Raw genomic sequence first — 56,092 nt, forward strand, 5'->3', positions numbered from 1 at the left:
TGGTGTGGGTGCGTGCTGCTGCGGCTCCGCAACAGCATGCGCCCCCTCCGGCACCGCCTGCCGCGCGCCCGACGCCGCCAGCACCGCCGCCCGCCGCGGCTCCGCAGCAGCACGCACCCACACCACCGCCGCCTGCAGCTCGCCCGACGCCACCGCCGCCCCCGCCGCCGGCAGCAACTCCTCAGGGCCGTCCCGCGCCGGCGCCCACGGCGACACCGTCACCTGCGCCTGCGGCGCCGACGGCGAGACCGGGCGCGCCCGCTCCGGCCACGACACCTGCACCGGCAACCACACCTTCGCCGACAGCGACTCCTGCGCCGACCGCGACGCCGGCTCCGGGCAGCGCGCCTGGCGCACGCCCCGGTATGACACCGCCCGGACGTCCCGGCGCGCCTCCGGCCGCGGGATCACCGGCACCAGCTCCAAGTGCCACGCCCGCTCCGACGACCACACCGGCGCCAGGGGCCACCCCGACGCCGCCGTCCGGGCGTCCGGGTCCCGCACCGGGCACAACGCCCGCGCCCGGCGCAACCCCCGCTCCGACAGCGACACCGGCTCCCGGCGGCGCTGTTACGCCGCCGCCCGGGCGTCAGGGTGGAGCTCCTCCTGCGGGCGCGCCTGCCGCCGGAACACCGCCCGCCTCACCGCAGGCGGGGGTCCCGGCTCGGCCCACGCCCCCGCCCGGCGCCGCAGCGCCAAGTGTCGTGCCAGCCACGCCCGCCGCAGCGCCACCTCCCGACAGGGCGCAATACGCTCACCCGACCGTCGCTCCGGCCTTCCGGTCTGCGCCTACGGTCGCAGCGCCCCTGCCGCCGCCGCCACGCCCGCCGCAGCGTGACCTGACACCGCTTGCGATCGGTGCAGGCGTGGTGGCCGGTGCCGTGATCGGCGCCACCATCGCCGACTACCGCAACCAGCGACGCGAGAGCATCGAAGGCGGCCGCACCGTCTATACCGAGCCGGACCGCATTATCATCCGCGATCCGGGCGGGCAGACCTACGTCCGCGGCAACGATCTCTATCGCTTCCGCTATGGAGCCCGCGACATCCGCACCGACACTGTCGGCGGCGATACCCGCACCGTCGTGATCCGTCCCGACGGCAGCGAGATCGTCACCGTTGTCGGTCCAGACGGTCGGTTGCTGCGTCGAATCCGCAGGGACCCCGGCGGGCGCGAGATCATCATCATCGACAACAGCTATCGCGATCCGCAATCGGTCGGCGGTTTCTATGTCGACGCGCCGCCGCCGGTCGTGAACATTCCCTACGATCGTTATATCGTCGACGCCGAGGAGGCGTCGCCGGACGTGATCTACCAGACGATGGTGGCACCGCCGGTGCAACGGATCAATCGCCGCTACACGCTCGACGAAATCCGCTACAGCCCCAATGTTCGCATGCAGATGCCGAGCATCGACCTCAACACGATCAATTTCGAGACGGGATCGTGGACCATCCCACCGGACCAGGCGGCGAAGCTGCAGTCGATCGCCGACGGTCTCAACCGTGCGATCCAGGCCAACCCGCGCGTGGTGTTCCTGATTGAAGGTCACACCGACGCGGTCGGCAACGACGTCGACAATTTGTCATTGTCGGACCGTCGTGCGCAGTCCGCGGCCGAATTGCTGACCCAGCAATTCGGTGTGCCGGCCGAGAACCTGACCTCGCAGGGCTATGGCGAGCAGTATCTGAAGGAGCAGACGCAAGGGCCAAGCGCGATCAACCGGCGCGTCACCGTCCGCAACATCACGCCGTTGCTCAATGGCGGTCAGGCCTCGCTGCCGCCGCCCCCGCCCGGCACCGCGCCGCCGCGCTGAGGCGAAACACAAAATGCAAAATGGCAGGGAGCAATCCCGGCCATTTTTTTCGTCGTTGCGAGAAGCGAAGCGACGAAGCAATCCAGACTGCCGCCGCGGAAAGTTTCTGGGTTGCTTCGCTCGCAATGACGAATCCCCGTTCCGGCTAGTCCTTGTCGCTCTCCAGCCGGAAGATCTGCGAGCCTTCGCTGCCCGACAACAGTCCCGTGTCGCTGTAGAGCTTCAGCTTGGCGCGGGTATCGTTGATGTCGAGATTGCGCATGGTGAGCTGACCGATGCGATCGGCCGGTGTAAACGCCGCGTCCTCCACCTTCTCCATGCTGAGCCGCTCCGGCGCATAGGTGAGGTTCGGGCTCTCGGTGTTGAGGATCGAGTAGTCGTTGCCCCGGCGCAGCTCGAGCGACACCTCGCCGGTGACGGCGCGCGCGACCCAGCGCTGCGCCGTCTCGCGCAGCATCAGCGCCTGCGAATCGAACCAGCGGCCCTGGTAGAGCAGGCGACCAAGGCGCATGCCGCTGATGCGGTACTGCTCGATGGTGTCCTCGTTGTGGATGCCAGTGACGAGGCGCTCATAGGCGATATGCAGCAGCGCCATGCCGGGCGCTTCGTAAATGCCGCGGCTCTTGGCTTCGATGATACGGTTCTCGATCTGGTCGCTCATACCGAGACCGTGGCGTCCGCCGATCGTGTTGGCTTCGAGGAACAGCGCGACGGGATCGCTGAAGGTCTGGCCGTTCAGCGCAACCGGCTGACCCTCCTCGAAACGCACCACGACCTTCTCGGCCTTGACGTTGCAGTCGTCGCGCCAGAACGGCACGCCCATGATCGGGTTGACGATCTTGATGCCGCTGTCGAGGCTCTCGAGATCCTTGGCCTCATGGGTGGCGCCGAGCAGATTGCTGTCGGTCGAATACGCCTTCTCGGCGCTCATCTTGTAGGCAAAGCCCTGCGCGGTCATGAACGCCGACATCTCGGCGCGGCCGCCGAGCTCGTCGATGAACTGCTGATCGAGCCAGGGCTTGTAGATGCGCAGGCCGGGATTGGTCAGAAGGCCGTAGCGATAGAAGCGCTCGATGTCGTTGCCCTTGAAGGTCGAGCCGTCGCCCCAGATGTTGACGCCGTCCTCCTTCATCGCGGCGACCAGCATCGTGCCGGTGACCGCGCGCCCCAATGGCGTGGTGTTGAAATAGGTGATGCCGCCGGTGGAGATGTGGAAGGCGCCGGACTGGATCGCGGCGATGCCTTCGTGGACGAGCTGCGTGCGGCAATCGACCAGCACCGCCTTCTCGGCGCCGAACGCTTCGGCCTTGCGCGGAATCTCGTTGTAGTCGGCTTCGTCGGGCTGGCCGAGATTGGCGGTATAGGCGTAGCAGCGCGCGCCCTTCTGCTTCATCCAGAGCAGCGCCGCGCTGGTGTCGAGGCCGCCCGAAAAAGCGATGCCGACTTTCTCACCCTTGGGCAGGCTTTTCAGGATCGTGGTCATGGGGCTTCCAATCGGTCTCAAGGGGCTGATGTCGTTTCACGGGTTGACCGCGCGAATATCAAATTTCGCGGGGCTCGGCACCCCTTTAATGGCTCAAACTGAGGGCTCGGCACCCGTCTTGCGGCCGAACAGGCGCTGGCGGAGCCGGTAGGCCGGCATGTTCAGCCGGGTCAGGGCGGCATCGACCGCCTCGTCCGAAAACCGGGTCCGCGGCCAGCGGTAAATCAACGCGTAGGCAAACCAGATCACGACGAAACTGACGAGGCCGGCGATCGAGACATCGGTGAAGAAGTGGCCGCCAAAGGCCATTCGCAGCCCGCTGGTGACGAGGCCGAACACCACGGCTCCGGCATAAGCGAGCGGCCGCCACGCCGGCGGGGCCAGTGCGGCCGGCGCCAGCGTCCAGAACGCGGTCGCGCCTTCGCCCGAGAAGAACGAGCAGTTGCGCGCGCAGCCGCCGCGCGGATCCCACCACGGCACGAATTGCTGGTCGCCGGCAAACTGCGTCACCACGACCGGGCGCGGCCGGCCCCAATAGGTCTTGAACGTGAGATTGGTGAGGATGCCGGCCGACATGATGATCGTGACCAGCAGGAAGACGATCGCGCGCCCCGATACCATCAGCGGGCGATCGGGCCGGACCATCTTGACCACAAGCGCGATCAGCGAAGGCAGCACGAACGCCCAGGCAACCCACATCGCTGCATCGCGCGCGAAGCCGGCCCAATCGTTCAGCTTGAGCGGAAACGCCTTCGTATCCGGGTCGAAGAACAGCGCGGCGAGCTTGAGATCAAGCTCGGGATAGAAGCCGAAAACAACGCCGATCACGAGCCACAGCGCCAGGGCGATGAAGAGTCCAGTCCGGTTCATGGCGCGCGGTTTAGCCGAGTGGGACCGGGATGAAAACCCTCTGCAAGGGTCCTGCAAGGGGCCTGTCCTCCTCCGCGAGGGCCAAGAAACTACCGCGCATCCGGCCGCGAATTCGACGGCAGTGGCGGGAGCGGTTTTCGCAGGGGCGGCGGATTGCGCCAGGCGCCGGCATTGCGGCCCGCGATCAGCCAGTAGACGACGCCAGAAACGATGCCCGCGCCGGTCATGATCTCCAGGTGACGCCGCACGATGCCCTCGAATTGCAACGTGTCGGGATGAAACGGAACGAGGCCGAGATAGCAGGCGAGCCCCACGACGCCTCCGCCCACGGCATAGGCGAGCGCGCTGCGGATGTAGAGCGCCTCGGTGATCGCGACGATCACCGCCGCCGGCACCAGCGCAAAGCCGGAGACGAAGATGAAGCCGAAGCCGAGCAGGATATCAATCGTGCCCTGATCGACGGGGCCGGCGCCGAGATCGGCGAACTCCGGAAACAACAGCGCGAGGACGACGATCATGCCGCCGACGAAACAGGCGGCGAGAAAGCCGACGAAGATGACGATGAGGCGGCCGATCAGGGACATGCCGAAGCCAACGTTTTCGTCATTGCGAGCGCAGCGAAGCAATCCAGAGATGCGTCCGCGGAGACAGTCTGGATTGCTTCGTCGCTGCGCTCCTCGCAATGACGAGGTTGCGACAGCATGCACATAACAAGCTAATCCGTCATCGCCATGGCGCGCAGCGCCTGGCGCTCCCTGGCGGAGAGCTTCTCGGTTTCCGACTTGAGCTGACCGCAGGCGGCGAGAATGTCGCGGCCGCGCGGGGTGCGCACCGGCGAGGAATAGCCGGCGTTGAAGATGTATTCGGAGAATTTTTCGATCTGGTCCCAGTCCGAGCATTCATAGGCGGTGCCGGGCCAGGGATTGAACGGAATCAGGTTGATCTTGGCGTGAACACCCTTGAGCATCTTCACCAGCAGCTTTGCATCGTCGAGCGAATCGTTGACGCCCTTGAGCATCACATATTCGAAGGTGATGCGGCGCGCATTCGAGGCGCCGGGATAGTCGCGGCAGGCCTGCAGCAATTCCTTGATCGGATATTTGCGGTTGAGCGGCACCAGCTCATTACGCAGCTCGTCCCGCACCGCATGCAGCGAGATCGCGAGCATGACACCGATCTCCTCGCCCGCGCGCACGATGTTCGGCACCACGCCCGAGGTCGACAGCGTGATGCGGCGGCGGGAAATGCCGATGCCTTCGTTGTCGCCGACGATGAGCAGCGCGTCGCGCACGGCCTCGAAATTGTAGAGCGGCTCGCCCATGCCCATCATCACGATGTTGGTGACACGACGCGTGCCGTCTTCGCGATCGGCCCAATCGTTCAGACGATCCCGCGCGACCATCACCTGTCCGACGATCTCGCCGGCAGTGAGATTGCGCACCAGGCGCTGCGTGCCGGTGTGGCAGAACGAGCAGTTCAGCGTGCAGCCGACCTGGGAGGACACACACAGCGTGCCGCGATCGGTCTCGGGGATGTAGACGCACTCGACTTCATGGGCACGCTCGACATTGTCGCCGCTCGGCAGCCGCAAAAGCCATTTGCGGGTACCGTCGTTGGAGATTTGCTCGGCCACGACTTCGGGCCGGTCCACCGTGAAGCGCTCGGCGAGTGAGGTGCGGATCGTCTTCGAGACCGACGTCATCTCGTCGAAATTCCGGGCACCGCGAAAATAGAGCCAGTGCCACAGCTGCTGCACGCGCATCTTGCGCTGCGCGGGCGCGACGCCGATCTCACCGAGGCAATCGGCAAGCTCCGTCCGCGACAGCCCGATCAGCGACGGCTTCGCCGGCGGCACATAGGTTTCGAGCGGAGTCTTCTCCACCAGTGTTGCGTTGTGCGGCTCGGTCGTCGGTTGCATTGAATGGCCTGACAGCTTGGTCGTTCCGGGATGGTCCGAAGGGATCGCGAAGCGATCCTGAGGACCAGACCCGGAACATCGAGGTTCCGGGTTCGATGCTGCGCATCGCCCCAGAATGACGGCAAAAATCTGGAACCGCCCCTATATAGCAACCGGAATTGCCGATTGCGACCTTACAGACTGCAGCCTTAACGCCTGCAATCCTGGGAGATCCGGTCAAGCGCCTGGGCGAGCCCCTTCAACGAGAAGGTGTCGGTGGTCTCGGTGCCCTTGGCCGAGACGCCCTTGACCACGAGATCGGCGGATTTGCGCATGGCCTCGACCATCCGCTCTTCCTCGGCCGCGTTCTTGATCCAGAGGCCGTCGCCCTGCGAGTACATGGCGAAAGCGGCGCCGCCGACCTCGACCGAGGATTCAGAGCCCGGCTTCAGGGCGTAGCCGATCATGACCGAGACTTCGTTGTTGACCCTCTCCGCCGGGCGGGTGGAGACGAAGGCATAAGCAGGATCGCGCGGCCGATTCGGCGGGTTGGTCTTCGACGACGACGGCTTGGCCAGCGCGAAGCAGACCTTTTTACCATTGGGCGCGGCGGAATAGGCGCCCCAGGTGCCGAACTGGCCGATCAGGGTTGGCTCGGCGCCGCCAGCAACCGCCGCGGGAGGGGCCGTCGGCTTGCTCTCGGGCTTTGCAGCCGTCTTTCCAGTCGTGTTGGCCGCCGGCGCGGCCGCTTTCGGCGGCTCTTTCGGTGCAGTTTTGGGCGCAGGTTGCGCCGTCTGCGCGCGCGCGGAATCGGTGATTCCACAGGCCGCCACGCCCGTCATCAAAGCTAAAATCAGCACCCGCCACATGCTGGAGTGGTTCCCTCAATATTGTGACTGGAAGATGGCCCGGCCGCGCGTTGTCCCCGTGGCAGGGATAGCCGGGAAAGTCCAATTTGGGAAGGCAGTTAGCGAAGGTCGCGGTGACTAGGCCCTGGATCGGGCCGCGCGCTGCTCCGACCATTGCGCATCGGTCCAGCGCAACAAATCCTCGGCGCCGGAACTGCGCAAATGGGCGCCACCGTCGATCACCACCATCTCGCCGTTGATGTAGCCGGCACGGTCGGAGACCAGGAAGCTCGCAAGGTCGGCAAGCTCGCCGTGCTCGCCGGCGCGCCCCAACGGGTTGCGCACGGCCCAGTCCTCGTCGCGACCCTCGGGGCGGAGCTGTCCCGAGGCGCCGGCGGTCGGGAACGGTCCCGGCGCAATCGCGACGGTGCGGATACCCTTCGGGCCCCATTCCACAGCGAGACTTTTGGTCATCGCCAGCACAGCAGACTTCGCCATCGCCGAAGGCACCGTGAAGGCGCGGCCGGTGATGGTTGAAGTCGAGAGGATCGAGAGCACGACGCCGCCGTGCTTGCCGTCGATCCAGCGCTTGCCGGCGGCAAGCGTGCAATACATCGCACCATGCAGCGTCGGCGCGAGGATCGCATCCGCGGCGCGGAACGACAGATGCTCGCTCTGCGCGATGAAGGTCGCAGCCGCATTGTTGACGAGAATATCGAGCGGCGCCTCGCGCCAGATGGCCTCCATCATGCTCTCGACGGCGGCGCCGTCGCGGATATCGCAAGCCACGGTGGTGATCTTGCTGCCAGTCGCTTCGCGCATCTCGCTCGCCGTCGCTTCCAGCCGATCGAGCTTGCGCCCGCAAATGACGAGGTCGGCACCAAGCGCGAGGAAACGGCGCCCCATCACCGCGCCGAGGCCCGAGCCGCCACCGGTGACGAGGATGCGCTTGTCCGTGAGCAGACCTGTTTCAAACATGGTTTGAATCCTTCTTCGCGGATTTGATCGTTGCGAGGATAGGCCGGTGCATGGTCTCTGACAAAGAAACCGGATTGTCGCCCGTGCCTAAATCCGGCAGAAACGGGCAAACTATAATTCCAATCGAAACGCCCGTACTTCACTTCTCAAGAAGGTGCCGCCATGAAAGCCATCCTCTGCTCGCAATATTGCCAGCCCGACGATCTCGTTCTGGCCGACGTGCCGGATCCGGTGGCCGGTCCGGGCGAAGCCGTGATCGCGATCAAGGCGGCGGCGCTGAACTTCTTCGATATCCTGATGATCCAGGGCAAGTACCAGATCAAGCCGCCGTTCCCGTTCTCGCCGGCCGCCGAAGTCGCGGGCATGATCGAGAGCATCGGTCCCGGCGTGACCGATCTGAAGGTCGGCGATCGCGTCGTCGCCTCCTGCGGCCACAACGGCGCGCGCGAAAAGATCGCGCTGCCGGCGGCATCGATCGTGAAGATTCCCGACAATCTGGACTACGACCGCGCGGCCGGCATCATCATCATCTACGGCACCGCGTTGCATGCGCTGGAAGATCGCGCGAGCCCGAAGCCGGGCGAGACGCTCGGGGTGCTCGGCGCCGCCGGCGGCACCGGACTTGCCGCTTGCGAGCTGGGCAAGCTGATGGGCCTGAAGGTGATCGCCTGCGCCTCGTCGGACGAGAAGCTCGAATTTGCGAAGGCGCACGGCGCAGAACTCACGCTCAATTACGGCAAGGAAGATCTGAAGGAAGGCTTGCGGAAGCTCACCGGCGGCAAGGGCGTCGACATCATCTTCGATCCCGTGGGCGGCACCTATGCCGAGCAGGCCCTGCGCTCGATCGCCTGGGAAGGCCGTTTCCTCGTGATCGGCTTTGCCGCCGGCGACATTCCGAAGATGCCGCTGAACCTCGCGCTGCTGAAGGGCTGCGACATCCGTGGCGTGTTCTGGGGCGCGTGGACGCGCCTCAACCCGGCCAAGAACCGCGCCAATCTCGAGAAGCTCGTGAAGTGGACGGCGGAAGGAAGGATTTCATCGCATGTCGACCGCACCTTCCCTCTGGCACAAACCGCCGACGCACTGAAGGTGCTCGCGGGCCGCCAGGCCATGGGCAAGGTGATCTTGCATCCGTGATCTGACGCGGTCGGCGGATGGTATCGCGACGTCGTCACCACACACTCAACTGTCATCGTCCGACCTTGATCGGGCGATCCAGTATTCCGAGACGGTCGTGGCTCAATCGATGGGCCGCGGCGTACTGGATTCCCCGCCTTCGCGGGGAATGACAGCGAGCGCGGGAAAGGCAGCACGGCCAACTGCCCTTGCGCGGAGTTGCGCCGCCACATGGTAAAACGCGGTCAACCATCTCCGTCGAAATTGCGGTGCATTGCCCCGCCTCGCCGCAATCAAACCCAAATCTCTCCCGATTCGCGCAAACCACCGTCGTCTTTTGGGCTGATTCAAACGGCGATTTACCGGCTCCAGTTTGCGGGGAACTTCTGGACAATAGCAAAAAGACTGAAGCCGGGATTGCCCCTGCGTTGCGTTAGTTATGGGGAGCATCACCATGGAGACGACGGCGCACCGTCCGTCCAGGGAACCGAAGGCGTTCGATTCCGATCAAGCTGCATCACGTCCGTCCGTCGCGTCCTATATCCGTGCGCGCGCCGCACGGGTCGATCTGTCACCGGACGATCCAATTCCACTGTTCCTGTCCGATCCGCTTGGTGCGCCGGACCCAGGCGAATATACGCCGCAGGAATTGCATCCCCGAGTCAGAATTGTCCCGCGTGTTCTCGCCGGCGTTCTCGCAGCCGTTTTGGTGGCATCCACCCTGGCAATTCTGGCCGCGCTGTTTCAGTCCGACCTTCGCGGCATCTTCGCCGCCGACGCCGGTCGCTCGGCGAGCTTCGCGCTCGACCAGGCGGTGGCGTCGGCCAACGTGCCGGTTGCGCGGCAGGTCCCGATCAAGGATCCGGCCCGCGTGACCAACACAATGCTGGCGAGCGCTGACGTGCAGGATCTCCCGGCACCGTCGACGCCGAGCCGCGAAGCGATCGCGAGTGCCTATCAGACCGCGCTGCAAGCCCAAGGACCAGTGCAAGCGCCCGCGCCTGTCGCGGCGCAGCCTCCGCCCGCCAGAATGCTCGACGCCGATACGCTGGCCGGGCTGATGACGCGCGCGAACGGCCTATTGAGGATCGGCGATATCGCTGCGGCGCGCCTGCTGCTCGAACGCGCAGCCAATGCACAGGATGCGACCGCCGCCCATCTACTGGCGCAGACCTATGACCCGGCCGTGCTGGGCACCAGCGACGCGCGCCGCATCGCCGCCGACGCGACCGCCGCACGCGACTGGTATCAAAAAGCCGCGGCACTCGGATCAGCGGAGGCGCGGCAGCGCCTCGCCCAACTTCAGAATTAGAACTCGTCAGGAGACATCATGCATAACGCTTTGAGGATGGCGCTTGCCGCCATCATGACGATCTGTGCCTTTGCGGCCCGCGCCGAGCAGACCGAATACGATCCGGCCAAGGTCTCGGACGGCCTGAAGGCCATCTTCCAGTTCGGCTCGACCTCGACCAAGCAGTCGCTGAACGCCAACACCGTTACGCTGATCACCGGCACGATCGGCGGCACCTATGTGCAGTTCGGCGCGGACCTCGCCTCCGTGCTCGACGACGGCAACAGGATCCGCGTGCTGCCGATCGTCGGCCGCGGCTCGGTGCAGAGCGTCGCCGACATCCTGTTCCTGCAAGGCGTCGATCTCGGCATCGTGCGGGCCGATACGCTCGACTATCTCGAACGCAAGGGCTTTGCCAAGGACATCAAGAAGCAATTCACCTATGTGACCAAGCTCTACAACGAAGAGATGCAGGTGATCGCGCCGAAATCGGTCGCGACATTGAAAGATCTCGAAGGCAAGACGGTGAGCGTGGACCTGCCGAACGGCGGCACCTTCGTCACCGCACTCACCGTGTTCGAACGGCTCGGGATCAAGGCGAAATTCGTCTATGTCGAGCAGCGCATCGCGATGGAGAAGCTGAAGGCCGGCGAGATCGACGCCGTCGTCGTGGTGGGCGGCAAGCCGTACAAATCGGTCTCGACTTTCGGCAATGACGGACGCTTCCATCTTGCGAGGGTCGACTATGCAAAGCCGCTCCAGAGCGACTATCTGCCGGCGACGCTGACTGCCAAGGACTATCCGAACCTGATCAAGGAGGGCGAGAGCGTGGACACGATCGCGGTGCCCGCCGTGCTTGCCGCCTATAGCTGGGCACCGAACACCGAGCGCTATCGCAAGCTCGCGCTGTTCGTGGACGCGTTCTTCACGAAGTTTCCCACGCTTCAGAACCCGCCCTTCCATCCCAAATGGAAGGAGGTCTCGCTCGCGGCCCCCCTGTCCGGCTGGAGCAGATTGCCGGTGGCGCAGCAATGGCTCGACCGCCACGGCGTGGAGCCGGTGACGCAGAAGCGCTTCGAGGCCTTTTTGAAGCAGAGCCCAACCGCTGCAAAGGTGTCCGACCGAGACAAGGAAACGCTGTTCAGACAATTCCAGGCGTGGGACGCGGAGAAGGCGCGGGCGCAAGCGGGGTCGGAGAAGAAGTAGCGAGCGCGCTTGCTCTCCACACATTCAGTCGCCATCGCCGGCTTGACCGGGCGATCCAGTACTCCGTGACGAGTGTTGTTGAATCGATAAGCGGCGGCGTACTGGATTCCCCGCCTTCGCGGGGAATGACAGCGGAGGATGCGGCGACAGCTATTGCGCGGCTTCCGCTTCCACCTCATCCACCCCGCGCTTCAGCGCGGCGCGGGCGGCTTCGCGATGTTCGTTCGTAATGTGGCTGGCGACCATACGGATCGCGGTGGCGAGCACGGCGGCGTCATCGGTGAAGCCGAGGATCGGCATCACGTCGGGAACGAAGTCGAACGGCAGTATGAAATAGGCGATCGCCCCGAGCAGCGACGCCTGGACATGGCGCGGCGTCTGCCGGTCGAAGGCACAATAGTAGGCGGCGAGCAGATCCTCCGCGAACGGCAGTTGCGCGGCGACACGCTTCAGCTTGCGCCAGAAGCGGCGGCGCACGCTCTCACGATCTTCCGCGAGCCGGTCGGCCGGTTCGAAACCGACGCTGTGTTCGGCAGCCATCTTCGACAACTCCCCGTCCAGCCCGAGGCGGCAGATCGCCGCGTCCGGTTCCGATCACAACATGGGGATGCGGCCGGTCCCCGCAAGATGTCAGCCCGGTGTCAGCCTGGCGATGGCGTTCATCGCCCTGGCGAGCTCGATGTCGAGTGGGGTGACGCCGCCGGCATCATGGGTCGACAGCACCACCTCCACCGTCTTGTAGACATTGCGCCATTCGGGGTGGTGATCCATCTTCTCCGCGACGAGCGCCGCGCGGGTCATGAAGCCGAATGCCTCGTTGAAATCCTTGAAGACAAAGGTTTTCCCGATCGCGTCGCGTCCTTGAGCCTCGGTCCAATCAGGTAGTCCGCCCAGCGCCTGCCGGCGCGCCTCCGCCGAGAGCCGTTCTGCCATCATCGCCTCCGTCCTTCAGGGGAACTTTACCCTAAACACCGCACTGACGCCCCGGGTTCATACGGGATTTGACCCATCCGCTAACCATGACGGAGATGTAACCCCGCCGGACAAGAAATTTGCTACACTTGCGGGTGTAAATCGCCGGCCGAGATGAAACTGAGCCTCAAGCGACTGTTCGGGAGATCGATGACCGGGGGATTGGACCTGGCCGAAGCGCCTACCCCGCCCTCGCCGCGATCATCGGCGCGGAAGACGGCACTCGTGACCCTCGCGCTGGCGCTTGCGATCGTCGGCGCGCTCGCAGGCGGCTACTACTTTGCCATGCGGCCGGTGACGCTGAAGATCGCGGTCGGCCCCGCCAACAGCGACGACGTCAAGGTCGTGCAGGCACTGACCCAAGCCTTCGCGCAGCACAAGAGTTCAGTGCGGTTGCGTCCGGTCCAGACCGACGGCGCCACCGCCAGCGCCACTCTGCTGGCGGAGGGCAAAGCCGATCTTGCCATCGTGCGCGGCGATCTCGACGTGCCGAAAAACGCGCAAGCGGTTGCGACCCTGCGCAAGAACGTCGTGGTGTTGTGGTCCGTACCCGGCAAGGGCAAGAAGAAGGGCGCGAAGATCACCAAGATCGCGCAGCTCGCCGGACATCGCGTCGGCGTGGTCGGCCGCACCCAGGCCAACGTCAATTTGCTCAAGGTGATCCTCCAGCAATACGGCGTCGATCCGGCCAAGGTCGAGATCGTGCAATTCCCGGCCAATGAAGTCGCCGAGGCGATCAAGGCCCAAAAGGTCGATGCCTATCTCGCGGCCGGTCCTGTCAACAGCAAGATCACGGCGGACGCGATCGCCACTTCCGCCAAGGAATTCGGCACGCCAACCTTCCTCGCGATCGATTCTGCCGATGCGATTGCGCAAAATCATCCGGTCTATGAAGCGTCCGAGATTCCCGCGGGCACTTACGGCGGCTCGCCCGATCGTCCCGATGACGAGGTCAAGACCATCAGCTTCTCGCACCACATCGTGGCGCGCAAAACCGTGTCCGAAACCACCATCGCGGCATTCACGCGCCAGCTTTTCGCCGTACGCCAGCAATTGGTGTCGGAATTCCCGCTGGCGGCGAAGATCGAAACGCCCGACACGGACAAGGATGCGGTGATCCCCGTGCATCCGGGCGCCGCCGCCTTCGTCGACGGAGAGGAAAAGACCTTTCTCGACAAATACAGCGATTACATCTGGTGGACCCTGATGGCGCTCTCGGCCATGGGCTCGATCGGCGCCTGGTTTGCGGGCTATCTGAAGAAGGACGAGCGCGACAGCAACAGCCATCTGCGCGAGCGGCTGCTCGACATGATCACCGCCGCCCGCAAGAGCGAGACGACCGAGGATCTCGATCAGATGCAGACCGAGGCCGACGAGATCCTGCGCGACACGCTGCGGTGTTTCGATCACGGCGCGATTGAGGAAGCCGCGCTCACCGCCTTCAACATCGCGCTCGACCAGTTCCACGCGGCGGTTGCCGACCGCAAGGCGGTGCTGTTCAGCCTGCCGCAGAACCTGCAACGCACCGGTGCAGCGTTCAGGGCCGCCGGTAACGCGTAAACGCTCGCGCGCGTAATCGCCGCGTCACATTGTCTCGATATAGCGTCGCACTTCACCGTGGCGACCGCCTGCGCGGTCGCCTGACGCGATATCGAGACCGCTCCATGAACATCAAATTCTCCCGCCGCCGTTTCCTGACGACCAGCGCGGGTGCGCTTGGCGCGGTGGCAATGCCCCGTCTCTCCCGCGCGGCCGACCGGCCGGCCGTGACTCACGGCGTGCAGTCGGGCGACGTCACCGTCGACAGTGGCGTGATCTGGGCGCGCACCGACCGGCCTGCGCAGATGCTGGTCGACGTGGCGACGACGGAGTCCTTCAAGGACGCCCGCGCGCTGCCACCGATCGCGGCGCTGCCCGAGAGCGACTTCACCGCAAAGATGCTGATCGAAAGCCTGCCGAGCGGACAGGACATCTTTTATCGCGTCCGCTTTCGCGATCTCTCGCACACCGCGGTGGAGGGCGAGCCGGTGACCGGCCGCTTCCGCACCGCGCCGGCCGACCGCCGCGACGTCAGCTTCGTCTGGGGCGGCGACGTCGCAGGACAAGGCTGGGGCATCAATCCCGATGACGGCGGCATGTTCACCTTCTCGGCGATGCGCAAACACCGACCGGATTTCTTCCTGCACTCCGGCGACACCATCTATGCCGACGGTCCTATCCAGTCCGAGGTAAAGCTCGCCGACGGCAAGGTCTGGAAGAACGTCACGATCCCCGAGAAGGCCAAGGTCGCCGAGACGCTGGACGAGTACCGCGCCGCGCACAAATACAATTTCACCGACGAGAACGTTCGCGCCTTCAATGCCGAAGTGCCGATCTTCGTGCAGTGGGACGACCATGAGGTGACCAACAACTGGTCGGTTTCGAAGGAGCTGCCGGCGACCTACAAGGAGCGCGACATCACGCTGCTCGCCGCCCGCGCGAGCCGTGCCTTCCACGAGATGTATCCGATGCGCGAGAGCATCGTTGAGCCCGGCCGCGTCTATCGCCAGATCTCCTACGGCCCGCATCTCGACTTGTTCGTGCTCGACGAACGCAGCTATCGTGGCCCCAACGGTCCCAATCTCGAAACCGTTTACGGCCCGGCCAGCTACTTCCTCGGCCCGGACCAGATCGCCTGGCTCAAGCGCGGCCTGTTGAATTCGCGCGCAACCTGGAAGGTGATCGCCTCCGACATGCCGCTCAGCCTTGTCGTGTCAGACACGCCGAAGGGTGGATCGGAAGCCATTGCGCAGGGCGACGGCCCGGCGCGCGGCCGCGAGTTCGAGATCGCCGACATTCTGCGTTTCATCAAGATGGCGCCGGTCAGCAACACCGTGTGGCTGACGGCGGACGTGCATTACGCCGCCGCGCATTATTACGACCCGAACAAGGCCCAATTCCAGGATTTCGAGCCGTTCTGGGAGTTCGTATCGGGCCCGCTTCACGCGGGCACATTCGGTCCGAACGCGCTCGACGATACGTTTGGGCCGGAGGTGCGCTTCGTCAAGGCGCCAGGAAAAGACAACCAGAACCTGCCGCCGTCCGCCGGCATGCAGTTCTTCGGTCACGTCAAGATCGACGGCGCGTCCGGCCAGATGACCGTGACCTTGCGCGACCGCGCCGATGTCGCGCTGTGGTCGACCACGCTAGATCCCAAGCCGACTTGACCCACCTTCAGGCGCCGCGCGACCGTAGCGCGACCTCCAGCGCCTCGCTCGAGCATGGCTTTTGCAAACGCGGCCGTTTGACGAATTCGGCAGCGAGCCGCGCCTCGGTGCCGTAACCGGTGACGAAGACGAAGGGAATTTTGAGAGCCGCTAGCCGCTCGGCGACCGCAAAGCTGTTCTCGCGGCCCAGCTCGACGTCGAGCAGCGCAAAATCAGGGGCTTGGGCCGCGATCGCGGCCAGCGCCTGCGCCTGCGCCTGCGACCCCACCGTGCGCACGCTCTTCACGCCGAATCCGAGCAGACGATCCTCGAAGTCGATCGCGATGATCGGATCGTCCTCGACGATCAGGACATCGGCAGGACAGTCTGAACCTTCGGAAAGAGGGGGTGCCATCATCGCAGCAGGGAGCATGAGGTTTCTCTGATCAGGACAGCGCGTTACGAGACCTGCGCCCAGCGCGCCGGAGGGTTCCTGGAACGAAACCCACCACATGGCAGTTCTTAGGTCTGTCCACTTGTGCACACAGGACCTCGACGGAACTCGTTAATGTGGAGGCGGATGGGGAGTTTAAGATGGACGCGCGCACCAGTAACGCCACCGAGATCGACAGCCGGCCAACCAACAATCTGCTGCGGCGCTTGAGCCCGGCCGACTATGCCCTGCTTGCGCCTCACGTCATGGTCGAAAACGCCGCGGCGAATGAACTGCTCTACAACCCCGGCGACGACGTCCAAGTGGTCCATTTTCCATGTGGGCCGGCGCTTGCGACCTTTGTGGTTCCGAATGAGGACGGCCGCGACGTGGAGACCATCCTTGTCGGCCGCGAAGGCGCGGTGGGCGGTATCGTCAGCGAGGGTTATCTGCCGGCATATACCCGGATCAGCGTGAAATTCGGCGGGCCTTTCGCGCGAATTCACGTCAGCAAGCTGGAGACCGCCAAACAGCGCTCGCCGTCGTTGCGCCATGTGTTCGCCCGCTACGCCGACTGCATGCTGGCACAGATCTTCCAGTCCACCGCCTGCAATGCCATTCACTCGATCGAGCAGCGCACGGCCAAATGGATGCTAGCAGCTATGGAGCGGACCGGGGACGAGAGCAGCGTGCCGCTGACGCACGAGCAGCTCGCGACGCTGCTCGGGGTGGGGCGCAGCTATGCCAGCCGCGTGCTCCAGTCGTTCAAGGCGGACGGCGTGCTCGACACACGGCGTGGATCGATCCTGGTCCGCAACCGCGAGGGCCTGCGCCTGCGCGCCTGCCTGTGCAACGAGGCTGTCAAGATGCACTTCGAGGAGGTGCTGCGCGGGGTCTATCCGACCGAGGAGCGGGAAGCCGGGTAGACGCCCGCCTCGCTCTACCCAGCGCGGAGAAGGGCACTATCCCGCGTGGCCTGGACCTGCGTTAATATCCCCGCATGAGCGGGGCTTTCCTTCACACTCTCTTCGACATCGCAGCCTGGCTGGCGGCGGCGGTCGCCGTCTACTGGCTGTCGCGACAGGATTTGCGGTTTCCGGCGCAATCCTTCGCGATGTCCTATCTCGCGGCGCTGGTGTTCGGTGCGGGCCTCGGGGCCTATTTGTTCGGGTCCGCCAATCTGTGGCTGTCGGGCCAAAGCGGCATTGCGCGCTCGGTCGAGGGGGCGCTCGCCGGGGGCATCGTGGCGATCGAGCTCTACAAATGGTCCGCAGGGATCGCTGTACGAACAGGCGCCCGTTTTGCGCTGCCGCTTGCGCTCGGCATCGCGATCGGCCGGCTCGGCTGCTATTTCGCGGGCCTTGACGACTTCACCTACGGCACGCCAACCGCGTTGCCCTTTGGCCATGATTTCGGCGACGGCATCCCGCGCCATCCCGTGCAGCTCTACGAAAGCGCCGCGATGGGCGTATTCGCGCTTCTCTACCTGCTGGCGGTGTTGAACCGGAGCGCGTTTGTGATCACCAATGGTTTCTACCTCGTCCTCGTCTATTATGGCGCACAGCGCTTCCTGTGGGAATTCCTCAAACCCTATGGCACGCTGATCGGCCCCTTCACGCTGTTTCACCTGCTGTCGCTGTCCATCCTGCTCTACGCCGCCGTCATGCTGGCGACGGCGCCCAAAGCGAGATCCATGCATGAACGCGCCGTTGCGTAAGTCGCGCCCCTATATATTCTGGGGCCAGACCCAGTCCCTCTGCGAGACCTGCCTGAAGCTGGTGCCGACCAAGATCCAGATCCTCGACAACGAGGTCTGGTACGAGAAGCGTTGCAAGGAGCATGGCGTCCAGTCGACGCTGGTCTCGACGGACGCAGCCTATTGGCGCCTGTGCAAGGATTTCATCAAGCCCGGCGACCGGCCGCTCGCCTTTCAACGGCATACGGAATTCGGCTGCCCCTACGATTGCGGCCTGTGCCCCGACCACGAGCAGCATTCCTGCCTGGCGCTGATCGAGATCACCGAGCATTGCAATCTGACCTGCCCGGTGTGCTTTGCCGATTCCTCGCCGGCGCGGACCAGCTTCACGCCGCTGACCAAGATCGAGCGGATGCTGGACGCGCTGGTCGCGAGCGAAGGCGAGCCTGACCTGGTGCAGATCTCCGGCGGCGAGCCGACGCTGCATCCCGACTTCTTCGCGATCCTCGATGCGGTGCGCGCCCGCCCGATCCGCCATGTCATGATCAACACCAACGGCCTGCGTATCGCCCGCGAAAAGGATTTCGTCGCGCGGCTCGCCGAGAACAAGCGCGGGCTCGAGGTCTATCTCCAGTTCGACTCGCTCGAACGCGACGCGTTGATCAATCTGCGCGGGGCGGATTTGCGAAAGATCCGCCAGCAGGCGCTGGAGAATCTCGAGCATTACGGCGTGTCGACCACGCTGGTGGCGACCATCAAGCGCGGCGTCAACGATGCGGAGATCGGCGCCATCGTCCGCCACGCCCTGAGCTGGAAGTGCGTTCGCGGCGTCACGCTCCAGCCGGTGCAGGATGCCGGCCGCAACGAGAATTTCGACAAGAACACCGACCGCATCATGCTGTCCGAGATTCGGAAGCACGTGGTCGAAACCGGCGTGTTCGGCGACAAGGACATGATCCCGCTGCCCTGCAATCCCGAAAGCATCTCGATCGGTTACGGCCTGCGCAACGGCGAGAAGGTGCTGCCGCTGACCTCGCTGATCCCGCAGGAGCAACTTGTCGCCTTGTTGCCCAATACGATAAGCCCGGAGAAGCACCCCGCGCTGAGGGAGAAATTCATCGATCTGTTTTCGCTGTCCTCGGGCCCGCTGAACACCAGCGAGCGCTTCTGCGAACTGCTGTGCTGCCTGCCGAGCTTCGAGGTGCCGCAGGGCATCACTTACGAGAACGTGTTTCGCGTCACCATCGTGCAGTTTCTCGACCGCTTCAATTTCTGCGTCGGCAACGTCAAACGCAGCTGCATCCATTTCGTCACCGAGAGCGGCGCGATCATCCCGTTCGACACCTACAATCTGTTCTACCGGAACGGGAAGATCGATGGCATTCGGGCCGCGCTGGCGGCGCAGTCAACCGAAGGAGTGTTGTAGGCATGAGCATCAGCGAGACGCCGCCGCCAGCGCCCCCGGGACCGCCTGCTGCCCCGACGAACAAGCGGAGCGGCTGCCTGACCGCGCTCATGGCGATCTTCGGGATCATCCTGCTGCTGCCCGGCGCCTGCGCGCTCCTGTTCGGCGGAATCTCGATATCCGATAGCGGCCGGATCAGTTCCGATATCGCGCCCTTGGTCCTCCTCGGCCTGGTCGTGGGGCTGGGCGGGGTTGCCCTGATCTGGGCCGCCATCAAGGGACGGCGCCCCTAGGCCCGGCTTTTCGCCTAACCCCCGGGAATTCCCGGGCAAAATTCAATCACCCAACGGCCAAAGAACACATTGTTTTTTGGCGGTTTTTGCATATATTGCGCCGCAACGCGTAGGGTCCCGGTCGATATGGCCGGGTTTCCTTTTTGGGCGGGAAGCGCCCATTTCCGATCTTCCAGCGTTGTTTCGAGAAGAGGTCCCGGTCTGACCGGCGAGATCGCGCTTAACCCATTGTCCGACTGCAAAGAAGCTCACTCATGAACCTTCGCAACATCGCCATCATCGCCCACGTCGACCACGGCAAAACGACGCTCGTCGACCGCCTGCTCCAGCAATCCGGCACCTATCGCGAGAACCAGAAGGTGACCGAGCGCGCCATGGACTCCAACGATCTGGAGCGCGAGCGCGGCATCACCATCCTGGCCAAGGCGGCCTCGGTGCAGTGGAAAGACACCCGCATCAACATCGTCGACACTCCCGGCCACGCCGATTTCGGCGGTGAGGTCGAGCGCATCCTCAACATGGTGGACGGCGCGCTGGTGCTGGTGGACGCCGCCGAAGGCCCGCTGCCGCAGACCAAGTTCGTGGTCTCCAAGGCGCTCAAGGTCGGTCTGAAACCGATCGTCGTCATCAACAAGGTTGACCGTCCCGACGCGCGGGCGACCGAAGTCATCAACGAGGTGTTCGACCTGTTCGCGGCGCTGGACGCCAGCGAGGAACAGCTCGACTTCCCGATCCTATACGGGTCAGCCAAGCAAGGCTGGATGGCCGATAGCCCGGATGGATCGCACGAAGCCGGCATGCAGCCGCTGTTCGACCTCATCGTGCGCCATGTCGCGCCGCCGACCGTCGAGGAAGGCCCGTTCCGCATGATCGGCACCATTCTGGAGGCCAACCCCTATCTCGGCCGCATCATCACCGGTCGTATCACCTCAGGCTCGATCAAGCCGAACCAGGCCGTGAAGGTGCTGGGCGCTGACGGCAAGACCATCGAGCAGGGCCGCATCACCAAGATCCTCGCCTTCCGCGGCATCGAGCGCACCCCTCTCGACGAAGCCGACGCAGGCGACATCGTCGCGATCGCCGGCCTGACCAAGGGCACCGTCGCCGACACCTTCTGCGATCCGTCGGTCGACACCCCGCTCGTGGCGCAGCCGATCGACCCGCCGACCGTGTCGATGTCCTTCATCGTCAACAACTCGCCGCTCGCGGGAACCGAAGGCGACAAGGTGACCAGCCGCATGATCCGCGACCGCCTGCTGCGCGAGTCCGAAGGAAACGTCGCGCTGCGGGTCGTCGAAGCGTCGGACAAGGATGCGATGGAAGTCTCGGGCCGCGGCGAATTGCAGCTCGCGATCCTGATCGAGACCATGCGCCGCGAAGGCTTCGAGCTCTCGGTGTCGCGTCCGCGCGTCGTGCTGCAGAAGGACGAGGCCACCGGCGCCACCCTGGAGCCGATTGAGGAAGTCGTCATCGACGTCGACGAGGAGCATTCCGGCGTCGTCGTGCAGAAGATGAGCGAGCGCAAGTCCGAGCTGATCGAGATGAAGCCCTCCGGCGGCAACCGCCTGCGGCTGGTGTTCTACGCGCCGACCCGTGGCCTGATCGGCTACCAGGGCGAACTGCTCACCGATACCCGCGGCACCGCGATCATGAACCGTCTGTTCCATGGTTACGCGCCGTACAAGGGCGAGATCCAGGGCCGCCGCAACGGCGTGCTGATCTCCAACGACCAGGGCGAAGCGGTGGCTTACGCGATGTTCAAGCTGGAGGATCGCGGCCCGATGATGATCGAGCCGGGCTGGAAGGTCTACAAAGGCATGATCGTCGGCGAGCATACCCGCGACAACGACCTCGAGATCAACGTGCTCAAGGGCAAGCAGCTCACCAACATCCGAACCACCTCGAAGGATGAAGCGGTGCGCCTGACCCCGCCGATCCGCATGACGCTGGAAAAGGCGCTGGCCTATATCGAGGACGACGAGCTGGTCGAGATCACGCCGAAGTCGATCCGCCTGCGCAAGCGGCACCTCGACCCGAACGAGCGCAAGCGCGCGGAAAAGTCCAAGGAAGCGGTGGCGTAAGAGCCACTCAGACAGACGACGAATGCGTCATGGCCGGGCTTGTCCCGGCCATCTACGTCTTCGATACTGGTGTCAATTACGTGGATGCCCGGGACGAGCCGGGCAGGACGATGAAATTGACCGCTATGTCCCTCCCCTCCTCAGTCGACGTCGCGATCATCGGCGCAGGTGCCGCGGGCCTCGGCGCGGCGCACGCGCTGGCGGGCTCGGGCCTCTCCGTAATCGTGCTGGAGGCGCGCAGCCGTATCGGCGGCCGCTCATGGACGGTGCAGGCCTCGCCAGAGGTGACGTTCGACGTCGGCTGCGGCTGGCTGCATTCGGCGGACAAGAACTCCTTCGTTCCGATCGCGCGGCAGCTCAATTTCGAACTCAATACCGACCTGCCGCCCTGGAGCGATCGCGCCTTTGGCGACGCGTTTCCGGAAATTCTGCGCCAGGATTTCGTGCGCGCGATCGATCAGTTCTACGATCGCGTCTCCGAGGCTGCGGAACAAGGCGAGGATGCTCCCGCCTCCCGCTATCTCGAACCCGGCAACCGCTGGAATCCCATGATCGACGCGGTCTCGACCTATGTAAACGGGTGCGAGCTCGATCAGGTCTCGGCCCTCGACATGGAAGCCTACGAGGACACCTACTTCAATTGGCGCGTGCGGGCCGGATATGGGGCCCTGATCGCGGCCTATGGCGCGCCTTGCCCGGTGGCGCTGAACTGCAACGTCACGCTGATCGATCATTCCGGCCAGCGCATCCGCATCGAGACATCGCAGGGCACGCTGACCGCCGACAAGGTGATCGTCACCGTGCCGACCAATCTGATCGCCGACGAAGCCATCCGGTTCTCACCTGCCTTGCCCGCCAAGGTCGATGCCGCAGCTGGCCTGCCGCTCGGCGTCGACGACAAGGTGACGCTGGCGCTCGAGGACGCCGAAGCCTTCCCGAAAGAAGGTAATCTGCGCGGCGCCAACATGCGCACCGCCATGGGCACCTATCACATTCGCCCGTTTGGCCAGCCCTGCATCGAAGGCTTTTTCGGCGGCAGCTTTGCGCGCGAGTTGGAAGATGCCGGGGACGGCGCGTTCGCAGCCCAAGGCATCGACGAGATCGCAGGCTTCCTCGGCAACGACATCAGGCGAAAGCTGAAGCCTCTCTACGAGTCCCGCTGGGCCCACGATCCCTTCGCGCGAGGCTCCTATTCGCACGCGCTGCCGGGATATGCCGGCGACCGCGCTGTGCTGGCCGCACCGGTCGATGGCCGGCTGTTCTTCGCCGGCGAAGCGACGTCGCCGAACTTCTTCACGACGGCGCATGGGGCGAGGGATTCAGGGGAGCGCGCGGCACGGGAAGTGCTGGCGTCAAACAAACCCTGACCGCAAACTCCGTCATTGCGAGCGCCGCGATGCGCTACTCGATCACCCGCGCCCGCAAATCCGCATCAGGCACGAAGCATGCTTCATACTTCCCGAAGATGCGGTAGCGGTTGCGCGCGATGAGGCTGTACACCAGGTCGCGCAACGCTTTCGGCACGGCGAACAGCGCGCGCACCCAGCCCCAGCCAGGAAGTTGCGACAGCACGGTCAGGGCAGCGTCCGACTTCATGAACACCTCGCCGCCGTGAACCACGGCATTGGTGTCGGGATCATCCGGATCGATGCCGAAGGTGCGCGCCAGCCGCGCCCCATAATCCGACTGGATCGGCGTGAAGCGAAACCGCTTCGCGGTGTCGCGCGCGGCCACGAACCGCACCCAGCGCGAGCAGAAGATGCAGACGCCGTCGAAAAGGATCACGTCATCGTCGGGCCATTTCGGCATCAGCGATCATCCAGCATCAGGGGCGCGACCAGGAAATACAGCGTCATGGCTTCTCCGGCTTCAGCGCGCGATCGAGTTCGGCACTCGCGGCTTTGACGCCGGCCTCGCTTTCGATCATCCAGTGCCCTTCGCTGCCGACCGCCGGCAGGGTGCGAAAATCGGCCTTGCCTCCGCTGCCACGAAACGCATCGACCAAGCCCCGCGAAAATGCCGGCGAGAAGTAGCTGTCATTAGCCGCAACGAGCCACATGACGGGGATGCGCGCGGCCTTGCCGAATTCAGCAGCCGCCCCAAGAAGCGTATGCGGCGCGCAGATCCGGTTCGGCTCATCATTGGCCTGGCCACCGCGGCCCGGCGCAAAGGCGATGATGGCAGAGATCGTCTTCGGATCAGCATTCGCGAGCGCCAGCGCGCCCCAGCCGCCGGCGGAATGGCCGATCACGATCGCGGCGTCCTTGCGGATAAAATCCTGCTTCCGCAAATAGTCCAGCGCGAGCGAGATTTCGTCGGCCGTTGCGCGGCCTGAGCGCGCATAATCCGCCTCGTCACAGCCACCCTGGTCCTCGACATAGCGGCCGCCGGTCGCGCCATGGCCGAGCCGCTCCGGCACCAGCACGGCGAAGCCGCGCGCGATGAGGAATGCAGTGAGTGCGCGGTATTCCGGCTGCGGCGTTTGCGCGCGCCGCAAGCCGTTTTGCGTCGAAGCATGCGCAATCACCGCAAGCCGGAACAGCCCAGCGCCTGGCGGTCGAAACAGCAGAGCATGAGCGGCGATGTCGCTATCCGGCGATGGCACGCGCCATTGCTGGCGACGAAACGGCTCGCCCTCCGCGCCGGCCGAACCAGGCGTGACCTGAGCGCACACAGGCGGCGCAGTCAGCAAGGCCAACATAGACATAAGCACGAGGATATTGAGGAGCCGCATGAATTGCCGGAGGCGAGAACAGCGACAGTCACACTAGTAGGAACGAATCAATATCGGCAGACTTTCTGCGTTGCCATCGCCGTTCATTCGTTGCCGCAACAGCAGTTTTGCACCGACCCATGGCACTCCAGTGCCGTTCGAATTGGCGTCTTGTCTTTTTTCGGCACAACACGGCTGAAATACTGATGCAGAAAGTCCACAGGTTAACCGATAATTAACGATAGGTCTTGCCGCCGGCGCGGCGACTTGGTTTGATCACGTCCATGAGCACAACCCTGATCGAGGTCCGGCCGGCCAAAGCCGCAGATGCAACTGCGGTGGCGTCCACCCATGACGAAGCCTGGCGTTCCGCCTATCAGGGCATCATTCCCGGCGCCGAACTGGAAAAGCTGATCAACCGCCGCGGTCCGCAATGGTGGGACAGCGCGATCCGCAAGGGCAGCCGCGTCAGCGTGCTGGTGTTCGGAGACAAGATCGCGGGCTACGCCAATTACGGCCGCAACCGCGCCCGCAGCCTGCATTTCGACGGCGAGGTCTACGAGCTCTATCTGCGTCCCGAATTCCAGGGCCTGGGCTTTGGCCGCCGCCTGTTCACAGCGGCCCGCCGCGACCTGATGCAGAGCGGCCTGAAGAGCATGGTGGTGTGGGCGCTCTCGGACAACGATCCGGCCACCGAGTTCTACCGTGCCTTGGGCGGCCGCATGGTGGCGCGCTCCTCGGAGCGTTTCGGGCCGAAGTCGCTCGACAAGGTTGCCTTCGCTTGGACCAATTGAGCTGCTGAAGTCCGGTCGGCAGCGTTTCCCTTCCGTCGATACCGCTGCCATTTGAGCCGGTGATCGCTGGATTCATTATTTCACAAAAACGCGATGGATCAGCGGGCCAAGCCCGCGTATGACAGCGCCAAAATCGCTGCCGGGCGCGATTTAACCTCGGCAACAACGGAGCCTTGAATGCGTATCGATGCGGTCTCGATCGGGAAAAACGTCCCCTACGACGTCAACGTCATCATCGAAGTCCCCGTGGGCGGCGAACCGATCAAATACGAGATGGACAAGGAAGCCGGCACGCTGGTGGTCGACCGCTTCCTCTACACGCCGATGCGTTACCCCGGTAACTACGGCTTCATCCCGCACACGCTGTCCGATGACGGCGACCCCTGCGACGTCCTGATCATCAACACCCGCGCCATCATCCCTGGCGCCGTCATGAGCGTGCGCCCGGTCGGCGTGCTTTTCATGGAAGACGAAGCCGGCGGCGACGAGAAGATTTTGGCGGTGCCCTCGTCCAAGCTCACCCAGCGCTACGACAAGGTGAAGTCGTATTCCGACCTGCCGGACATCACGCTCCAGCAGATCCAGCACTTCTTCGAGCACTACAAGGATCTCGAGCCCGGCAAGTGGGTGAAGATCCTGCGTTGGGGCGGCCCCGAGGATGCGCACAAGCTGATCCTCGAAGGCATCGATCGCGAGAAGAAGAAGGCCTAATCGTCATTCCGGTTCGCTCGTTCAGCGCGAACCCGGAATTTGGAAGTTGTGGCGCTCAATTCCGGGTTCGCACTTCGTGCGCCCCGGAATGACGGATCAAACCGCCGGCTTCGGCAGCCCGGCGATCGCGCAGGCCGCGCGCAACGTGTTCACCAGCAGGCACGCGACCGTCATCTGGCCAACGCCGCCCGGCACCGGCGTGATGGCGCCAGCCACTGCGAGCGCTTCCTGATAGGCAACATCGCCGACGAGCCGCGTCTTGCCGTCGTCCTTCGGAATCCGGTTGATGCCGACGTCGATCACGGTCGCCCCCGGCTTCAGCCAGTCGCCGCGTACCATCTCGGACTTTCCGACCGCGGCGTAGACGAGGTCGGCGCGCTTCACGAGCCCTTGCAGGTCGCGCGAGCGCGAATGCGCGATGGTCACCGTGGCGTTCTCGTTCAGCAACAGCTGCACCAGCGGGCGCCCGACGAGGTTGGAGCGGCCGATGACGATAGCGTTCATCCCTTCAAGCGATGCATGCACGCTCTTGGTCAAAATGATGCAACCGAGCGGCGTGCAGGGCGACAGCGCCTCGAAACCGCCGGCGAGGCGGCCGGCATTGTTCGGATGCAGCCCGTCGACATCCTTGGCGGGGTCGATGGCATTGACGACGGCCTCGGTGTTGAGGCCCTTGGGCAGCGGCAGTTGCACCAGAATACCGTGCACGGTGGTATCGCGGTTGAGTTTTGCGACCAGCGCCAGGAGATCTGCTTGCGAGACGTCGGCCGGCAGCTTGTGCTCGAACGAGGCCATACCGGCGGCCTGGGTCTGGGTGTGTTTCGAGCGGACATAGACCTCGCTCGCCGGGTCGCTTCCGACCAGGACCACCGCAAGGCCGGGCACCAGATTGTGCTCGCGTTTGACGCGGGCGACCTCGTCGGCGACGCGGGCACGCAGTTCCGCGGCGATGACTTTTCCGTCGATGATCTTGGCGGCCATGTCAGTTCCCTCGGTCTGTCGATTTGGCTGATGCGAGCTGGCGCAGGGCTTCGCCGAGCCGCGCCGGATCGCCGTCGACCGCGATCTGCTTCAGCCGCGAGGTCGCTCCCGACAGAAGTTTTACGCTGGCCTTGGGCACGCCAAGCGATTTCGCCAACAGCACCAGAACGGCTTTGTTGGCCTCGCCGCCATCGGCAATGGCGCGCACCCGCACCTTGAGCACGCTGCGGCCGTCGGCCAGCTGCTCGATCCCGTCGATATCGTCGCGGCCGCCGCGCGGGGTTACCCGCAGCGCGATGCTGATGCCTGCGGCCGAATAGCGCCAAGGTTCCTTGGTAACAAGGCTCTTTGGCAAGCTAAGGCGCTCCAGCCTGCTTAGATCACGTTGGGATAGATGTAGTACAGGATCACCCGCTCGATGAACATGATGAGCAGGATCAGGATGATCGGCGAGATGTCGAGGCCGCCGAGGCTGGGCAGGAAATTGCGAATCGGCGCCAGGACCGGCTCGGTGATTCGGTACAGGAATTCCGCCACCGCCGAAACGAACTGGTTGCGGGTATTGACGACGTTGAAGGCGATCAGCCAGGACAGGATCGCGGACGCGATCAGCAGCCAGACGTAGAGGTCGAGCACGATGATGACGATGTCGAGAACGGCACGCATGGCTTTTGAAGACTCTGGCTTTTGAAAATTCTGGCTGCGGTCGGGATTGACGCCTGTTGCTAGATATCGGTTCCCCCCGGCCCAAACAAGGGAAGTCGGTGCCGGGATGGCTAAAACCGGGTTACACCCGTCCTTGACTTGACCTTGGCGGGGACTTAAATGGCGCCCGGTTGTCGGCCGCGTTACCAGAGCGGCCGACAAACGGGGCCATAGCTCAGCTGGGAGAGCGCGTCGTTCGCAATGACGAGGTCGGCGGTTCGATCCCGCCTGGCTCCACCAGCCTTCGCAGGCTGCGCCTGCTTCGGCTCGGCAAGCCCTCGCGTAGCGAAGGCTGTCCCGCCATAGCCCGAAGGGCGACGGCGGACCGTCTCCTCAAATCGCGTGCCCCTACCTCCCCATAAACCTTGGTGGCCGCTTCTCCATGAAGCTCGCAACCCCCTCCCTAAAATCGCTGCCGTTCAGCGCCTCCATCATGTCCCGGTTGGCCTCGATCGTCGCCTCCGCCAGCGTCTGGAACGGCACCTCGTAGAGTTGCCGCTTGATCACGGCCATCGCGCTCGGCGAGACGAAATCGGCGAGGTCGCGCGCATAGGCATGGGTCTCCTCGCGCAGCTTCTCTGGCGAGCAAAGCCGATTCACCAAACCGATCCGCAATGCCTCGTCGCTTCCCACGCGCCTCGCCGAGAGCAACAGATCCATCGCATTGGCATGACCGACGATGCGCGGCAGCATCCAGCTGATGCCATGCTCGGCGATCAGGCCGCGCCGCGCGAAGGCGGTGGTGAACACGGCGTTGTCGGCGGCAAAGCGCAGATCGCAATAGAGCGCTTGGACGAGGCCGATGCCGGCGGTTGCGCCGTTGAGCATGGCAATGACAGGCTTTCCGATCGACGGGTAGAAGCCGTAGCGCGTCTGCCAGTCGGGCCGCCGGTTCATGTCGAAGGGCGGCAGGTTCGAGGCACGCCTGACGTCATCAGGGTCGAGCCCCTTCAGTGCATCCATGTCGGCGCCGGCGCAGAAGGCGCGGCCCGCGCCGGTGAGCACAATGACGCGGACATTGTCGTCGGCGCTCGATGCTTCCATCGCATGGCGCACGTCGCGCTCCATGATCGGCGTCCACGCATTCATGCGGTCGGGACGGTTGAGCGTGATGGTCGCGACCTTGTCGCTGACGTCACAGAGAATGTGTTCATAGACCATGGCGCTCTCCCTTTGTTTGCCGGCGCGCATTCGCGCTCGCTCGTTGGCAGCGAGCCTAGCATATCAAGGGAAGAGGCAAGCGCTTGCGCTAAGGCGCGATCACTCGGCGGCTTGCGCCAGCACCGGCCGGCGCACCAGCCAGCCGTCGATGAAGTGATCGAGCCAGGCGCGTTCCGCGGCATCGTAGACGGCACGGTCCGCGAAATGGTGATGCCGCTGCCGCGCGCCGGGCGCGCTGAGGCCGTCATAGCCGCGCGTGGTCCAGCGATGCATCATCGCGTAGGTCACGTCAGGATGAAACTGCACGCCGAAAGCGTTGATGGTGCGGAACGCCTGCACCGGAAAATCATCGCCTTCCGCAAGCAGTTCCGCGCCAACCGGCAGTTCGAAGCCTTCGCGATGCCAGTGATAGACTCGCGCCGGCCAGCGCGGGAAAAGCGCGTGTCCGGCGGCTGTCGGGCGGATCGGGTAGTAGCCGATCTGGGTCAGCGCATCCGCATGCGGCGCGACGCGGGCCCCTAACTGCTTCGCCAGCATCTGCGCGCCGAGGCAGATGCCGAGGAACGGCCGCTGCTCGCGGAGCGGAATTTCGATCCAGTCGATCTCGCGGCGGATGTAGTCGTCGGGATCGTTGGCGCTCATGGGACCGCCGAAGATCACAGCGCCCGCATGCTGATCGAGCGTCTCAGGCAGGGGATCACCGAAGCGGGGACGACGGATGTCGAGGCGATGGCCGAGCGCGCGCAACGCATTGCCGACGCGGCCGGGCGTCGAGGATTCCTGATGCAGGATCATGAGGACCGGCAACCGGGTTTCGGAGGCGGCGACGTTCGGCGTCCTTCTGGGGAAGGGCACCACTTCTGCGCCACCAAACCTGTCCGTCCGGAACGACATGGTCTCTGCGAGTGCTATCGGTTCAGACCGCGAGCATAGCTAAGTGATCGTTAATTTCGTGTGAGTTTGCGCACACACGCCCGATATTGAAGCAAGCTCCGGGCCACGACGGACCCAGAGCTCTCTTCAGTGCCTTTGCCTCTGGAACCGGCTGGTGGCGGCGAGGATGAACCCGCGCGGGAAGAAGCGCAGCGCGAATGGCACAATCTTGATGCCCAGACCGGGAAGCACTGCCCGTTTGTTGGCCATCAGGCCGCGATAGGCCTGCCGTGCAACATCGACGGCAGAAACATTGAGAAGAGCCGTATCATGTCCGGACCCGACGCCGGCGCGCGCCTGGAATTCGGTCGGCACCGGCCCGGGGCAAAGTACGGTGACGCGAACGCCATGCGGTGCAAGCTCCGCCCGGAGGGCCTCGGTGAAGGAAATCACATAGGCCTTGGACGCGTAGTAGACGGCCATGCCGGGGCCGGGCAGAAAACCGGCGACCGATCCGACATTGAGAAGACCACCCTTGTTCCTGATGAGCTGATCGGCAAAGCGCAGCGACAGATCCGTCAGAGCCCGGACGTTGACATCGACGATGCCGATCTGTTCGACGCGATCGCGCTCGATTGCGTCCCCGAATACGCCGAAGCCGGCATTGTTGACGAGATGATCGAGCTCGACGCCTTCGGCCGCGAGCGCAGCGGCAATCTTCTCGCCGGCATCCGTGTCCTCGAGATCGCAGGCGATCACGATCGGCTTCTTGCCGCCCTTGGCGGCGAGCTCGTGCGCCAGCACCTCCAGCCGGTCCACCCGACGCGCCGTCAGCGCGAGCCGGTGTCCGTTCGCGGCGAACACACGGGCCAGCTCCGTGCCGATGCCCGCCGAGGCACCGGTGATCAACGTTACCCGCTCAGTCACGATCGAAGTCTCTTGATGAAGGTTTGGCCCGGCAATGGCGGAACCAGAGCATAGGCCGTGCGCGACAGGCAAGCGACGCCGGCAGCATGGCCACTTGAGCGGGAAACGGGTGAGCCGAAAAGCCGCGAATTTACAGGGAATCCGGAACCCAGGCAGCCCAAGGGTTACATTAAAGTTTCGTCATGTGGTTCGCACAACCTGCAATCTGCCGGTGTTTGCGCCGGCTCAGCCGCCGAGGACGCTGTCCTTGACCTGACCACCGGCACGGTCGGCTACGGCGTGCTTCAGGTCGATCCGGTCGCGCTGGGCAATCCCGAGCAGGTCGGAAGCGCGCCAGACGACATTGTCCTCGAACTCGGTAACCTGGCCGTCGGCGTACACCAGCTCCCACATCATCCGAACGATGCGCTTGCGGCCCTCTTCGTCGAGCGAGCGCATGATGATGCTGGTGAAGTGATAGAGGTCGACCGCCTCGCCCTCGACTTCTGTCGCATCCGCGATCAGGCGATCCGCGGTGCCGCGATCGAGCCCAAAGTGGCTTTCGATCAGGCTGTGCAACTTGCGCTGCTCGGCAGCCGTCGGCTGACCGTCCAGCGAGATCACGTGAACCAGCAGCGCGGTGGCTGCCAGCCTGTAGTCGCTATCGCCGAATGCGCGGTCCTGCGCATGGGGAGCAACAATGTCGGCGATGAATTGGCGCAGGCCGTCGAGCATGGGGTCCTACCGAAATCGATGAAGCCGCGGAAGCGCGGCAGCTACAGCAGTATATGAGCAGGAAACCCAATCGGCGCAACGTGCGTCAGTTCCGCGCGCCGCATTACGTTTCGGCAATCTGAGCGTTGTTATTCCGGCGTTGCCGAGACGGCGCAAGATGCCGTTACGGTATCTCGTACACCACCATCTTGTCGGCGATGCCGCGCAGGGCGGCCTGCTTCTGGATCGGCCTGATTTCGCGCTGCTTGAGGACTTCGGCGACCGCCGGCGCATCCAGCACCGGGCCGGTGATGTGGATCTCCTGCGCGGTCGAGAGGCTCTGCACGCGGGCGGCGATGTTGACGGTCTGGCCGAAATAATCCTGCCGCTCGTTGAGCATCACCGCGAGGCACGGACCTTCGTGGATGCCGATCTTGACAATGAGATCGGCCGTGCCACGCTTTTTGTTGAGATCGTCCATCGCCGCGCGCATCCGCAAACCCGCCGCGATCGCATGCTCGGGACGGACGAAGGTTGCCATCACGGCATCGCCGATGGTCTTCACCACCGCGCCTTTCTCCGACGAGATGATCTCGAGCAGCGCGTGGAAATGCGCACGCACGAGATCGAAGGCGGCGAGATCGCCGACGCGCTCATAGAGCGCGGTCGATCCCTTCAGATCTGTGAACAGGAAGGTCAGCGAGGTGATCTGGAGCCGCTGGTCGAGACTGAGATTGTCCGCCTTGAACACATCGCGAAACGTCTGGTTCGACAGCATCCGCTTGGCGGTCAGGAACGGCTTGCGCTTGCCGATGAGGTGATGAAGCGCCTCGGCCGCGATGAACACCGACGGCAGCACGCGCACGCCGGCCTGGTTTTCCAGCGACAGCCGCAGCGGGCCCGGCCGCATGGTCGTGGTTCCCGTCGGCGCCTGAACCTTGTTGTACATGATGGCGAGCTGCTGACGGTCCTTGGTCGGCTCGCCCTGCACGTCGATGAAATGGGCCGCGTGCGTCACCGGCTCGAAGATGATGATGAAGTCGTTCGGCAGTTGCAGCGACATGGTCGCCTTCTCGCCGGCCGGCAGCTCCATCGTATCCAGCGTCACCTCGTTGGCGAGCGTCGCGAACGAGTCCTTATTGAAGTCGACGCCGGAGCTCCAGAACACCTGCTTGAAATACTCCCACACCGGAAGCGTGTCAGGATCGTGCGCGGCGATGCGCCGGACACGTGAATTGACGGTGAAGGAGACCTCGACCTGATCGTCGACGGAGGTCTTGTAGCCGCAGGCACAGAGCGCACAGTGATACTCGTCCGGCTTGAGCGCCTTCAGGGTCGAATGCGCCCCCAGCACGCCGCCGCAGCCCGGGCACAGCACGTTCCAGCCGAGATCGAACAGGCCAAGCCGTGCCGAATGCAGGAACGCCGAGATCACGCGCTCTTCGTCGAGGCCGTGCTCTCTGGAGAAGTCCAAGACATTGACGCGGTTGAGTTCGTGATCCTCGCCATCTTCGATGAGGCGCGTGATCGCGTCGACCACTTTTGCATCGGCGGTCTGCTTCAGAACGGAAAACTGGGCCTGGATGTCGCTCATGGCGCAACTCTATCTGGTGTGGATCACGCCGTCGGCCAGGCGAACGCCTGTCACCGACGCGTGATGCGGAACAGCGGTGAATGGTCCGGCTGGGTCGTGACGACGCCGAGCGGGATAACGGGATTGGTGGTATCGGCAAGCTCGACGCGGAATGCACCTATCAACCGGGCCAGCGCCAGCACGGACTCGGCTTGCGCGAATGGCGCGCCGATGCAAACGCGCGGACCCGCGCCAAAGGGCAGATAGGCAAACCGATCGGGCGCTTCCGTCGACATGAAGCGTTTTGGAATGAACGCATTCGGCTGATCCCACAGCTTCTCGTGCCGGTGCAGCAGCCACGGCGCGATCATGATGATGTCGCCCTTGCCGATCTCGACGCCGGCCGCATTGTCCTTCTCGCGCGCGGCCCGGGCGATCAGGAAGGCGGGCGGATAGAGCCGCATGGTTTCCTCGATCGCGGCGCGGGTGAACTTCTGGCGATCGATGTCAGCCATGCTGTCGAGATGTTCGCCACGCGTCTCGGAGGCGATCTCCTCCTGCGTATCGGGATCGAGCGCGAGCAGATAGAGCGCCCAGAACAGCGCGGTCGCCGTGGTCTCGTGTCCCGCGAGGATCATGGTCGCGACCTCGTCGACGAGTTGCTCGTCCGAAAAACCCTTGCCGGTTTCAGGGTCGCGCGCCTCGTCCATGAGATCGAAAAGATCGCGCGGCGGCGCGCCGTCCTTCTTGCCCATCTCACGTCGCTCGGCGATCAGCATCGCGACGAATTCGGTCCAGCGCTTGCGGAAACGGGCGCGGGCAAAATCCATCGGGCTCGGCCAGGACAGGGGCAGCACCATGTCGAGCAAGTACGGCCGCCCGAGTCGGGCTCCATACTCCATGACGAAGTTGCGCAACGTCGGACCATGCCGGTCCATACCGAACGAGAACATGGTGCGTCCGGCGATCTCCAGCGTCATGCGCTGCATGATCTCGCGCAGATCGACCGGCTCGCTCGTGCGTGCATCCAGCTTCGCGATGGTCTCGTCGAGCACCGCCGTCATGTGCGGAACGAGATTTGCCGTCGCACGCGGCGTGAACGCCGGCGCGAGGGTACGACGCTGAAACGTCCACGAATGGCCCTCCGCAATCAGAAGGCCGTCGCCGAGCACGGGACGCAGCATGCGGATGCCCGCCGGGGTGCGCGAATAGTTCTCGTAATTGCTGAGCAGGACATGCCGGATCGCATCCGGCTGGTTGAGGATGAAGCTGTTGCGGAAGAAGAAGCGGCCCTGGATGACGTCTTCCTCATAGGCGCGCTGCCCCCAGGTCGCGATCATGTTCCGCTTGATCACTGCAAGCCGGCCGAGGAACGACATGTCGTCGGGCGCACGCGGCGGGGTCGGAGGGACGATGGGCCGACGCACACTGGCGATGTTCATGGCTCTCTCCCGCAGAGGGGACGCAGGCAAATAGCTAGTAAGTCAGCTCGGCAATCGCAATGCTGTTCTCGGAGGCAGGCCAGGCGCGTGCCACAATCCGTTCTTCGTTGAATTGGGCCACGATGTTACGCCCGACCTCGCTGGCCGGAAGGCGCAGTGTTGCTGTCGAATCCGTGGGCACGCCCGATTTGACATCGGCCGGCTCCTTGCCGTCGAACAACACCACATCGCGCGGCAGGCCGAAATAGCCGCGCGGACGCGACATGATCACGACAGCCCCGGCGTCCTTATCGCCAGGCCCGAGCGGACGCGCGGCGCGCAGATGCACCACGTCGGACGAGCGCGGGAAGGGCGAGCGGTAGATGTGCGTCGTCGGCGCATCCGGTGATGCGAGGGCGAATTCGAGCGACCAGGAAGGCTCGGCCTGCATCGGCCCCCAGCGGCCGTCGGCGCCGGTCTTCGCGCTGTGCACGGCACCGCCCTTGCGCTCACCGGTTTCAGGATCGACGCGAAAGACGTCGACGGCTGCGCCGGCCACCGGCCGATTATTCGGCGCGCCGCCCGGCATGCCCGTCACGAGACCGCTCAGCCTCACGCCCTGGTCCGGCACAATCGCGATGCGCGCGGGCTCGCGGCCGGCGATGAACTTATAGATCTCACGGAAGGCCCGGGGGTGAAACGCCACCTCGCGATGATCGAGTGCGCCGAGCACGAGGTTGGTGGCCCCCTTCAACTCCGGACCTTCGACGTTGACGCCGGTCGGCGCGCCGGGCTTGCCGATGAAGCGGCCATCGGCTTGCGCGTATTTGTCCATGCCGTCGCTGCGCAAGGTGAGAAAGGCAACACCCGGCGTCACCTCGCTCTCGCCTTCGTTCAGGCCGCGCAGGAAGCTGCCTCGACCGTTGAACTCGCTGTTGGGCTGGTCGTCGGTCGCAAACACGCCGTGATTGGGCGTGCCGCACAGGACGGCGTGGCTGACATCGCCTGCGCCGCCGGCTCTGATCACGTTGCGGATCGCATAGCCGCCGCGCGAGCTGCCGACCAGCGCCACGCGGGCCGCGCCGGTGCTGCGCTTCAGCTCAGTGATGGCGGCGGCGAGCTCGCGGCGCTGGTCCTCGGTCGAGGAGCGGCCCGCCTGCTCGACCTTGTCGTCGCTCCGCGCCAACGGATCGGTGAAATTGATCGCCGCCATGCGGTCGCGCGCGATGCCGTTGGATTCCATCCGCCACAGGGTCGTCATCCAGAGTGCATCGTAATCGCCATTGCCATGGACGAACAGAATCGGAGGCATCTCACTGCGCGCGGCCTGCATGGGCTGGGCCAACGCGCCCGCCCGCAAGCTCGCAATTGCGAAAGGCAAGCTGCCAGCTCCTTGCAAGATCATCCGTCGCGACAGCTTCATATGTTCCTCCCCGGCAAAACCATTTCTTTGCACCGCGTATACCGGCCTAACCACTGGACAGCGAAGGACTTTCGCAGGCATCACTAAACTTGCCGGAATCACCCAAAGACCGCTCCAAGACCACTCCAAGATCACTTCTGCCAGCTCATTTGGAAGGGCATATGACCGAGCAGACGAACCGTCAGAAAATTGCCGCCGACGGCATCACCGCGCCGCTGCGGTACACCGTGTTCCGGCGCATCTGGCTCGCCAGCCTGCTCTCCAATCTTGGCCTGCTGATCCAGGGCGTGGGCGCCGCCTGGGCAATGACACAGATGGCGGCCTCGGCGGACAAGGTGGCGCTGGTGCAGACCGCCTTGATGCTGCCGATCATGCTGATCTCGATGCCGGCGGGCGCCATCGCCGACATGTATGACCGCCGCATCGTCACCCTGATCTCGCTCGCGATCGCGCTGACCGGCGCGAGCGCGCTCACGGTGCTGGCCGGACTGAACCTCATCACCCCGGAAACGTTGCTCGCCTTCTGCTTCGTCGTCGGCAGCGGCAACGCGCTGTTCGGTCCGGCCTGGCAGTCCTCGGTCAGCGAGCAGGTGCCGCCCGATGCATTGCCATCGGCAGTGGCGCTGAACGGCATCAGCTACAACATCGCGCGCAGCTTCGGTCCCGCGGTCGGCGGTGTCATCGTCGCCGCGCTCGGCGCGGTGGCGGCGTTTGCGTGTAATGCGATCCTCTATTTGCCGTTACTGGTGGTGCTGCTGCTCTGGCGGCGCAACACCGAGCCCTCGCGCCTGCCGCGGGAGAAGCTCAACCGCGCCATGGTGTCGGGCTTCCGCTACATCACCAATTCGCCTCCGATCAAGATCGTGCTGTTGCGCACGCTGGTGATGGGCCTGATTGGCGGTGCCATCATGGCGCTGATGCCGCTCGTCGCGCGCGATCTGCTGCATGGCGGCGCGCAGACCTACGGCATCATGCTCGGCGCTTTCGGCATGGGCGCAGTCGTCGGAGCACTCAATATCCACGAATTGCGCAAGCGCATGAGCGGCGAAGCCGCGATCCGCGCCTGCACCATATCGATGGCGTTTGCGATGGCCGCGCTTGCCGTGAGCACCGAGCCGGTGCTGACCGCGGCCGCGCTGGTGCTCGCCGGCGCGGTCTGGATGGCCGCCGTCGCGCTGTTCAATATCGGCGTGCAGCTCTCGGCGCCGCGCTGGGTCGCCGGGCGCTCGCTCGCGGCGTTCCAGGCCTCGATTTCCGGCGGCATCGCGATCGGCGCCTGGGGCTGGGGCCATCTCACCGACTATGCCGGCGTCGAGGTCGCGCTGCTGACGGCCGCCGGGCTGATGCTGATCTCGCCGGTGCTGGGGATCTGGCTCACGATGCCGCGCGTCGGCGCGCGCAACGAAGACGCCGACGTGCTGGCCGATCCGGAAGTCAAACTGCCGCTCACGGCGCGCAGCGGGCCGCTGGTGGTGGAGATCGAATACCGCGTCAGCCAAGAGAAAGCGCGCGCCTTTCACAACGTGATGCAGGACGTGCAGCTCTCACGCCAGCGCAACGGCGCCTATGGCTGGTCGATCGCGCGCGACATTGCCGATCCCGAATTGTGGACCGAGCGCTATCACTGTCCGACCTGGCTCGACTATCTGCGCCAGCGTAACCGCTCGACGCAGTCCGAACGCGCGCTGCATCAGGAGGCGATCGATTTCCACATCGGACCCGATCCGGTGCGGATTCGCCGCATGCTGGAGCGTCCGTTCGGCTCGGTGCGCTGGAACGAGGAGACGCCGGATCGCGCCGGCGCCGAGGTGCTGCCGGTGGTTGCGACCGCGGCGGGAAGCAGCACGTAGGTTCTGTCAGTCCGCAAACTTACTGCCCGTGGTCCGTCAGCACCTTGTCGCAGCCTTTGGTGAGCCGCGTACGGTTCTGCTTGAGGCAAGCAAGTACGGCGCCATCGCCATTGTTCATCACTGGACGGCAGAAGCGCGTGACATCGCGCGCGCAGGCGTCGTGTCCGGGCTGCTGTTGCGCAGACACGCTCGATGCGCCCAGAGTCAAACAAACAATGAAAAGAAATCTGGTCATCGCGCAATGCCTCTTACCCTGAAGATGTGCGGGCGAAGCTAGAGCGACGATCCCGAGGCCGCAACGGCTTTATTGACAGGCGGGCCTGCGCCGCCGCGTGGCTCCGGCATTCACGCCGGGGCACATCGCGAGGGGAGCTAACCGAGGCAACGACGCTATCGTTGCTGTTACTGACTGTCTCTTATTGACTGTCCTGGGCGTCAGCGACCTTGCGTGACGCGCCGCCCTTGGCGAGCTCCTTGTCCATCACGGTGCGGCAGCCGGCGCTCAGATCCGAACGATGCTTCATCATGCACGCCGTGATCTTCGGGATGTTCGGGATTTCCGACGAGCACAGGCGGAAGGCGTCGCCCGTGCACTGCTGCTGCGCTTCGGACGAGAAGGCGAAGCTCGAGCCGGTCGAGGCGATCGACAGGATGGCCGCAAAGCCCAGGGCCAGGCTGGTGTCGCGGATCTTGTTGCTCAGGGACTTGGTGTTCAGAGACTTGGTGTTCAGAGACTTGGTCATTTGAAGCTCCCATTGGCACCGCTGGAAGCGGGCCCGTTGTTGATGGGAACGACAATGCTCCAGCAAAACAGTTTCCACTGTGATGACGGTCACGGGAGGGGCATCCTCTGTGATCTCGGTCACTTTGGCGCACCTCGCTGAAATTCCTCCGCATCCGCTGTCGTGTTGGTGTCACGTTAACTGTTCCTTCGCATTAATGGCTCGTCGAGCGGGAAATTCCGCCGGTTTGGTTGCGTAATTGGAAAGAATAGCGATGCGTAATGCGTTGGGCCTGATGCTGGCCAGTGTAGTTGCGGCGGTCGTGATTGCCGCCGGCGGTTGGTTTTATTATTCCTCGCGCGCCGATCAGGCCGCTCCCAAGACAGTTGCCGCCCGTGCCGCCGATCAATTGTCGGCACAGGCGAAGCTCGCCGCCCGGGATGACGTCGAGACCACAGCGGCGCTCGTCGGCAAGCCGGCGGCACCTGCTCCGGCGCCCGCCCCGGCCATGCCGGTGCAGCAGAAATCGACCTGCGCCAATCCCAACGCGCTCGGCGTCTCCCGCGTGGTCGAGATCGACAGCACTGGCGGCCCGGGCTTCGGCTTCGACCATTTCAAGCAGTTCGATTTTCTCACCGACAAGGAAGTCGTGCTGACCTTCGACGACGGTCCCTGGCCGGTGAACACGCCCGCCGTGCTGAAGGCGCTCGCAGATGAATGCACCAAGGGCCTGTTCTTCTCGGTCGGCAAGCATGCGACCTACCATCCGGAAATCCTGCGCCAGGTGCTGGCCCAGGGCCATACGGTCGGCGCCCACACCTGGTCGCACGTCAATCTGAACGGCAAGAAGATGACGGAGCAAATGGCCAAGGACGAGGTCGAGAAGGGCTTCAGCGCAGTACGATTCGCGCTCGGCACCAATCCGGCGCCGTTCTTCCGCTTCCCGCAGCTTCAGCACAATCCGGCGATGGTGAGCTATTTCGGCACCCGCAACGTCGCGATGTTCTCGACCGACATCGACTCCTTCGACTTCAGGAAGGGCGCGACGCCGGAGAAGATCATCGAGACCGTCATGACCAGGCTCGACAAGCTCGGCAAGGGCATCATTCTGATGCACGACTTCCAGAAGCACACCGGCGAAGCCATGCCCGCGCTGCTCGCGCGGCTCAAGGCCGGCGGTTACAAGATCGTGCAGATGAAGGCCAAGACGACCTTCCAGACGTTGCCGGAATATGACGAGGCACTGCTCAAGGACCTGAAGGTGCCGACCTCGAGCGCGCGTCCAATCGGGAGCGTGGTGCAGACGGTTTCGCAGTAGCGCGCCCGATCAGATCCAAAATCATTATGTCATGGCCGGGCTTGTCCCGGCCATGTGCTTTTGGGGACCAATGATTCCCTACCAGTAAATGCCGTGGCGATGCAGCTCGCTGATGATGCGGCCTTCGGTCCAGGTGCGCTTGTGCTTCGGCTTGTCCGCCTTTGCGGTGGTCTTCGCGGCGGGCTGGGTCGTCGCAGCGGGCGCTGAAGTCGTCGTGGTCGTGGGTGTGGCGGTTGCCGCAGGCGCAGCAAGCGAAACCACCGGCGGGCGATCGAGATATTTCGGAGCTTCGGCGGCTGGCACGGCTTCGCTTACCTGCGTCGGTGCGGCGGCAAGCGCCGGCGCCGTTTGCTGAACCGAAGCCGGCTCGTTCACCGCGGACAGCGACAGGCTGCGCGGGCCTTCGGCCTGGGCCGATGCAGAGACCAGCACCATGGCGGCGGCCACCAGAATGATCTTGCGCATATGAAATATCTCCCCGTGTTTGGCGTGAACGGGACACTAGGGGAGCCGATCGCGAGTTTATGTGATCACGATCACCATCAAGGAAGTCGACGACGGCATTTGGCTCGTCAGCTTCATGCACTATGATCTGGGATACTTCGACCTGGAGCAGAAAACCCTGCAACCCCCTCGACAACCCGTTCGGCACGAGGTTGTCACCCATCTCTTAGGTACGACCTGTTACCGATGTCTCCGGGCCGGACATTTGAGCGCTGGTGCCGCAAGAGGGATTCGAACCCCCGACCCCGTCATTACGAATGACGTGCTCTACCAACTGAGCTATTGCGGCGAACCCTGCCGGGGCCTGCGCGAGGCCGGTCCCGATACGCGCGCTCCTGATATCGGGCATGGCCCGAATTGGCAAGGTGGAGCCGGCTTCGAAATGCCGCTCACCCGCCCCAGCGAGACCAGAATCCGCGCCAGCCGCCGGCCTGGGCCTTTGCATGGTCCTTGGGCGTGCCGATTTGTTCCGTAAATTCATCGCTCGGACCCTCGTCATCGATTCCGGGATCGTCCGGGGCGCGAATGATCGGGATGACGGCGGGAATAGGCGCTGGTGCAGGCTTGCCGAGGTCGGCGCGGGTCCGGAACACCGGCGTTGCCGCCGCCGGCGATGATTCGGCGGGTTCAGGGGCCGGTTTGATCGGCTCGGCGGCCGTGACGACCGGCTCGTCCTGCGTGGTTTCCTTGGCGGTCTCCCTGACGGCTTCCTTGGCCTCAAGGGGCGGCGAATTGTCCTGCGGGGCCGGTACCGGGTCCGGCGCCGTTACAGGCGGTTCCGCCGGGCTTTCGCTCGGCGCCGCGGTCACTCGCTTCGGCGGCGGAGCCGCCAGCATGGCTTCCTCGAACGCCGAGGATTCGATCATGTCGCCCTTGCCGGAAGGAAGACTCGCGACCGGCGTCTGCCACTGGAAGGCGTCAAGGCGGCCGGTAACCGGGGACACCGGACGCCAGCGGTCGCTGACATAGCCGTCGGCGGTCCAGGCAGGATCATGGCGGGCGCGCACCGCGCGCAAGGTCCAGGCGCGGGCCCGGCCGCCGTCACCATGCTCGGTGCGCTCGATCTCCGCCATCAGCAGCGCCACGCGCTGGGTCGGATCGTTGACGTAAGGCGCCAGCACCGCGCGCGCACGGGCGAACTCGGATGCATCGATCGCGGCGCGCGCGATCGCCAGTTGGCCCTCGACATGGCCGGCCTTGTCGGCAGGAATCTTGGCGGCAAGCGTCTCGACCCGTTGCAAGCGCTGCCGCGCGGAATCGCCGAGCTTCACATGCGCATAGGCATCCGCAAGATCAGGATGCGGATTGGCGAGCCAGGCGGCTTCCACCAGCTTCATGGCACGGCGCACCTGATGCGCCTCGCTCTCGAATTTTGCAGCGAGCACTGCAGCGGGGACCAGGGTCGGCGCGAGCTTGATCGCCTCCATCACGCTCTCGCGCGCGAGGTCGCGGTCCATGGTTTCCAATTCCAGCGCGCGTGCGGCGAGCAGGACACCGCGCTGGCGGCGATAGGCCTGCTTGTCGATCGGGCCCGCCGACAGATTCGAATCGAGGAGCGCGAGCGCGCCGCTCCAGTCGCCGCGCGCGCAGCGGAAGCCGAGCACCGCATGCGAGGCCCAGGTCGAGGACGGCGACAGCTTGATCGCTTCCTCGGCGATCATCACCGCGCCGACCGCATCGTCGGCGCGCTGCGCCTCGATGAACAGGCCGCGAAGACCGAGCAGGCGCGTGTCCTCGCGCTCGGCCATGACACGGAAGACGCGCTGGGCCTCGTCGCGATTGCCCTCGAGCTGGGCCGATTGTGCATGCAGGAGAAGCGCGAGCGGATCGTTTGCGGCCAGCCGCCGCGCGGTGTCGGCGTGGCGGCGAGCAAGCGCAGTGTCGCCATGGCCGATCGCAAGCAGGCCGTGGGTGATGGCGTGGCGGCCGCGGGCGTGACGCTTCTCATGACGACGGCGGCGCAGACGCCCCGGAGCGCGCAAGGTCATCGTCAGCAGACTCCAGACGAGCACGACTGCCGCGGCAAAGAGGCCAAGCAAGAACACGAATCTGGGAAGCGTCGTCGTGGCGCGGAAAGCGCCCGCGGTCAGGACGAGCTCTCCGGGCTGGTCGGCAACCCAGGCCGCGCCAGCCGCCGCGAGCGCGATCAAGACGAGGAAGAGGACGATGCGAAGCATGACGATCCCTATACGCGCTGATTATTGCGCGAACCTTATTGACCAGGCTTGACGAGATCCGCCATGGCGCCGTCGGCGAATTTGCGTGAGGCGGCGAGCGCGGCATCACGGGCATCGGCCTTGTCGAGCCAGGCTTGCGCCGGTGCACGATCGGCTTCGGACAGCGTCTTCAGCTCGCGCCGCGCCTCGGCGAAATCGTTGCGCAACGCAGCCGCCGTTGCCCGCGCGACGATGGCGCCGCGGTCGTTGCCGACCCCGTCGGTACGCTCGATGCGGACGAGTTTTGACGCCCCCGCCTGAAGACGCTCGACGATGCCGGTGCCGTTGGCCGGGGCTTCCGGCGGCGGCGACAATTTTGGCACGATGTTGAGGAGCTCGCGACTGAGCGCCACCGGCGTCGGAATGCCTGACGCTGCGAAGGTGTCGAGCGGCTTCAGCATGTCCGGCTTTGCTGCCAGCGACCGTGCCGCGGCAAGTTGCGATTCGTAAGCGTCGCCGTGGCGAACGGCGACGTCGAGCAGGGCCGCCGCCACCACATGGCGCAACGGCTTGTCGTCCATCGTCTTTGTGTCGGCGATCTTCTCGCTCTGCTGCGCGAGCTCGGCACGGTCGGTCTTGCGCTCGAGCTGCGCGAGGCGGTCGTTGAGGGCGGCAAGATCGGGCGCGGCAGCGCGCGGCGCCGATTTCGCGTCGTTCAGGGCGCTCGCGGTGTTGTCGGACTGCGCGCGCAGATTGGCGATGTCGCTGCGCAGGCTCGTTGCGGATTTCTCCAGCGCATCGATCCGCGCCACCAAGGCCGGATCAGCGGCAGGCTTGCCCGCCTTGGCTTCGACCGCGGCCACGCGCCCGCTCAGCGCGTCGATGGTTGCGCCGGTCACTTGCGGAGCGGCCGGCGGCGCCTGCACCGCGGGCCAGCCCAGCATCCAGCCGACCGCGATCACAATTGCGGCTGCGACCGCGCCGGAGAACGGCGCGATAACCCAAGGTGAAATCGACGGCGATACCGACGCGGACGCAACGGAAGACCGCTCCTCGGCAGGTTCGGGCTGCGGCTCGGCATCAGCTTCTTCAGACTTGGCTTCTTCAGACTTGGCTTCTTCAGATTTGGCCTCTTCAGACTTGCTTTCTTCAGACTTGGCCTGCTCAGGCGCGGCCTGCTCGGACGCCGCCCCCGGCTCGCCCGCCACCTCCTGCGGCTGGGTCGAGACTTCGGTTGCCTCGAGGTCGATGGTGGGCGGGGTGCGCTTGGCACGGCTGGACCCGGGAGCCAATCCTGCGTCTTCAGGCTTGTCGTCGGCCATCGTGACGGTTCCTCACACTTGCATGCCCTAAACGGATTCGATTGCGTCGAATTCGGCCCGACCTCTTACGCCAAACGGGTGCGCAAAGCACGCTCCAAGGTGTCAAATAAGGCATTTTCCTCCGGCGCCGCGGCCACCAGAACCTGCGAGGCACCGGCCTCGCGCAGCACGCCTGCGACCGTCTCGGACAGGCAGCATTGCGGGATGGCCAGAGCCGAGATTTCGACGCCTTCGTCGCGCGCGGCCTCCAGGAAAGCCCGCGCGCTGCGGCGGGAGTAATGCAGCACCGCCTCGATTCCATGGGCGGCAAAGCCCTCACAGACCTCGCGCGGCAACAGCTTGACCGGGGCCATGCGATAGGTCGTCTGCGTGACGACGTTGATACCTTCGGCGCCCAGCTCACCGCTCAGGTCGCGCGACAGATCCGCGCCCGCGAGATAAAGCAACGTGCTCTTTTTCTTCAGCCGCTTGTCGCGGGCGCTCTGCACCAGCTTGTCGCGCAAGGCCGCGGCATCGCCGCCGGCGACGACCACCTCGGCAAAGCCGGCGTCACGCGCGGCGGCGGCCGTGTGCTCGCCGACTGCGAACAGCGGCAGCTTCAGCAGGCCAAGGTCCGGCAATTGCGGCGCGACGGCACGGATGGCATTGGCCGATGTGACAATGACGGCGCTGTAGCTCGTTTCACTCTCGTCATGGAAGGCGACCGGCTCGAACTTGAGCACCGGCGCGAGCAGCACCGCATGCCCCCGTGCACGCAGATTTTCCGCCGTCGCCTCATTGTCGGGATGCGGCCGTGTGACAAGAATGGACATCGCTTGTGTTCCCGAACCACGTGGCGGTGGCGCTTTCACGAGGATGGCCGCGCGTGGCGATTGCGCAAGCCGACCCCGGAATGCTACCGGACGTACCAGAACTCTGCTTTGCGGATGAGCGCAAGGGGCTGAGAAGGGCGCAAATTGGATAACAATTCGCCAATGCTGGTGCTGGGTATCGAAACCACCTGCGACGAGACCGCCGCGGCCGTAATTGAGCGTGCGCCTGACGGCAGCGGCAAGATCCTGTCCAATATCGTACGCTCGCAGATCGAGGAGCATGCCCGTTTCGGCGGCGTGGTGCCGGAAATCGCGGCCCGCGCTCATGTCGACCTGCTCGACGGCATCATCGACCGCGCCATGCACGAGGCCGGCATCGACTTCGCCCAGCTCAATGGTGTCGCGGCCGCGGCGGGGCCGGGACTGATTGGTGGCGTCATCGTCGGGCTCACCACCGCGAAGGCGATCGCGATGGTGCACGACACGCCCCTGGTCGCGGTGAACCATCTGGAAGCGCATGCGCTGACGCCCCGCCTGACCGACGCACTCGAATTCCCCTATTGCCTGTTCCTCGCCTCAGGCGGCCATACCCAGATCGTCGCCGTTACCGGCGTCGGCCAATATGTGCGACTCGGCACCACCGTCGACGATGCGATCGGCGAGGCTTTCGACAAGGTCGCGAAAATGCTGGGCCTGCCCTATCCGGGCGGCCCAAAGGTCGAACGCGCGGCAGCAAGCGGCGATCCGGCGCGATTTGCGTTTCCGCGGCCGATGCAGGGACGCCCCGACGCCAATTTCTCGCTATCGGGATTGAAGACGGCGGTGCGCAACGAAGCGAGCCGGCTAGCTGAGATCACGCCGCAGGACGTCAGCGATCTCTGCGCGAGCTTTCAGGCCGCCGTGCTCGACTCCACCGCCGACCGGTTGAGCGTCGGTCTGAAACTTTTCCGCGAGCAGTTCGGCGCGCCGCGTGCGCTGGTGGCGGCCGGCGGCGTCGCCGCCAATCAAGCGATCCGCGGCGCCCTGCATGATGTCGCGAGGAAAGCCGGAACACAATTGATCATGCCGCCGCCGGCGCTCTGCACCGACAATGGCGCAATGATCGCCTGGGCGGGCGCCGAACGTCTCGCACTCGGCATGACCGACACGATGGAAGCACAGCCGCGCGCGCGCTGGCTGCTCGATGCGAACGCGACGGCACCGGCCGGGTACGGCAAGACGCGGGCTGGATACTAGCAATGACAGCGTTCCAATCCGTTGCGGTGGTTGGAGCCGGCGCCTGGGGCACAGCGCTGGCGACGGTGGCGGCGCGGGCCGGACGGAACGTGACGCTGTGGGCGCGCAATCCCGAGCACGCGACGCGAATCGGATCGACCCGCGACAATCCGCGGCTGCCGGGCGTGCGGCTTGCGCCGGAGATCATGGTGACGAGCGATCTCGCCATGGCGGCACGCGCCGATATGCTGCTGATCGCAACGCCGGCGCAGCATCTGCGCGGCGCCGTCAACATGTTGGCCTCGCATCTGACAGCACCAACGCCAATCGTCGCCTGCGCCAAGGGCATCGAGCACGGCACCCATAAATTTATGACCGACGTGATCGTCGAGGCCGCGCCTCACGCGCAGCCGGCGATCCTGTCGGGCCCAAGCTTTGCCGACGATGTCGCGCGTGGCCTGCCGACTGCGGTCACGCTGGCGGCGAGGGAAGAAGCGCTGGCGAGCCACCTGGTGCAGGCGCTGGGCTCGGCGACCTTCCGGCCCTATCACACGACCGATGTCCGCGGCGTCGAGATCGGCGGCGCGGCCAAGAACGTGCTGGCGATCGCCGCCGGCATCGTGGTCGGCCGCAACCTCGGCGCTTCCGCTCTCGCCGCGCTGACCACACGCGGCTTCAGCGAGCTGGCACGGCTCGGCCGCGCTTGCGGCGCGCGCACGGAAACGCTCTCCGGCCTCTCCGGCCTCGGCGACCTGCTCCTGAGCTGTTCGACCGCGCAATCGCGCAATTTCGCGCTCGGTATTGCGCTCGGTCGCGGCGAGGCGGCGCCGGCGGGCAAGCTTGCTGAAGGTGCATTCACTGCGCCGGTGCTGGTCGAGCTCGCGGCCGCGCGGGACGTCGATATGCCGGTCTCTCAAGCGGTGGCCGCCATCCTGGATGGCAGGTTGACGATTGACGCCGCGATCGAAAGGCTGCTGACACGGCCGTTCAAGGCCGAGGAATGACGGCGGCCGTCGCCTCGCAGGTGGTACTTCACGACCCGTGCACGCTGGTCTAGCCTAGCGGCACACCGCAGGATCCCGGTCCAACAATAACGAAACGGATCCAGGGGAAGAACGCATGCGCAAACCGCATCAGGCGCTCGTTTCGATTGCCATCATCGCACTCGCCGCTGTCAGTATACCGACCGCGGCCCGCGCCGAGGCCGCACTATCCTACGACGAACTTGCCAAGAGCGAGGCGGCGGCCAACGCCGACAACGGCAAGCGGGTCGTCCCCGTCAAGTCGATCGCCAATCCCACCAATGACGTCAGCTCCGACATGCAGGCCATGATCGGCGCGCCCTTTCCGCCGCACTTCAATGCGGACCCGAAGACCCCAGCGGAATGGAAAGAACTGATCGATCGCCGCGCAAAACTGTCGATATCAGGCATTCCGGCAATGAAGGAAAAGCTCGGCGTCAAGGTCGAGGAGACCAAAATCGCCGGTGTGCACTGCTTCATCGTCACGCCGAACAAGATCTCACCCGAGAACCGGCAACGCCTTTTGGTCCACGTCCATGGCGGCGGCTATGTGTTCGGCCCCGGCGAAGCCGCGCTGCCTGAAGCGATCATGATGGCGGGGTTTGGCGGCTTCAAAGTGATGTCGGCCGACTACCGCATGCCGCCCGACTTCCCTTATCCCGCCGCGATGGACGATGCGATGGCGGTCTGGAAGGAGGTCACCAAGACGCACGACGCCCGTCGGATGGCGATCTTCGGGACGTCGACGGGCGGCGCGATGACGCTGGCGATGGTGCTGCGGGCCAGGGACGAGAAGCTGCCGAAGCCGGCGGCGATCGCACCGGGCACGCCGTGGTCCGACATCGACAAGGTCGGCGACACCTACGCCAGCAATGAGTGGGTCGACAACGTGCTGGTGACCTGGGACGGTTGGCTCGGCCGCGCCGCAAAGCTGTACGCCAACGGGACGGACCTGAAAAATCCCTACATCTCGCCGATCTACGGTGACTTCAAAGGCTTCCCGCCGACCATCCTGACGTCGGGCACGCGCGATCTGTTCCTCAGCAACACCGTTCGCACGCATCGCAAATTGCGTCGCGCCGGCGTGATTGCCGATCTCAACGTCTACGAGGGGCAATCCCACGCGCAGTACCAGTTCAACATCAATGCGCCGGAGACCAGGGAAGCCTTCACTGACATCGCGAGATTCTTCGATCGATATCTGAAGGAATGAGCGTTGGGTTTGGCGTCGGATACCCGCGCTTGTCGCAGGCATCCGACGCGCTATAACATCGCAACACGCGAGATGGCGTATCTGATATTGGGGCAAGTTGCGATGAACTACTGGCTGGTGAAATCCGAACCGTCGGTGTGGTCCTGGGACCAGCAGGTGGCGAAGGGCGCCAAGGGCGAAGCCTGGACCGGCGTGCGCAATTACACCGCGCGCCAGAGTCTCGTCGCCATGAAGAAAGGCGACAAGGCGTTCTTCTATCATTCCAACGAAGGCAAGGAGATCGTCGGCATCGCGGAGATCATCAAGGAAGCCTATCCCGATCCGACCGACAAGACCGCAAAATTCGTCTGCGTCGACATCAAGGCCGACAAGCCGTTGAAGATGCCGGTGACGATGGCTGCGATCAAAGCCGAGAAGAAGCTCGCCGATATGGCGCTGGTGAAGTATTCGCGCCTCTCGGTGCAGCCGGTGACGGCCGAGGAATGGAAGCTCGTCTGCAAGATGGGTGGGATGTAGTTGCTACGTAGCCCGGATTACGCTTCGCTGCATTTGCGCTACGATATCCGAGCTTGCGTCTCCGGCAGCGCAAACACCTCGCATGGCGAGGCGATGCCGCGCAGCGAATGCGATCCAAGCGCGATGAGAGGCATGTCCGTCTCCGCGGCGAGCGCGCCCGACACCAGCACGGTCCTTTGGAGCGGCTTGCACAATCCTTCGAGCCGGCTGGCGAGATTGACGGCGGGACCGATCGCCGTGAAATCGAGCCGGTTGGCGGCGCCGATATTGCCCCACAGCATCTCACCGAGATGCAGCGCCGTGCCGAACCCGAGCGGCGGCAGACCTTGAGCACGGCGTTCCGCGTTGAGATACGCCATCCCGGCTTCGGCCGCACCGGCGGCACGCAGAGCCGCATCGCACGCGTGGCGCGGTGACGCCTCGAGCACCGGAAAAATTGCCAGCACGCCGTCGCCGATGAATTTCAGCACCTCGCCGCCGAAGGCGTGAACCGCGCCGGCAATGCGATCGAACCAGGCGTCGAGCGCCGCGATGACGTCGGCAGGTGGCGTGGTTTCCGACAGGGACGTGAAATCGCGCAAGTCCGCATAGAGCAGCGCGGCCTGTATGGTCTCGCCGAGATCGCGGCGCAGGGGTGCCGCCAGGACTCGCTCTGCGCTGCGCTTGCCGAGATAGGCATCCAACGTCGCGCGCAACGTTGCACGCGCGGCAAGCACCGCAAGGGGGGTCGCGGCAAAGCGCGCGGCTTGGCGCAATTGCTCGATCTCGTCTGCGGTGAAGGGACGCGGCCCGATCCAGCCGAGCAACGGCCCGTCGGGCCGTCCGACCGCGTCTTCGTGCACCTCACCGTCCGCGACGTCGCGAAGCCAGCGGCGGCCGGCATCGTTCGGCGAATCGGGCGCGAGGCCGCCAGGTACGAAGCCGAGCGCTTCGATCACCCGACCGTTCCCCGCGCGCCACAACCAGGTCCGCTTCGCGATCAGCGGATGTGGCACCTCCAGCGTCAGGCTGCCTGCCGCGAGCGGCAGGCCGTCGGCGACCAGATGTGCGCCGAGTTCCGCGAGCAGGCGGTCGGCCCCGGCGCTATCGGCGGCGGCATCGACAAGCCAGGCGAGCGTCGGCGAGAGCTGCATGGCCCGATCATGACGAAGGCAGACCGTCTTTGTCACGGCCAATCCTTGACGGGCCGCTCGCGCGCCGCCATGTCCCAGTGTCAGCCCAGGGATGATCGCCGATGACCGAACCGTTCATAGTGCGACGCGAGACCCAGATCGCGGCCCCACGCGCCACCGTTTTCGCTTACCTGACCGACCCCGAGAAGATTTTGAGCTGGATGGGTTCCGACGCGACCACGGAGCCGCATCCCGGCGGGCTGTATCTGCTCAAAGGCATCGGCCCCCGCGGCGGCGTCGCCCGCGGCGCGTTTCGCGAAGTCGTGCCGGTGCATCGCCTCGCCTACACATTCGGATGGGACGGCGGCCAGGAAGTGCCGCCCGGCTCGAGCCTGATCGAGATCGACCTGATCGAACGCGACGGCGGCACGTTGCTGCGCATGACCCATAGCGGGCTGCCAACCGAGGAACAGGCTGCCGCACACGCGACGGGATGGGCGCATTATCTGGGGCGGCTCACGACCGCAGCCGCGGGCGGCGATCCCGGTCCCGACCGGGGCGTTTCCAACAAGGCGTAGCGACGGGAGAAAGTCAGACAGCCGCGGTCGCCACCACCTGCTGCAGAAGTTGCTCGCGCCTGGCCTGCGAACGCTGGCCCTTCATGGTCGCGGCGAAGCGTTCGAGGATGCCGTCCTCGAACGCGGTGACGATGGTGTCGTGGACATAGCTCTTGCGGCAGATCGCCGGCGTGTTGGAGAGCTGATCGGCGGCGCCGCGAATCGCCTCCAGCACCTGCTTCTTGCGCCCGCGCTGGCTCGTCGCTGGCGTGATCCGCGACAGCGATTCCACGACGACGGCCGAGGCCATCAGCGTGCGGAAATCCTTCAGCGAGATCTTGATGCCGGCGATCTCGCGCAGAAACGCGTTCACCTGCGTGGTGCTAACCGCGCGCACGACGCCGTAGGCATCGCGATACTGGAACATGCGCTTGCCGGGAACGCCTTGCAGAATGCCGATGGCACGCACGAGCTTGGCCGCGTCGCACTCCTTGCGCACCGCCTTGCCGCCCTTCGCCTTGAAGGTCAGCACCAAGCTGTCGTCTTCCAGCGAGACATTGGACTTCAGCAGCGTGGTGGCCCCGCGGGTGCCGTTGAGACGGGCGTAGGATTCATTGCCGGGGCGGATCGCGGTGCGCGCAATCAATTCGATCACCGCCGAGAGCGCGAACTCGCGGGTCGGCTCGTCCCCCGACAGGAACGCCGAGACCTTGCGGCGGATCTTTGGCAGCGCGCCGACGAGCTTCTCCAGCCGATGCGCCTTGCGCTGCTCGCGGACCTTCTCCCAGTCGGCGTGATAGCGATATTGCAGCCGGCCCGCGGCATCGCGTCCCACCGCCTGGAGATGCGTGCTCGGATCGGCCGAGTAGCGCACTTCGCGATAGGCCGGCGGCACCGCCATCGAATGCAGCCGCCGGATGGTGCGGGCGTCACGGATATGCGCGCCGTTGGGACGGACGAAGGAATAGCCCTTTCCGCGCCGGATGCGGCGGATAGTCAGCTCGTTCTGGTCGCCGAGCCGTAGGCCCAGTTCCTTGGCGAGGGCCTCGACGGTTGCCGCAGGCGACGTGTCGAACGCTTTTTTCGGGCTGAGACGGCTGGAACCCGCCGGTTTCGGCCATTGTCCCAGGGCTTTGGCCAACGCAATGGCTGCAGGATCGGCTGAAGCGGGCCGCATCGTCCCGAGATTCTGCTGATCCATCATAGTCTTAAGCCTTAGCCCTGTTTGTTATCGTCAATGCCGCTGTTCTGATTTTTGTTCCAAGGGGTCTCGTTGGACCCGGGTTGGCCATTTAGGGTGTTCCGAACCGTATTGCGAGTCCCGAATCAGTGAGAGACGGTTGCTAAATACCTCTTCCGGGCGCATGGGGCTCTGCGCGGGGCCTGTTCTGAGGATCGGGGTAAAGACCCCAAAGCCGCCCGTCGCCCCTTTCAGAACTGCGACAGTCGGACGGAGCGGCTTGATCCTCCGCATGGCCGGCTGCTCGCCGAAGGTCCAGCTTGTGCACCTTGTCGGGTCCGGTTAGCCCGACGCATAATCGGTTCAACGATCAAGTCGGCTCGCCAGTGACCTGTGCTTGGCTTGCCGCATGTGGAGGGAAACATGTCCGAGAAGATCTATGACATCCCGGCGGAGTGGGCGAAGCGCGCCTGGGTCGACCAGGCCAAGTACAAGGACATGTACGCCCGCTCGATCTCGGACCCGAACGGTTTCTGGGCGGAACAGGCCAAGCGCCTCGACTGGATGAAGGCGCCGACGAAGATCGAGAACGTCTCCTTCGCGCCCGGCAACATCTCCATCAAATGGTTCGAGGACGGAGTCCTCAACGTCGCCCATAACTGCATCGACCGGCATCTCCACAACCGCGCCAACCAGACCGCGATCATCTGGGAAGGTGACGATCCCTCACAATCGCGGCACATCACCTATAAGGAGCTGCACGACGAGGTCTGCCGGATGGCCAACATCCTGCGCACCCGGAACGTCAAGAAGGGCGACCGCGTCACCATCTATCTGCCGATGATTCCGGAAGCGGCTTACGCGATGCTTGCCTGCGCGCGGATCGGCGCCGTTCACTCCGTAGTGTTCGCCGGCTTTTCGCCCGACAGCCTCGCCCAGCGCATCAACGACTGCCAGTCCAAGGTGATCATCACCGCGGACGAGGGCCTGCGCGGCGGCAAGAAGGTGCCGCTGAAGGCCAATGTCGACGCGGCGCTCGCCAAGGCAGACGGCATCGACTGGGTCGTCGTGGTCAAGCGCACCGGCGGCAAGATCGACATGAACCCGACGCGCGACCTCTGGTATCACGAGGCGGCTTCGATGGTGACGACGGAATGCCCGGTCGAGCACATGCACGCCGAGGATCCGCTGTTCATCCTCTACACCTCAGGCTCGACCGGCCAACCCAAGGGCGTGCTGCACACCTCCGCCGGCTATCTGGTGTTCGCCGCGATGACGCATCAATACGTCTTCGACTATCACGACGGCGACATCTACTGGTGCACCGCCGACGTCGGCTGGGTCACCGGCCACAGCTACATTCTCTACGGACCGCTCGCCAATGGCGCGACCACGCTGATGTTCGAAGGCGTGCCGAACTACCCGGATAATTCGCGATTCTGGAACGTCATCGACAAGCACAAGGTCAACATCTTCTACACCGCTCCGACCGCGATCCGCGCGCTGATGCAGTCCGGCGACGATCCCGTGAAGAAGACCTCGCGCGCCAGCCTGCGCCTGCTCGGCTCGGTCGGCGAGCCGATCAATCCGGAAGCCTGGGAGTGGTATCACCGCGTCGTTGGTGACGACCGCTGCCCGATCGTCGACACATGGTGGCAGACCGAGACCGGCGGCATCCTGATCACGCCGCTGCCGGGCGCCACGAAGCTCAAGCCGGGCTCGGCGACACAGCCGTTCTTCGGCGTGGTGCCCGAGATCGTCGACGCCGACGGCAAGGTGCTGGACGGCGAGACGTCAGGCAATCTGTGCCTGACGCGATCATGGCCGGGCCAGATGCGCACGGTCTATGGCGACCATGCCCGTTTCGAGCAGACCTATTTCTCGACCTACAAGGGCAAGTACTTCACGGGCGACGGCTGCCGACGCGATGCCGACGGTTATTACTGGATTACCGGCCGCGTCGACGACGTCATCAACGTCTCCGGCCACCGCATGGGTACCGCCGAAGTCGAGAGCGCGCTGGTGGCGCATGAGAAGGTGTCGGAGGCCGCCGTGGTCGGCTTCCCGCACGACATCAAGGGCCAGGGCATCTACGCCTACGTGACGCTGATGGCCGGCGTCGAGCCAACCGACGATCTGCGCAAGGAGCTCGTCACCTGGGTGCGCAAGGAGATCGGCCCGATCGCTTCGCCCGACCAGATCCAGTTCGCCCCCGGCCTGCCCAAGACCCGCTCCGGCAAGATCATGCGCCGCATCCTGCGCAAGATCGCCGAGGACGAGCCGGGCAGCCTCGGCGACACCTCGACCCTGGCCGATCCCGGCGTGGTCGACGACCTCGTCAAGAACCGGCAGAACAAGAAGGGAGCGTAAGCTCCGACTCGTGCCCGGACGCAGCGCAGCGCTCTTCAGCGGTGCGCTGCAGAGCCGGGCCCATCCATTCGCGCGCGAAGGAGACCTGGGTCCCGGCTCAGCGTCGCAGCGCTCTGCGCCCCGTTCGGGACACGAGACCAGCTGCGATCCGATCGTACGCCCAAAATAACGGCCGTTCACATCCTCACGCACTCGTCAGGCCGCGCCCCCGGGGCCTGCGCATCTTTCCCGCTGAGTGTTGTTTTCAGGTCATTTACTTTGTTTCGAACATTTTCTTTGTTCCCCCTGCTGGCTGGCCCTTGGCGGCCGTGCGTGGAAACCATCCGGTTAACAGGCGCGGTTAAGAATGTGCCCTAACGAGGACTTGGCCGGCCGGCGATTGCCGGTTTTGCGTCAATTGGGACGATTGGTTCGGGGCAAGGGGAAAATCGATGTCGACGAGGATTGCAGTGGCGCTGGCCGCCACCATCGGGGCAGGGGTGATGATGTCGACGGCGGCGCAGGCGCGGCCGGAAATGGTGGGGACGCACCTGGCCGACTATTCGCCGGGCACCATCGTGGTCAAAACCAACGAGCGTCGGCTCTATCTCGTCCTCGATAACGGCCACGCCGTGCGCTATCCGGTCGGCGTCGGCAAGTCCGGCAAGCAGTGGGCCGGCACCACCCGCATCGACGGCAAGTACCGCAATCCGGCCTGGTCGCCGCCTGCCGAGGTGAAGCGGGACAAGCCGAGCATCCCGGACGTCATTCCGGGCGGATCGCCACGCAATCCGATGGGCGTCGCGGCGATGACGCTGTCCGGTGGTGAATATGCCATCCACGGCACCAACGTGCCGGGCTCGATCGGCGGCTTCGTCTCCTATGGTTGCATCCGCATGCTCAACGACGACATCACAGATCTCTACAGCCGCGTCTCGGTCGGCACGACGGTAGTCGTGACGCGCTGATCGCCGGCTTCAAGGCGAGACAGCAAAAGCCGCGTCTTTCGACGCGGCTTTTTTGTTACCACAAGCGCCAGCCGCGCGCGCACCAGCCATCGCGATGGCCACCATTGTAGCTCCGAGCGTAACCGCCGGCGAGCAACGCCGCCGAAACGTTGCCGGTTAATCTGGTCGCGACGTCGGCGAGAACGCGACCATATTTGTCGGGGCCAAGATTGGTGATCGTCACGCTGCCCTGGCCGAGCAGATCGCGCAATGCGCGGGCCGCGGCTTCGGCCTTGTCCAGCTCCTGCTGGCAGGATGCTTTCATCTCAGGTGCGTCGATGCCGCGCAGGCGAACGCGCACGACCAGATCGCGGCCGTCGCGCTGACGAACGCGGGCGAGAAAAGTGTCGCCGTCAATGGTGCGAACGACGTCGACCGGCTCGCGACGATCCGGATGACCGCTTTGCTGGAGCACGATCTCGGCGTCCCGCGTGCCGCCGCCATCCGCGTGGGGAACCGTCCAGTTCATGCCGTGCCGGAAGATGAGCACGGCCGCCAGCGCGACGCCGACCACGAACATCCACGGCAACAGTCCGGAGAAGCGACGGCCAAAGGGCGAGCCGCCGAACTGCGGACGATAGACATTGGGGCGATCCCGAAAACGCATCGACTGACGCTAGGACTGAGTCGGGGAAACCGGCAAGGCACGATCGGGCGCCCGGACCGAGGGTCATGCCGCGGCGGCGCTCGGATCGCCGGCCCGAAATTGTACCTATGCGCGGCACGCTGTTCCAAACGATCTCCACCCGATACGTCCTGTAGTTGTACGGAGTTTAATGTTCACGCGTTGTTTAGTAATAGGGCGGAGTACTCGGTTTGCGTGTGGGGGAGCGGTAAGCATGGCATCGTTCAAGTTTCGCATCGGGGCAAAGCTGGGATTGACCGCGAGTGCGGGGGTTCTTCTGGTCGGCGGGATGCTCGGCAACCAGCTCGTCCGCAACGAGCAGATCGCAGACCTGAGCCAACTGGTGGTCATCAACACCGCCAACAAGGCCAATGCCCAGGGCGCCGAGCTCGCAGTGACCCGCGCACGCCTCGCCATGGCGGAAATCGGCTCTGCATTCTCCACCGACGGCCTCGCCAAACATCTGGACGTGCTGCGCGGCTCGATCGCCGGTGCCACAACCGAAATAGACGCGGCATTAAATCGGTCAAAGCGCGCCGAAGCCAAGGAGCTCTGTCGCGAGGTGAAGATCCTGCTCGACATCTCTCTGAAGGCCGGCAGCGATCTTGGCGAGGCGCGCGGCGCCGCCGTTGCCGAATTCGCCGCGGCGAACCAGATCGAGGAGGGCTGGAACAAGGCCCTCGAGAAACTGCTTGCTTCGCCTGCCATCGCGGCATCGCAGAATCGCCTCAACATCGAGGTCGGGTTGCGCGAAGCCGACGCATTATTCAAGGCGGTCAGCGCGGCCGACTGGCATTTCACGGCGACGGGCGACGTCGAGCAGAAGGATCGTATCGCCGGACGCGCCGACGCCATGATCAGCGTCCTGAAACGGGTGCGCCAGTCCGCCGGCGACAAGGATGTCGCGGACGGAATCGACGCGCTGGCGGCGCTCGCGGGACGCTACAAGGCGGCAACCGGCGCAGCCGCCAAGGCGGAAGAAACCAAGAGGCGCATTCTCGAAGAGCGGGTGCTTCCGGCCAGCAGGGAAATCACGACGCGCATCGACAAGCTGGTCTCCGCCAAC

Annotated in this window: 54 protein-coding genes and 2 tRNA genes (1 of these 56 cut by a window edge); 25 read left to right on the forward strand and 31 right to left on the reverse strand. The window is 64.7% G+C overall.

Annotated elements, in window-relative coordinates:
• A partial coding sequence (locus tag IVA88_RS04020; RefSeq protein ID WP_247496003.1) for an OmpA family protein occupies positions 1–1,817 on the forward strand: 1,817 nt, incomplete at its 5' end.
• Positions 1,818–1,962: 145 nt separating this feature from the next.
• Here the strand turns inward: IVA88_RS04020 and argG are convergent.
• From argG to IVA88_RS04050, 6 genes are all read right to left on the reverse strand, one after another.
• Entirely contained in the window at positions 1,963–3,300 is a 1,338-nt protein-coding gene (gene argG / locus IVA88_RS04025; RefSeq protein ID WP_247496004.1) for an argininosuccinate synthase, read from the reverse strand.
• Between the two features lie 93 nt (positions 3,301–3,393).
• Positions 3,394–4,170, reverse strand: coding sequence for a phosphatase PAP2 family protein (locus IVA88_RS04030; RefSeq protein ID WP_247496005.1), 777 nt, complete (start codon positions 4,168–4,170; stop codon positions 3,394–3,396).
• Positions 4,171–4,259: 89 nt separating this feature from the next.
• A complete protein-coding gene (locus IVA88_RS04035) occupies positions 4,260–4,754 on the reverse strand; it encodes a hypothetical protein (protein ID WP_247496006.1) in 495 nt (164 codons plus the stop codon).
• Between the two features lie 131 nt (positions 4,755–4,885).
• Entirely contained in the window at positions 4,886–6,088 is a 1,203-nt protein-coding gene (rlmN, locus tag IVA88_RS04040; RefSeq protein WP_247496007.1) for a 23S rRNA (adenine(2503)-C(2))-methyltransferase RlmN, read from the reverse strand.
• 188 nt (positions 6,089–6,276) lie between these two features.
• A complete protein-coding gene (locus tag IVA88_RS04045; protein WP_247496008.1) occupies positions 6,277–6,936 on the reverse strand; it encodes an invasion associated locus B family protein in 660 nt (219 codons plus the stop codon).
• A 117-nt stretch (positions 6,937–7,053) separates the two neighbouring features.
• Positions 7,054–7,893: an SDR family oxidoreductase gene (locus IVA88_RS04050; RefSeq protein WP_247496009.1), complete on the reverse strand. Its 840-nt coding sequence runs from the start codon at positions 7,891–7,893 to the stop codon at positions 7,054–7,056.
• Between the two features lie 162 nt (positions 7,894–8,055).
• Here IVA88_RS04050 and IVA88_RS04055 point away from each other — a divergent pair, with 162 nt between their 5' ends.
• The 3 genes from IVA88_RS04055 to IVA88_RS04065 all read left to right on the forward strand — a co-directional run bounded on the left by IVA88_RS04055 (position 8,056) and on the right by IVA88_RS04065 (position 11,506).
• Positions 8,056–9,030 carry an NADPH:quinone oxidoreductase family protein gene (locus tag IVA88_RS04055; RefSeq protein WP_247496010.1) on the forward strand — a complete coding sequence of 325 codons (975 nt, stop codon included), beginning with the start codon at positions 8,056–8,058 and terminating at the stop codon, positions 9,028–9,030.
• A 688-nt stretch (positions 9,031–9,718) separates the two neighbouring features.
• Positions 9,719–10,321 carry a hypothetical protein gene (locus IVA88_RS04060; RefSeq protein WP_247496011.1) on the forward strand — a complete coding sequence of 201 codons (603 nt, stop codon included), beginning with the start codon at positions 9,719–9,721 and terminating at the stop codon, positions 10,319–10,321.
• Positions 10,322–10,339: 18 nt separating this feature from the next.
• Positions 10,340–11,506 carry a TAXI family TRAP transporter solute-binding subunit gene (locus IVA88_RS04065; RefSeq protein ID WP_247496012.1) on the forward strand — a complete coding sequence of 389 codons (1,167 nt, stop codon included), beginning with the start codon at positions 10,340–10,342 and terminating at the stop codon, positions 11,504–11,506.
• Between the two features lie 150 nt (positions 11,507–11,656).
• Here IVA88_RS04065 and IVA88_RS04070 read toward each other — a convergent pair whose 3' ends face one another.
• Positions 11,657–12,046: a YkvA family protein gene (locus IVA88_RS04070; RefSeq protein ID WP_247496013.1), complete on the reverse strand. Its 390-nt coding sequence runs from the start codon at positions 12,044–12,046 to the stop codon at positions 11,657–11,659.
• A gap of 90 nt (positions 12,047–12,136) precedes the next feature.
• Positions 12,137–12,439 carry a 4a-hydroxytetrahydrobiopterin dehydratase gene (locus tag IVA88_RS04075; protein WP_247496269.1) on the reverse strand — a complete coding sequence of 101 codons (303 nt, stop codon included), beginning with the start codon at positions 12,437–12,439 and terminating at the stop codon, positions 12,137–12,139.
• A 153-nt stretch (positions 12,440–12,592) separates the two neighbouring features.
• Between IVA88_RS04075 and IVA88_RS04080 the strand changes: the two genes are divergently transcribed.
• Together IVA88_RS04080 and IVA88_RS04085 are read left to right on the forward strand one after the other, a co-directional pair.
• On the forward strand, positions 12,593–14,038 hold the full coding sequence (locus IVA88_RS04080; protein ID WP_247496014.1) for a TAXI family TRAP transporter solute-binding subunit: 1,446 nt from the start codon (positions 12,593–12,595) through the stop codon (positions 14,036–14,038).
• A 104-nt stretch (positions 14,039–14,142) separates the two neighbouring features.
• Positions 14,143–15,684 carry an alkaline phosphatase D family protein gene (locus IVA88_RS04085; RefSeq protein ID WP_247496015.1) on the forward strand — a complete coding sequence of 514 codons (1,542 nt, stop codon included), beginning with the start codon at positions 14,143–14,145 and terminating at the stop codon, positions 15,682–15,684.
• 7 nt (positions 15,685–15,691) lie between these two features.
• Here the strand turns inward: IVA88_RS04085 and IVA88_RS04090 are convergent, their stop codons facing one another.
• Entirely contained in the window at positions 15,692–16,096 is a 405-nt protein-coding gene (locus tag IVA88_RS04090) for a response regulator (protein ID WP_247496016.1), read from the reverse strand.
• Positions 16,097–16,257: 161 nt separating this feature from the next.
• Between IVA88_RS04090 and IVA88_RS04095 the strand changes: the two genes are divergently transcribed.
• From IVA88_RS04095 to IVA88_RS04120, 6 genes are all read left to right on the forward strand, one after another.
• Positions 16,258–17,022, forward strand: coding sequence for a Crp/Fnr family transcriptional regulator (locus IVA88_RS04095; protein WP_247496017.1), 765 nt, complete (start codon positions 16,258–16,260; stop codon positions 17,020–17,022).
• Positions 17,023–17,096: 74 nt separating this feature from the next.
• Complete coding sequence (locus IVA88_RS04100; RefSeq protein ID WP_247496018.1) at positions 17,097–17,813, forward strand: prolipoprotein diacylglyceryl transferase family protein; 717 nt, start codon at positions 17,097–17,099, stop codon at positions 17,811–17,813.
• The gene (locus IVA88_RS04105; protein ID WP_247496019.1) at positions 17,794–19,218 is read left to right on the forward strand and encodes a radical SAM protein; all 1,425 of its coding nucleotides are present in this window, start codon (positions 17,794–17,796) and stop codon (positions 19,216–19,218) included. Before IVA88_RS04100 ends, IVA88_RS04105 begins: the two co-directional genes overlap by 20 nt.
• A gap of 2 nt (positions 19,219–19,220) precedes the next feature.
• A complete protein-coding gene (locus IVA88_RS04110) occupies positions 19,221–19,490 on the forward strand; it encodes a hypothetical protein (RefSeq protein ID WP_247496020.1) in 270 nt (89 codons plus the stop codon).
• Between the two features lie 254 nt (positions 19,491–19,744).
• Positions 19,745–21,571 carry a translational GTPase TypA gene (typA, locus tag IVA88_RS04115; protein WP_247496021.1) on the forward strand — a complete coding sequence of 609 codons (1,827 nt, stop codon included), beginning with the start codon at positions 19,745–19,747 and terminating at the stop codon, positions 21,569–21,571.
• A 125-nt stretch (positions 21,572–21,696) separates the two neighbouring features.
• Positions 21,697–22,938, forward strand: coding sequence for an NAD(P)/FAD-dependent oxidoreductase (locus IVA88_RS04120; RefSeq protein WP_247496270.1), 1,242 nt, complete (start codon positions 21,697–21,699; stop codon positions 22,936–22,938).
• Positions 22,939–22,972: 34 nt separating this feature from the next.
• Here the strand turns inward: IVA88_RS04120 and IVA88_RS04125 are convergent, their stop codons facing one another.
• Positions 22,973–23,380 carry a DCC1-like thiol-disulfide oxidoreductase family protein gene (locus IVA88_RS04125; RefSeq protein WP_247496022.1) on the reverse strand — a complete coding sequence of 136 codons (408 nt, stop codon included), beginning with the start codon at positions 23,378–23,380 and terminating at the stop codon, positions 22,973–22,975.
• Between the two features lie 43 nt (positions 23,381–23,423).
• On the reverse strand, positions 23,424–24,305 hold the full coding sequence (locus tag IVA88_RS04130; protein ID WP_247496023.1) for an alpha/beta fold hydrolase: 882 nt from the start codon (positions 24,303–24,305) through the stop codon (positions 23,424–23,426).
• A 263-nt stretch (positions 24,306–24,568) separates the two neighbouring features.
• Here IVA88_RS04130 and IVA88_RS04135 point away from each other — a divergent pair, with 263 nt between their 5' ends.
• Entirely contained in the window at positions 24,569–25,078 is a 510-nt protein-coding gene (locus IVA88_RS04135) for a GNAT family N-acetyltransferase (RefSeq protein ID WP_007598725.1), read from the forward strand.
• 177 nt (positions 25,079–25,255) lie between these two features.
• Positions 25,256–25,789, forward strand: coding sequence for an inorganic diphosphatase (ppa, locus tag IVA88_RS04140; protein ID WP_247496024.1), 534 nt, complete (start codon positions 25,256–25,258; stop codon positions 25,787–25,789).
• Between the two features lie 96 nt (positions 25,790–25,885).
• Here ppa and folD read toward each other — a convergent pair whose 3' ends face one another.
• The 3 genes from folD to IVA88_RS04155 are packed head-to-tail and all read right to left on the reverse strand — an operon-like array spanning position 25,886 to position 27,436.
• Entirely contained in the window at positions 25,886–26,770 is an 885-nt protein-coding gene (gene folD, locus IVA88_RS04145; protein WP_247496025.1) for a bifunctional methylenetetrahydrofolate dehydrogenase/methenyltetrahydrofolate cyclohydrolase FolD, read from the reverse strand.
• Position 26,771: 1 nt separating this feature from the next.
• Positions 26,772–27,125, reverse strand: a complete 354-nt coding sequence (locus IVA88_RS04150) for a DUF167 domain-containing protein (RefSeq protein ID WP_247496026.1) — start codon at positions 27,123–27,125, stop codon at positions 26,772–26,774.
• 20 nt (positions 27,126–27,145) lie between these two features.
• A complete protein-coding gene (locus IVA88_RS04155) occupies positions 27,146–27,436 on the reverse strand; it encodes a YggT family protein (RefSeq protein ID WP_007598721.1) in 291 nt (96 codons plus the stop codon).
• Positions 27,437–27,639: 203 nt separating this feature from the next.
• On the opposite strand from IVA88_RS04155, the gene IVA88_RS04160 reads away from it, so the two are divergent.
• Positions 27,640–27,715 (forward strand) — tRNA-Ala (locus tag IVA88_RS04160).
• Positions 27,716–27,823: 108 nt separating this feature from the next.
• Here the strand turns inward: IVA88_RS04160 and IVA88_RS04165 are convergent.
• From IVA88_RS04165 to IVA88_RS04195, 7 genes are all read right to left on the reverse strand, one after another.
• Positions 27,824–28,636 (reverse strand): enoyl-CoA hydratase, encoded by an 813-nt coding sequence (locus IVA88_RS04165; RefSeq protein ID WP_247496027.1) that lies wholly within the window; start codon positions 28,634–28,636, stop codon positions 27,824–27,826.
• 99 nt (positions 28,637–28,735) lie between these two features.
• A complete protein-coding gene (locus IVA88_RS04170; protein WP_247496028.1) occupies positions 28,736–29,530 on the reverse strand; it encodes a glutamine amidotransferase in 795 nt (264 codons plus the stop codon).
• A 126-nt stretch (positions 29,531–29,656) separates the two neighbouring features.
• Complete coding sequence (locus IVA88_RS04175; RefSeq protein WP_247496029.1) at positions 29,657–30,436, reverse strand: SDR family oxidoreductase; 780 nt, start codon at positions 30,434–30,436, stop codon at positions 29,657–29,659.
• A 225-nt stretch (positions 30,437–30,661) separates the two neighbouring features.
• Positions 30,662–31,150 (reverse strand): TerB family tellurite resistance protein, encoded by a 489-nt coding sequence (locus IVA88_RS04180; RefSeq protein WP_247496030.1) that lies wholly within the window; start codon positions 31,148–31,150, stop codon positions 30,662–30,664.
• Between the two features lie 163 nt (positions 31,151–31,313).
• Positions 31,314–32,723, reverse strand: coding sequence for an adenylate/guanylate cyclase domain-containing protein (locus IVA88_RS04185; RefSeq protein WP_247496031.1), 1,410 nt, complete (start codon positions 32,721–32,723; stop codon positions 31,314–31,316).
• 50 nt (positions 32,724–32,773) lie between these two features.
• Complete coding sequence (locus tag IVA88_RS04190) at positions 32,774–34,144, reverse strand: cytochrome P450 (RefSeq protein ID WP_247496032.1); 1,371 nt, start codon at positions 34,142–34,144, stop codon at positions 32,774–32,776.
• Between the two features lie 34 nt (positions 34,145–34,178).
• The gene (locus IVA88_RS04195) at positions 34,179–35,546 is read right to left on the reverse strand and encodes a hydrolase (protein WP_247496033.1); all 1,368 of its coding nucleotides are present in this window, start codon (positions 35,544–35,546) and stop codon (positions 34,179–34,181) included.
• Positions 35,547–35,707: 161 nt separating this feature from the next.
• On the opposite strand from IVA88_RS04195, the gene IVA88_RS04200 reads away from it, so the two are divergent.
• On the forward strand, positions 35,708–37,396 hold the full coding sequence (locus IVA88_RS04200; RefSeq protein ID WP_247496034.1) for an MFS transporter: 1,689 nt from the start codon (positions 35,708–35,710) through the stop codon (positions 37,394–37,396).
• A gap of 19 nt (positions 37,397–37,415) precedes the next feature.
• Here IVA88_RS04200 and IVA88_RS04205 read toward each other — a convergent pair whose 3' ends face one another.
• Positions 37,416–37,631, reverse strand: a complete 216-nt coding sequence (locus IVA88_RS04205) for a hypothetical protein (RefSeq protein WP_247496035.1) — start codon at positions 37,629–37,631, stop codon at positions 37,416–37,418.
• A 181-nt stretch (positions 37,632–37,812) separates the two neighbouring features.
• A complete protein-coding gene (locus IVA88_RS04210) occupies positions 37,813–38,139 on the reverse strand; it encodes a hypothetical protein (protein WP_247496036.1) in 327 nt (108 codons plus the stop codon).
• 253 nt (positions 38,140–38,392) lie between these two features.
• On the opposite strand from IVA88_RS04210, the gene IVA88_RS04215 reads away from it, so the two are divergent.
• Positions 38,393–39,436 (forward strand): polysaccharide deacetylase family protein, encoded by a 1,044-nt coding sequence (locus tag IVA88_RS04215; protein ID WP_247496037.1) that lies wholly within the window; start codon positions 38,393–38,395, stop codon positions 39,434–39,436.
• Between the two features lie 78 nt (positions 39,437–39,514).
• On the opposite strand, the gene IVA88_RS04220 is transcribed toward IVA88_RS04215, so the two are convergent.
• The 5 genes from IVA88_RS04220 to IVA88_RS04240 form a co-directional block, all read right to left on the reverse strand.
• Positions 39,515–39,901 (reverse strand): hypothetical protein, encoded by a 387-nt coding sequence (locus IVA88_RS04220; protein ID WP_247496038.1) that lies wholly within the window; start codon positions 39,899–39,901, stop codon positions 39,515–39,517.
• A 252-nt stretch (positions 39,902–40,153) separates the two neighbouring features.
• Positions 40,154–40,229, reverse strand: a tRNA-Thr gene (locus IVA88_RS04225).
• Between the two features lie 100 nt (positions 40,230–40,329).
• Complete coding sequence (locus IVA88_RS04230; protein ID WP_247496039.1) at positions 40,330–42,117, reverse strand: heme biosynthesis HemY N-terminal domain-containing protein; 1,788 nt, start codon at positions 42,115–42,117, stop codon at positions 40,330–40,332.
• 35 nt (positions 42,118–42,152) lie between these two features.
• A complete protein-coding gene (locus IVA88_RS04235; RefSeq protein ID WP_247496040.1) occupies positions 42,153–43,418 on the reverse strand; it encodes a hypothetical protein in 1,266 nt (421 codons plus the stop codon).
• A gap of 65 nt (positions 43,419–43,483) precedes the next feature.
• On the reverse strand, positions 43,484–44,230 hold the full coding sequence (locus tag IVA88_RS04240; protein ID WP_247496041.1) for a uroporphyrinogen-III synthase: 747 nt from the start codon (positions 44,228–44,230) through the stop codon (positions 43,484–43,486).
• 162 nt (positions 44,231–44,392) lie between these two features.
• On the opposite strand from IVA88_RS04240, the gene tsaD reads away from it, so the two are divergent.
• The 4 genes from tsaD to IVA88_RS04260 all read left to right on the forward strand — a co-directional run bounded on the left by tsaD (position 44,393) and on the right by IVA88_RS04260 (position 48,196).
• On the forward strand, positions 44,393–45,466 hold the full coding sequence (tsaD, locus tag IVA88_RS04245) for a tRNA (adenosine(37)-N6)-threonylcarbamoyltransferase complex transferase subunit TsaD (RefSeq protein ID WP_247496042.1): 1,074 nt from the start codon (positions 44,393–44,395) through the stop codon (positions 45,464–45,466).
• Positions 45,467–45,468: 2 nt separating this feature from the next.
• Complete coding sequence (locus tag IVA88_RS04250) at positions 45,469–46,449, forward strand: NAD(P)H-dependent glycerol-3-phosphate dehydrogenase (protein WP_247496043.1); 981 nt, start codon at positions 45,469–45,471, stop codon at positions 46,447–46,449.
• A gap of 115 nt (positions 46,450–46,564) precedes the next feature.
• Complete coding sequence (locus tag IVA88_RS04255) at positions 46,565–47,680, forward strand: alpha/beta hydrolase (protein WP_247496044.1); 1,116 nt, start codon at positions 46,565–46,567, stop codon at positions 47,678–47,680.
• 102 nt (positions 47,681–47,782) lie between these two features.
• Complete coding sequence (locus tag IVA88_RS04260) at positions 47,783–48,196, forward strand: EVE domain-containing protein (RefSeq protein WP_247496271.1); 414 nt, start codon at positions 47,783–47,785, stop codon at positions 48,194–48,196.
• Between the two features lie 38 nt (positions 48,197–48,234).
• Here the strand turns inward: IVA88_RS04260 and IVA88_RS04265 are convergent, their stop codons facing one another.
• A complete protein-coding gene (locus IVA88_RS04265; RefSeq protein WP_247496272.1) occupies positions 48,235–49,329 on the reverse strand; it encodes an adenylate/guanylate cyclase domain-containing protein in 1,095 nt (364 codons plus the stop codon).
• Positions 49,330–49,430: 101 nt separating this feature from the next.
• Here IVA88_RS04265 and IVA88_RS04270 point away from each other — a divergent pair, with 101 nt between their 5' ends.
• Entirely contained in the window at positions 49,431–49,886 is a 456-nt protein-coding gene (locus IVA88_RS04270; protein ID WP_247496045.1) for an SRPBCC family protein, read from the forward strand.
• A gap of 13 nt (positions 49,887–49,899) precedes the next feature.
• On the opposite strand, the gene IVA88_RS04275 is transcribed toward IVA88_RS04270, so the two are convergent.
• On the reverse strand, positions 49,900–51,069 hold the full coding sequence (locus IVA88_RS04275) for a DNA topoisomerase IB (protein WP_247496046.1): 1,170 nt from the start codon (positions 51,067–51,069) through the stop codon (positions 49,900–49,902).
• 399 nt (positions 51,070–51,468) lie between these two features.
• Between IVA88_RS04275 and acs the strand changes: the two genes are divergently transcribed.
• Together acs and IVA88_RS04285 are read left to right on the forward strand one after the other, a co-directional pair.
• Positions 51,469–53,415 (forward strand): acetate--CoA ligase, encoded by a 1,947-nt coding sequence (gene acs / locus IVA88_RS04280; protein WP_247496047.1) that lies wholly within the window; start codon positions 51,469–51,471, stop codon positions 53,413–53,415.
• Between the two features lie 431 nt (positions 53,416–53,846).
• Positions 53,847–54,362, forward strand: coding sequence for a L,D-transpeptidase (locus IVA88_RS04285; protein ID WP_247496048.1), 516 nt, complete (start codon positions 53,847–53,849; stop codon positions 54,360–54,362).
• 55 nt (positions 54,363–54,417) lie between these two features.
• Here the strand turns inward: IVA88_RS04285 and IVA88_RS04290 are convergent, their stop codons facing one another.
• Entirely contained in the window at positions 54,418–55,008 is a 591-nt protein-coding gene (locus IVA88_RS04290; RefSeq protein ID WP_247496049.1) for a thermonuclease family protein, read from the reverse strand.
• 232 nt (positions 55,009–55,240) lie between these two features.
• On the opposite strand from IVA88_RS04290, the gene IVA88_RS04295 reads away from it, so the two are divergent.
• A protein-coding gene (locus IVA88_RS04295; RefSeq protein ID WP_247496050.1) for a methyl-accepting chemotaxis protein crosses the window boundary here: on the forward strand, positions 55,241–56,092 show its beginning. The gene runs 1,179 nt beyond the window's last position; 852 of the gene's 2,031 nt are visible here — the first part of the coding sequence; its start codon is at positions 55,241–55,243; its stop codon lies off the right edge, out of view.

The sequence above is a fragment of the Bradyrhizobium sp. 149 genome, from assembly GCF_023073915.1.
GTDB lineage: Bacteria > Pseudomonadota > Alphaproteobacteria > Rhizobiales > Xanthobacteraceae > Bradyrhizobium.

Excerpts from the sequence above, each read along its gene's own strand:
- IVA88_RS04100 (WP_247496018.1), top strand. The coding sequence starts at position 17,097 with ATGAGCGGGGCTTTCCTTCACACTCTCTTCGACATCGCAGCCTGGCTG.
- typA (WP_247496021.1), top strand. The coding sequence starts at position 19,745 with ATGAACCTTCGCAACATCGCCATCATCGCCCACGTCGACCACGGCAAA.
- IVA88_RS04055 (WP_247496010.1), top strand. The coding sequence starts at position 8,056 with ATGAAAGCCATCCTCTGCTCGCAATATTGCCAGCCCGACGATCTCGTT.
- IVA88_RS04270 (WP_247496045.1), top strand. The coding sequence starts at position 49,431 with ATGACCGAACCGTTCATAGTGCGACGCGAGACCCAGATCGCGGCCCCA.
- IVA88_RS04265 (WP_247496272.1), bottom strand. The coding sequence starts at position 49,329 with ATGCAGCTCTCGCCGACGCTCGCCTGGCTTGTCGATGCCGCCGCCGAT.
- IVA88_RS04235 (WP_247496040.1), bottom strand. The coding sequence starts at position 43,418 with ATGGCCGACGACAAGCCTGAAGACGCAGGATTGGCTCCCGGGTCCAGC.
- rlmN (WP_247496007.1), bottom strand. The coding sequence starts at position 6,088 with ATGCAACCGACGACCGAGCCGCACAACGCAACACTGGTGGAGAAGACT.
- IVA88_RS04190 (WP_247496032.1), bottom strand. The coding sequence starts at position 34,144 with ATGAACATCGCCAGTGTGCGTCGGCCCATCGTCCCTCCGACCCCGCCG.
- IVA88_RS04170 (WP_247496028.1), bottom strand. The coding sequence starts at position 29,530 with ATGTCGTTCCGGACGGACAGGTTTGGTGGCGCAGAAGTGGTGCCCTTC.
- IVA88_RS04205 (WP_247496035.1), bottom strand. The coding sequence starts at position 37,631 with ATGACCAGATTTCTTTTCATTGTTTGTTTGACTCTGGGCGCATCGAGC.
- IVA88_RS04200 (WP_247496034.1), top strand. The coding sequence starts at position 35,708 with ATGACCGAGCAGACGAACCGTCAGAAAATTGCCGCCGACGGCATCACC.
- IVA88_RS04075 (WP_247496269.1), bottom strand. The coding sequence starts at position 12,439 with ATGGCAGAACGGCTCTCGGCGGAGGCGCGCCGGCAGGCGCTGGGCGGA.
- IVA88_RS04030 (WP_247496005.1), bottom strand. The coding sequence starts at position 4,170 with ATGAACCGGACTGGACTCTTCATCGCCCTGGCGCTGTGGCTCGTGATC.
- IVA88_RS04285 (WP_247496048.1), top strand. The coding sequence starts at position 53,847 with ATGTCGACGAGGATTGCAGTGGCGCTGGCCGCCACCATCGGGGCAGGG.
- IVA88_RS04125 (WP_247496022.1), bottom strand. The coding sequence starts at position 23,380 with ATGCCGAAATGGCCCGACGATGACGTGATCCTTTTCGACGGCGTCTGC.
- IVA88_RS04240 (WP_247496041.1), bottom strand. The coding sequence starts at position 44,230 with ATGTCCATTCTTGTCACACGGCCGCATCCCGACAATGAGGCGACGGCG.
- folD (WP_247496025.1), bottom strand. The coding sequence starts at position 26,770 with ATGGCCGCCAAGATCATCGACGGAAAAGTCATCGCCGCGGAACTGCGT.
- IVA88_RS04275 (WP_247496046.1), bottom strand. The coding sequence starts at position 51,069 with ATGATGGATCAGCAGAATCTCGGGACGATGCGGCCCGCTTCAGCCGAT.
- IVA88_RS04035 (WP_247496006.1), bottom strand. The coding sequence starts at position 4,754 with ATGTCCCTGATCGGCCGCCTCATCGTCATCTTCGTCGGCTTTCTCGCC.
- IVA88_RS04135 (WP_007598725.1), top strand. The coding sequence starts at position 24,569 with ATGAGCACAACCCTGATCGAGGTCCGGCCGGCCAAAGCCGCAGATGCA.
- IVA88_RS04185 (WP_247496031.1), bottom strand. The coding sequence starts at position 32,723 with ATGAGCGACATCCAGGCCCAGTTTTCCGTTCTGAAGCAGACCGCCGAT.
- IVA88_RS04230 (WP_247496039.1), bottom strand. The coding sequence starts at position 42,117 with ATGCTTCGCATCGTCCTCTTCCTCGTCTTGATCGCGCTCGCGGCGGCT.
- IVA88_RS04110 (WP_247496020.1), top strand. The coding sequence starts at position 19,221 with ATGAGCATCAGCGAGACGCCGCCGCCAGCGCCCCCGGGACCGCCTGCT.
- IVA88_RS04215 (WP_247496037.1), top strand. The coding sequence starts at position 38,393 with ATGCGTAATGCGTTGGGCCTGATGCTGGCCAGTGTAGTTGCGGCGGTC.
- IVA88_RS04165 (WP_247496027.1), bottom strand. The coding sequence starts at position 28,636 with ATGGTCTATGAACACATTCTCTGTGACGTCAGCGACAAGGTCGCGACC.
- ppa (WP_247496024.1), top strand. The coding sequence starts at position 25,256 with ATGCGTATCGATGCGGTCTCGATCGGGAAAAACGTCCCCTACGACGTC.
- IVA88_RS04090 (WP_247496016.1), bottom strand. The coding sequence starts at position 16,096 with ATGCTCCCTGCTGCGATGATGGCACCCCCTCTTTCCGAAGGTTCAGAC.
- tsaD (WP_247496042.1), top strand. The coding sequence starts at position 44,393 with ATGCTGGTGCTGGGTATCGAAACCACCTGCGACGAGACCGCCGCGGCC.
- acs (WP_247496047.1), top strand. The coding sequence starts at position 51,469 with ATGTCCGAGAAGATCTATGACATCCCGGCGGAGTGGGCGAAGCGCGCC.
- IVA88_RS04250 (WP_247496043.1), top strand. The coding sequence starts at position 45,469 with ATGACAGCGTTCCAATCCGTTGCGGTGGTTGGAGCCGGCGCCTGGGGC.
- IVA88_RS04180 (WP_247496030.1), bottom strand. The coding sequence starts at position 31,150 with ATGCTCGACGGCCTGCGCCAATTCATCGCCGACATTGTTGCTCCCCAT.
- IVA88_RS04210 (WP_247496036.1), bottom strand. The coding sequence starts at position 38,139 with ATGACCAAGTCTCTGAACACCAAGTCTCTGAACACCAAGTCCCTGAGC.
- IVA88_RS04155 (WP_007598721.1), bottom strand. The coding sequence starts at position 27,436 with ATGCGTGCCGTTCTCGACATCGTCATCATCGTGCTCGACCTCTACGTC.
- IVA88_RS04065 (WP_247496012.1), top strand. The coding sequence starts at position 10,340 with ATGCATAACGCTTTGAGGATGGCGCTTGCCGCCATCATGACGATCTGT.
- IVA88_RS04220 (WP_247496038.1), bottom strand. The coding sequence starts at position 39,901 with ATGCGCAAGATCATTCTGGTGGCCGCCGCCATGGTGCTGGTCTCTGCA.
- IVA88_RS04045 (WP_247496008.1), bottom strand. The coding sequence starts at position 6,936 with ATGTGGCGGGTGCTGATTTTAGCTTTGATGACGGGCGTGGCGGCCTGT.
- IVA88_RS04255 (WP_247496044.1), top strand. The coding sequence starts at position 46,565 with ATGCGCAAACCGCATCAGGCGCTCGTTTCGATTGCCATCATCGCACTC.
- IVA88_RS04085 (WP_247496015.1), top strand. The coding sequence starts at position 14,143 with ATGAACATCAAATTCTCCCGCCGCCGTTTCCTGACGACCAGCGCGGGT.
- IVA88_RS04130 (WP_247496023.1), bottom strand. The coding sequence starts at position 24,305 with ATGCGGCTCCTCAATATCCTCGTGCTTATGTCTATGTTGGCCTTGCTG.
- IVA88_RS04260 (WP_247496271.1), top strand. The coding sequence starts at position 47,783 with ATGAACTACTGGCTGGTGAAATCCGAACCGTCGGTGTGGTCCTGGGAC.
- IVA88_RS04105 (WP_247496019.1), top strand. The coding sequence starts at position 17,794 with ATGAACGCGCCGTTGCGTAAGTCGCGCCCCTATATATTCTGGGGCCAG.
- argG (WP_247496004.1), bottom strand. The coding sequence starts at position 3,300 with ATGACCACGATCCTGAAAAGCCTGCCCAAGGGTGAGAAAGTCGGCATC.
- IVA88_RS04050 (WP_247496009.1), bottom strand. The coding sequence starts at position 7,893 with ATGTTTGAAACAGGTCTGCTCACGGACAAGCGCATCCTCGTCACCGGT.
- IVA88_RS04095 (WP_247496017.1), top strand. The coding sequence starts at position 16,258 with ATGGACGCGCGCACCAGTAACGCCACCGAGATCGACAGCCGGCCAACC.
- IVA88_RS04195 (WP_247496033.1), bottom strand. The coding sequence starts at position 35,546 with ATGAAGCTGTCGCGACGGATGATCTTGCAAGGAGCTGGCAGCTTGCCT.
- IVA88_RS04120 (WP_247496270.1), top strand. The coding sequence starts at position 21,697 with ATGTCCCTCCCCTCCTCAGTCGACGTCGCGATCATCGGCGCAGGTGCC.
- IVA88_RS04290 (WP_247496049.1), bottom strand. The coding sequence starts at position 55,008 with ATGCGTTTTCGGGATCGCCCCAATGTCTATCGTCCGCAGTTCGGCGGC.
- IVA88_RS04070 (WP_247496013.1), bottom strand. The coding sequence starts at position 12,046 with ATGGCTGCCGAACACAGCGTCGGTTTCGAACCGGCCGACCGGCTCGCG.
- IVA88_RS04080 (WP_247496014.1), top strand. The coding sequence starts at position 12,593 with ATGAAACTGAGCCTCAAGCGACTGTTCGGGAGATCGATGACCGGGGGA.